The following is a 57671-nucleotide window of genomic DNA, read 5'->3' as shown; positions in this document are numbered from 1 at the left end:
AATTTCGTCTTACAGCAGCTTGACGCGCTGAAGGGGCACTATGGCGGATAACAGTAGCGAAGAAAAAACAGAAAAACCCTCGGCGCAAAAACTTCGCAAGGCCAGACAAGAGGGACAAATACCGCGTTCAAAAGATATGGGGCTTGCCGCCAGTCTGTTTGCCGCGTTTATGGTGATCTCCAGCAGCTTTCCCTGGTACGAAGATTTCGTGCGTGAAAGCTTTATCAGCGTGCATCAGTACGCGCAGAACATTAATGACCCGGACATCATCGGTCAGTTCCTTGAACACCATCTGCTGATTCTGGGGAAATTCATCCTGACGCTGTTACCCATGCCGGTTGCCGCGCTGTTTGCCTCACTTGTTCCGGGAGGCTGGCTATTCCTGCCGAAGAAAATTTTGCCGGACTTTAGCAAATTAAGCCCGATAAAAGGGATTGGTCGCCTGTTTTCCACCGATCATCTGGTGGATACCGGCAAGATGACGCTCAAAGCGATAGTGCTGCTGGTGATGCTATGGATCAGCGTACGCAATAACGTTGCCGCGTTTCTCGGCTTACAAGAGCTTCATTTCAAACAGGCCATCAGCGATGGTCTGGCGCTGTACAGCAGCATCATGCGCAACTTTGTCATCCTGTTTGTTTTCTTTGCGGTGATCGATGTCCCTCTGGCGAAAAAAATGTTCACCAAAGGGCTGAAGATGACGAAACAGGAAGTGAAAGAAGAGTATAAAAATCAAGAAGGTAAACCCGAGGTTAAGGCCAGGATCCGTCGCCTGCAACGGCAAATGGCGATGGGGCAAATTCGCAAAGTTGTGCCAAAAGCCGATGTGGTGATCACCAACCCAACCCACTATGCCGTGGCGCTACAGTACGACCAGTCACGCGCCGCAGCGCCTTTCGTGGTTGCCAAAGGCACCGATGAAATCGCGCTGTATATCAGGCAGGTAGCGGCAGAAAGCAATATTGAAATCGTTGAGTTTCCTAAGCTGGCACGCTCCGTTTATTACACCACCCAGGTGAATCAACAGATCCCATTTCAACTGTATCGGGCGATTGCACACGTCCTGACCTATGTACTGCAAATGAAACACTGGCGTGATGGTTCCCAAACCCGCCCTTCTCTGAACAGACATATTTCCATTCCAAAAGAGGTTCTTAAACTGGATGCCGAAAACAACTAAACAATTCCTCGCGCTGCTGCGTAACGGTAACATCGGCATTCCGCTGGTCATACTGTGTATCCTGGCGATGGTGATCCTGCCGTTACCACCGGCCCTGCTGGATATTCTGTTCACCTTTAACATCGTGCTGGCGGTGATGGTGCTGCTGGTGGCCGTTTCCGCAAAACGCCCGCTCGAATTCAGTCTGTTCCCGACCATTTTGCTGATCACCACCTTAATGCGCTTGACCCTGAACGTGGCGTCAACACGCGTGGTGTTACTGCATGGGCATATGGGCGCAGGCGCTGCCGGTAAGGTGATTGAGTCTTTCGGTCAGGTGGTGATCGGCGGTAACTTTGTCGTCGGTTTTGTGGTGTTCATCATTCTGATGATCATTAACTTTATCGTGGTGACCAAAGGTGCGGAGCGTATCTCCGAAGTTTCTGCCCGCTTTACGCTGGACGCCATGCCCGGTAAGCAGATGGCGATCGACGCCGATCTGAACGCAGGACTGATTAATCAGGCGCAGGCGCAAGCGCGACGTAAAGACGTAGCGGGCGAAGCGGATTTCTATGGCGCGATGGATGGTGCGTCAAAGTTCGTGCGCGGCGATGCCATCGCCGGGATGATGATCCTGGCTATCAACCTGATCGGCGGCGTCTGTATCGGGATCTTTAAATACGATTTAAGCGCCGAAGCCGCCTTCCAGCAATACGTCCTGATGACCATCGGTGACGGCCTGGTCGCCCAGATCCCTTCTCTGCTGTTGTCGACAGCTGCAGCGATCATCGTCACCCGCGTAAGCGACAGCGGCGATATTGCCACGGACGTGCGTAGCCAACTGCTGGCCAGCCCCTCCGTGCTGTATACCGCCACCAGCATTATGTTTGTGCTGGCAGTGGTGCCGGGGATGCCGCATTTCCCCTTCCTGATTTTCAGCGCCCTGCTGGGATTCACCGCCTGGCGCATGAGCAAGCGACCGAAGGTGGCTGAGACCGAAGAGAAAAATCTCGAAACGCTGACCAAAACCATCGCTGAAACCACCGAGCAGCAGGTCAGTTGGGAAACTATCCCCTTAATAGAACCTATCAGCCTGAGCCTGGGATATAAGCTGGTGTCGTTGGTCGATAAATCCAAAGGGAATCCGCTCACTCAACGCATTCGCGGTGTGCGACAGGTGATCTCAGACACGAACGGCGTACTGCTGCCGGAAATTCGCATCCGCGAAAACTTCCGCCTTAAACCGACCCAGTACGCCATTTTTATCAATGGGATCAAGGCCGATGAGGCCGATATTCCCACAGATAAGCTGATGGCGCTGCCCTCCAGTGAAACCTATGGCGAGATCGACGGTGTTTTAGGCCACGATCCAGCCTATGGTATGCCGGTCACCTGGATTGTTCCGGCGCAAAAAGCTAAAGCGTTAAATATGGGGTACCAGGTTATTGATAGTGCCAGCGTCATTGCGACGCATGTGAATAAGATCATTCGTAACTATATTCCAGAGCTGTTTAATTACGATGACATTACGCAGTTGCATAACCGCCTCTCTTCTATGGCGCCACGTCTGGCGGAAGATTTGAGCGCAGCGCTGAATTACAGCCAGCTCTTGAAAGTGTACCGGGCGCTGCTTATCGAAGGTGTGTCATTGCGCGATATCGTCACCATAGCCACCGTACTTGTCGCCAGTAGCACCGTGACCAAAGATCATATTTTGTTAACGGCCGATGTGCGCCTGGCGCTCCGTCGCAGCATTACCCACCCGTTTGTGCGCAAAGATGAGCTGGCCGTATATACGCTGAACAGTGAACTGGAGAATCTGCTGGCGAATGTGGTGAATCAGGCTCAGCAAAGTGGAAAAGTGGTGCTGGATAGCGTGCCGGTCGATCCCAATATGCTGAATCAGTTTCAGACCAATATGCCGCAGATAAAAGAACAGATGAAAGCGGCGGGGAAAGAGCCTGTGCTGCTGGTCGCACCGCAGTTACGTCCTTTGCTCGCGCGCTATGCGCGCCTGTTTGCCCCGGGCCTACAGGTGTTGTCTTATAACGAAGTTCCGGATGAACTGGAATTAAAGATCATGGGGGCGTTAAGTTAACGCCTGCCGAGGCGGTGTCATTACACCGCCTTTTTGATTACAGAATCGTATTTTCCGTAAGAATACGACGAGCGCCTAGATAATGATCCTGCCAGAAGTCATCGGATAAATTGCTCACCCGAATTGTTTCTCCTGTCCGTGGTGATTCAATAAATTGTCCCTGCCCCAAATAGACGCCCATATGATCGGCAATATCCCGGCTGTGAATATGAAAGAACACTAAATCACCACGGCGAAGATCGCGGTTAGCGACAATAGTAGCCCGTCGATAGTGATACATTTCATTCGCTGTCCGGGGCAATTTTGCCGCCAGGATTTTGTTGTAGGCATAAAAAATCAGCCCGCTACAGTCAAACCCTTCATCCGGATCGGTACCGCCCCACAAATAGGGTTTACCGAGCTGTTGCTCAAGTCGGTGGATGGCCACTTCAGTGATATTGTGTAGATGATCGCTACTGAGAAAATGATCATTCTCAGCCAGTTCCTGCCAGCGATGGTCGCTGGCTTTTAGTGGGCCAGGGAACCACTCCGGGTGCTGTTTAATCAGCGCCCGGTTCTGCTGGCGCAGCGCGCTTTTACTTTCTGCGTTGCCTTCCACCACGTAGCTTGCCTGCTTTTTTACCTGCGCGTGATACTGCTTCAGCAGCCGGGCGCGGTTACGCATCCGCAAGTGCGCCGCATAGCTTACATGGGCGTCAGATAAGTGGGGCTGAACTTTGGCGACAGACGGTAAAGACAGCACAACACACAAAGACAGCAGACCCGGCAAGAAGCAACGGGGTGCAGAGACAAAAAACATGAAAAGAAGAATACCTGGTCAAACACGTTCGCCGCAGTCTACCGCTATTGCCCATCATTCCTTTTTAATATTCGATTATTAAATAATTAATTTTTTAAATTCAATAGAATAGACATTCTTCACTAATAAGACGAAATGCAGTGTGCTAACCAGCAAAACAAGCCAGTGTCTGACTGCCTTTAAGCACAATTATCCGTATAAAGAAAATCTAAAGTGTAAACGCAGCAAGAGAGACTTGCGAAAAACTCTCTGGGTGATAATGTGAGCGCTCCAGATCCAGATTTATCCGATTTGGGGACTCTTTTGCCGTCCTGGCGTGTGTGATCGTTTTATCAAGGAATAAGCAGTATGCGTAAAATCGCATTTTTTCTTGCGATGCTTTTATTGCCGTGCGTTTCATTTGCCGGTTTGCTGAGCAGCAGCAGCCCGACTACGCCTGTCAGCAAAGAATATAAGCAGCAATTAATGGGCTCCCCCGTTTATATCCAGATCTTCAAAGAAGAGCGAACGTTGGATCTGTACGTCAAGATGGGCGAACAGTATCAATTGCTCGACAGTTATAAGATCTGTAATTATTCCGGTGGCTTAGGGCCGAAACAGCGTCAGGGTGATTTCAAAAGTCCGGAAGGATTTTACAGCGTTCAGCGTGGACAGCTGAAACCGGATAGCCGCTTCTATAAAGCGATTAACATTGGTTTCCCTAATGCCTACGATCGCGCCCACGGTTATGAAGGTAAATACCTGATGATCCACGGCGCCTGTGTTTCCGTCGGCTGCTACGCAATGACCGACAACGGCATTGATGAGATTTTCCAGTTTGTGACCGGCGCTCTGGTGTTCGGACAATCCAGCGTACAGGTGAGCATTTACCCGTTCCGCATGACCGATGCCAACATGCAGCGCCATAAGTTCTCGTATTACAAAGAGTTCTGGTCGCAGCTAAAACCGGGATACGATTACTTTGAACAAACGCGTAAGCCACCGACCGTTTCCGTCGTCGATGGTCGTTACGTCGTCAGCAAGCCGTTGAGCCACGAAGTCGTTCAGCCGCAACTGGCATCAAACTACACGCTCCCCGAGACAAAATAATGCCCACTCGCCTGGCATAATCTTTTGCCAGGTTTCATTGCCGGTTAACGGTTGAGTGGCAATCACGGTGACCACATCATTGGGTGTGGTCTCTGAGCTAAAATCAATCTCCACATCCTGATCCAGCAATGTCGCCACGCCAAACGGCGCACGACGCGTGATCCAAAACAAATTGGTCGAGCAGAAGGCCATCACATAACGTCCGTCAGACAACAGCATGTTGAAGACGCCCTTCTCCCGCAGTTCTCCTGCCAGCATCGCGATATATTTAAACACCGCCGTCATATTGCCAGGCGTGCGCGGATAACGCTCCGTCAGCTTGTGGAGCAGCCAGCAGAAGGCTTTTTCGCTGTCGGTTTCACCGACCGGGCGGAAATTACCGGTCTCCAGTGATTTATAACCGCTGAGTTGCCCGTTATGGGCATACGTCCAGTTACGTCCCCATAGTTCACGGGTAAATGGATGGGTATTTTCCAGCGCTACTTCTCCACGATTCGCCTGACGAATATGGGCAATCACGGAACAGGATTTGATGGGATAGTCTTGTACCAATTTGGCGATAGGCGAATTAAAGCTGGGTTGCGGATCTTTAAACGTACGGCAGCCCTTACCTTCATAAAACGTAATACCCCAGCCGTCTTTGTGCGGCCCGGTACCTCCGCCGCGCTGGACCAGCCCGGTGAAGCTAAAGCAGATATCGGTTGGCACATTGGCGCTCATCCCGAGCAGTTCGCACATACATCACCTACCTTAAAACCGTGAACTGCCTGATGGCGCTGCGCTTATCAGGCCTACGTGGCGCTCATGTAGGCCGGATACGGCTTCAGCCACCATCCGGCAATCGTCTTCTTATGATTTAACCATCTCTTTTTCGATCAACTGGATCAGGATATGGATCACTTTGATATGAATTTCCTGAATACGATCAGCGTAGCCAAAGTGCGGCACGCGAATTTCGATATCCGCGCTGCCCGCCATTTTGCCGCCATCTTTACCGGTCAGGGTGATAACTTTCATCCCTTTCTCACGCGCTGCGGCAATCGCTTTAATTACGTTACCGGAATTACCCGAAGTCGAGATGCCTAACAGGACATCTCCCTCACGCCCCACGGCTTCTACGTAGCGAGAGAACACATAATCGTAACCGAAATCGTTGCTGACGCAGGAGATATGGCTGACGTCAGAGATAGCGATAGCAGGGTAACCAGGACGGTTTTCACGATAGCGTCCGGTCAGCTCTTCGGCAAAGTGCATCGCGTCGCAATGGGAACCGCCGTTACCGCAAGAGAGTACCTTACCGCCGGCTTTAAAGCTGTCTGCCAACAGGACCGCCGCGCGCTGAATGGCGTGAATATTGGCGTCATCTTTAAGAAAATTAGCCAGCGTTTCCGCCGCTTCGCTCAGTTCGTTACGAATAAGATCCTGGTACATGAGGATATCCTTCAGCATGAATGTAAATGACAAGGTGCAGTGTACCGGATAGCGCTACCAGCGAGAAGTACAAGCCACAGGAATGGTTACGGCTTTTGATTTTTTGTGCCGGTTAAAACAGCAACAATGTGAGCTTTGTTGTAATTATTTTGTAAACACATTGCTAAAAGAATTTACATCCACTACAACCATATCATCACAAGTGGTCAGACCTCCTACAAGCAAGGGAGCTTTTCGTTATGATGATTTTGAGTATTATCGCTACGGTTGTTCTGCTCAGCGTTCTGTTTTATCACCGCGTGAGCTTATTCCTCAGCAGCTTAATTTTGCTCGCCTGGACGGCCGCGCTTGGCGTGGCTGGCCTGTGGTCAGTCTGGCTGCTGGTTCCTCTGGCCATTATTCTCGTACCGTTTAACTTTACGCCGATGCGCAAATCTATGATCTCTGCACCGGTGTTCCGCGGTTTCCGTAAAGTCATGCCGCCGATGTCGCGTACTGAGAAAGAAGCGATTGATGCCGGTACGACCTGGTGGGAAGGTGACCTGTTCCAGGGCAAGCCTGACTGGAAAAAACTGCATAACTATCCTCAGCCGCATCTGACTGCTGAAGAGCAAGCGTTTATTGATGGTCCAGTGGAAGAAGCGTGCCGCATGGCGAACGACTTCCAGATCACTCACGAGCTCGCGGATCTGCCGCCGGAACTGTGGGCATATCTGAAAGAACACCGCTTCTTCGCGATGATCATTAAGAAAGAGTACGGCGGGCTGGAATTCTCAGCATATGCTCAGGCTCGCGTTCTACAGAAACTCTCCGGCGTTTCCGGGATCCTGGCAATCACCGTTGGCGTGCCTAACTCATTAGGCCCAGGCGAACTGCTGCAACATTACGGCACCGAAGAGCAGAAAAATCATTACCTGCCGCGTCTGGCTCGCGGTCAGGAGATCCCATGCTTTGCTCTGACCAGCCCGGAAGCCGGCTCCGACGCAGGCGCGATCCCTGATACCGGCGTAGTTTGTATGGGCGACTGGCAGGGCCAGCAGGTGCTGGGTATGCGCCTGACCTGGAACAAACGCTATATCACGCTGGCGCCTATCGCTACCGTGCTGGGTCTGGCATTTAAACTCTCCGACCCGGAAAAACTGCTGGGTGGCGAAGAAGATCTTGGCATTACCTGTGCGCTGATCCCAACCTCAACGCCAGGTGTACAAATTGGGCGTCGTCACTTCCCGCTAAACGTGCCGTTCCAGAACGGTCCGACACTGGGCAAAGATGTGTTTGTACCAATTGATTACATCATCGGTGGTCCGAAAATGGCCGGTCAGGGCTGGCGCATGCTGGTGGAATGCCTGTCTGTGGGACGTGGTATTACCCTGCCATCTAACTCGACGGGCGGCGTGAAATCGGTCGCGATGGCCACCGGCGCGTATGCGCACATTCGTCGCCAGTTCAAAATCTCTATCGGCAAGATGGAAGGTATTGAAGAGCCGTTGGCACGTATTGCCGGTAACGCCTACGTGATGGACGCTGCAGCATCACTGATTACCTACGGCATTATGCTAGGTGAAAAACCGGCGGTGTTGTCGGCCATCGTGAAATATCACTGCACCCACCGCGGACAGCAGTCAATCATCGATGCGATGGATATCACTGGCGGTAAAGGCATTATGCTTGGCGAAAGCAACTTCCTCGCCCGTGCTTATCAAGGTGCGCCAATCGCTATTACCGTTGAAGGTGCCAACATTCTGACCCGTAGCATGATGATCTTCGGTCAGGGTGCGATTCGCTGCCATCCGTATGTTCTGGAAGAGATGGCTGCGGCACAGAGTAACGATGTGAATGCGTTCGACAAGCTGCTGTTCAAACACATCGGTCACGTCGGCAGTAACAAAGTGCGTAGCTTCTGGCTTGGCCTGACGCGTGGTTTAACCAGCAGCACGCCAACTGGCGATGCGACCAAACGTTACTACCAGCACCTGAACCGTCTGAGCGCCAACCTGGCCCTGCTTTCAGATGTGTCGATGGCTGTACTGGGCGGTAGTCTGAAGCGTCGTGAACGTATCTCCGCACGTCTGGGCGATGTGTTAAGTCAGCTGTATCTGGCCTCCGCGGTGCTGAAGCGTTATGACGACGAAGGCCGTCATGAAGCGGACCTGCCGTTGGTTCACTGGGGCGTTCAGGATGCGTTGTACAAAGCGGAACAGGCGATGGACGATCTGCTGAAGAACTTCCCGAACCGTCTGGTCGCGGGCTTGCTGAATGTGGTTATCTTCCCTACCGGTCGCCACTACCATGCACCGTCTGACAAATTGGATCATAAAGTCGCGAAGATTTTGCAGGTTCCAAGCGCTACTCGTTCTCGTATTGGTCGCGGTCAATATCTGACGCCAAGCGAGCATAACCCGGTTGGTTTGCTGGAAGAGGCGCTGCTGGACGTGATTGCAGCCGACCCAATCCACCAGCGGATCTGTAAAGAGTTGGGTAAAAACCTGCCATTTACCCGTCTCGACGAACTGGCGCACAATGCGCTGGCGAAAGGGCTGATTGATAAAGATGAAGCCGCGATTCTGGTGAAAGCCGAAGCGAGCCGCCTGCGCAGTATCAACGTGGATGACTTTGAACCCGAGGAGCTGGCGACTCAGCCGGTAAAGCTGCCAGAGAAAGTGCGTAAAGTCGAAGCCGCATAACGACACTCGCACGACGTTTAGCCCCGCTTAATGCGGGGCTTTTTATTGCCACATTTTCATTAATGCTCATGCTACAGTGTCAAAATGTTGTTCAACGAGGAGCCTCGATCGTGCCTGGTTTGAAAATTACTCTGCTGCAACAACCATTGATCTGGATGGATGGCCCGGCCAACCTGCGCCATTTTGACCGACAACTGGAAACCGTCGCCGGACGTGATGTCATTGTATTGCCTGAGATGTTTACCAGCGGATTTGCCATGGAAGCGGCAAATAAATCGTTGTCGCAAGAAGAAGTTGTAAGCTGGATGCGTAGCAAAGCGCAGCAGACAAATGCCCTGATAGCAGGTAGCGCGGCGATACAGTCTGAACGGGGGCCGGTGAATCGTTTTTTGCTGGTTGAACCCGAAGGTAATGTGCATTTCTACGACAAGCGCCATCTGTTCCGCATGGCGGATGAGCACCAGCATTACCAGGCGGGTGACACGCGCGTTATTGTTGAATGGCGCGGCTGGCGCATTCTGCCGTTGGTCTGTTATGACCTGCGTTTTCCGGTATGGTCGCGCAATCGCAACGATTACGACCTTGCGTTGTATGTTGCCAATTGGCCTGCGCCGCGTTCGCTACACTGGCAGGTTTTGCTCGCCGCACGAGCGATTGAGAACCAGGCTTATGTAGCAGGATGTAACCGCGTGGGCACTGACGGTAACGGGCATCATTATCGCGGTGACAGCCGGGTGATTAATCCGCAGGGTGAGATTATCGCCACCGCCGAGCCGCATCAGGCCACACGCATTGACGCAGAACTGTCTCTCTCAGCGCTGCGTGAATATCGCGAGAAATTTCCCGCCTGGCAGGACGCCGACCCGTTCACGCTATAACTATCGCCTTAACTCCCGCTGCACAACGTTTTTCCGTGGCGGGATTGTTTCACTCCGTAACCAACCGCAAAACAAATTCGCGTGGCGACATGCGGTGGGCATCGTATCCTGCAAAAGATAATCACTCGTAACCAGCGAGTGACTGACAATGTTAATAATTCCCTTATCAGGATCTCGACATGAAGAACTTCTTACGCATGACTTTGCTGGCAGTTACCGTGGCTGGCGCTTCTTTTAGCACGCTTGCAGCAACCACATCTAATGTTCCGGCTCCAGCCCAGGATCCGATAGTACAACATCTTAAGTTGAGCACTGACCAGGTTGCGCAGATTAAAAAACTGCACCAGCAGCTTGAAACCAACGTAAGCCAGATTTCGGTGAAGGATGTTAAAGACGGCGCGTTGATTGACGTCATCAAGTCCGGGAAGTGGGATGAAGCAGCCGTCAAAAAACAGCTTTCGGCATTCAGCAACATCGAACAGCAGGCGCGTTATTATCGCGTGAAATACTATTTTGACCTGAACAAAGTGCTGACTCCAGAACAGCGCCAGCAGGTGCAAAAAGACATCGCACAGACGCTAAGCGAGTAATTGCCTACACACTGCTGAAGGAAGGACGAACAACACTATACATAGGAAAATATTATATATCCCACCCATGAATTCACCACATGAATTATTAGTGTGTTGTATGTGTGGCTGGCATCTTAAATTTGTCATGCTAATCCCAAAACAGGACATGCATCTCATTTATTTAAGATAATCCTGTGTAGGGTATACACATCAGTGAGTAATCTTGTAACTGTTAAATCAGGCAAGACAACGTTTGAAGTGATTATTACTTCTTACTTGTCTTGCCTTTTTTTTTGGAGCCATGAAATGATCATCGAAAAAGTCATGAACAATAATTGTGTGCTGGCATCGATGAATGGTCAGGAAGTCATCATTTCTGGCCCTGGCGTAGGTTACAACAGAAAAAATGGCATGTCTGTTCCACCACATCCTGCTAATCGATTTTTTTATGTCAGAAATGAAGAAAAAGGAAAATTATACAAACTGATAGAGAGAGTAGATATTGATTATATTTTTGTATCTGAAAACATAGTCCGTTATGCGGAGATAAATCTTGACAAAAAGTTGAACCCATCGCTTTTACTCATTCTTGCCGATCACATTTCGAATGCAGTCTCTCGATGCGCTGCTGGCATCCAAATCAATAATATATTCCTTGATGAGATAAAAGCATTATACAAGTCAGAGTATGCTATTAGTCGGGATGCTTTATCCATCGTCAATGAGCATTTTAACATCCGACTTCCGGATGATGAGATTGGTTTCATCGCTCTACATATTTTGAATAACTATGAAAACACCTCCAACTATGAATCTCTCAGGACTATAGAGTTCTCACAAAAAATCACAGATATTATTGAAAAAGTTTACGAGAAAAGAGTAGATCGTAACGCATTCAACTACTCACGTTTCATGACCCATTTAAAATATTTCTCCTGTCGGGTGCTATGCAACGAAAAGATAAAGAATAAAGACATCGGTGATATCTATGAACATTTTCTGGAGAAAGATTTAATCTTGCAACATTCTATTATAAAAATAGAAGAGTATTTAAAATCAGAGTTTAACTATGAACTGGCGATGGAAGAAAAGTTGTATCTTTCAATTCGCATTAAGGTATTGATGGACTGATTGTATTTCACCTTATCACGAGACAGTTAATATGAAACAGAAAAAAGCCTGGAGTTTTTTTCAGAGCCTGGGTAAGGCATTTATGTATCCAATCGCTCTGCTAAGCGTATGCGGCATGATGTTAGGCCTGGGAAGTGGATTAGCCAGCGAGGAAATGGCTAAATTAATTCCTGTATTAGGGTACCCTGTTGTTAAATCATTTTTAGATTTTATTGTTAGCCTGGGTTTATTCGCTTTTGTTAATTTACCGGTATTATTTGCAATCGCCATCCCACTGGGTCTGTTGAAAGAAAAAGAAGATAAAGCATATGGCGCATTTTCCGGCCTGGTCGGGTTTATGGCAATGCATTTGGGAACAAATTTTTATCTTAAAAGTAACGGTCTGCTCGTCCCCACAGATCAGATGTCCACACATGGACAAACTATTATTCTGGGAATTCAGTCATACAATACCAGCGTATTGGGGGGAATCGTTGCAGGGTTGATGGTATTCGCCATGTACAAACGGATCGTCAATCTGCGTATCCCAGAGTCGTTGGGATTCTATAGTGGCCCACGCCTTGTTCCTATCATTACGTTAGTTGTCATGAGTGTTTTCGGCATCATAATCCCTTTTGTCTGGCCTCCTTTCTTTAACATGTTTATGTTAATCGGCCATTGGATATCCACCTCTGGTCCGGTAGGTTACTTCTTCTATGCCGTTGCAGAGCGCGTAACGATTCCCTTCGGACTAAATCATTTAGTCACATCTGTATTCAGATTTACGCCGATTGGCGGATCAGCGATCATCAACGGCGAGGAGTACTACGGCACTCTCAATATGTTTATGGCCTACGTCAAAGAAAACGCCGTCATTCCCTTAGACCTTGCCGGAAAAATGGAACAAGGTAAGCTCATGATCCAGTATGGTTTAGCAGGTGCGGCTCTTGCTATGTATCAGACTGCTCATGTACAAAATCGCAAGGCTATTAAAGCATTATTAATCTCTGCGGTGCTGACTGTGATTATTGGCGGTGTTAGCGAACCGATTGAATTTTTATTCCTGTTTGTCAGTCCTGTCTTATTTGTATTCCATGCCTTTATGAATGGCTTCGCAAATATGTTTTTACCGTATCTCGGCGTGAAAATGGGATTCACCGGCGATTTGATTCAGTTTATAAGCTTTGGCGTATTACGGGGTGCAAGAACTGGATGGCCAGTGGCTGTTTGTGTAGAAATCGCCTACTTTTTCATTTATTACATGGTATTTAAATGGGCCATTCTAAAATACAACTTAATGACTGTTGGCAGAGAAGACAGTGACATGGTTCCATCTGCAACAACAGCTGATGTGATAACACCGACTGTCCAACCAGTGGCAAATAGAAATACAGACGCCAGCACCGCTGAGAATATGATTACGGCTCTCGGAGGAAAAGAAAACATTATCTCTCTGGATAACTGTGTTACACGTTTACGGCTAACAATCAAAGATATAGAAGCAATTGATGAAGCTGCCATTAAAAAGCAGGGAGGGATCGCAATTGTCAAACTCGATAAAAATACCTTACAGGTCATTATTGGTACAAAAGTCATCGCCTTGCGTAAAGATATGGATAAATGTATGGGGTTATGTTGATGGATATTTTTAACACGCCTATTTCGCGAAAAGGAACTTACTGCACGCAGTGGGACTTCTGCGAAGACAGATTTGGTGTACACGATATTATTCCTTTTTCCATATCTGATATGGATCTACCCATACCACAAGCAATTACCAAAGCGCTACAGAAAAGACTGGAACATCCTGTCCTCGGGTATAGTCGCTGGCAACATAGCGAATATCTCAACGCGATATGCCATTGGTATGGTCAGAAATATGATACGGTCATTGATGCTAACTGGATTACTTATAGTCCGAGTGTGATGTACTCAATCGCCAAAGCGCTAGAATTATTAACTGTACCTGAAGATAGCATTCTGACTTTCACTCCAGCATATAATGCATTCTTTGATGTTATCAAAAATAGTGGAAGAAAATTACTCACTTCAACATTGATTAAAAATGATGATGGCCGGTATGGCATAGACTGGAACGACTTCAATGCCAGAGCAAAACATGCAAAGGTAATTTTATTGTGCAATCCACATAATCCAACAGGAAAAGTATGGTCTGAGCATGAGTTAATTAAAATTTCAGAGATATGTATAAAAAATAACTGTTGGCTGTTATCCGATGAGATCCACAGTGATTTCGCTTTTAGCCATAAATTTACGTCTGCACTTAAATTGCACTACGATAAAACGGTTGTTTTTAACTCTATCTCAAAAACATTTAATGTCCCTGCTCTAACGGGCTCGTATCTTATCGCACCTGACATTATCTTTAATGAAAAATTCAGGGTGATAACTCGTTATCGGGATTTTGTGAATTCACCTTCGGTATTGAATATCATTGCCACTATCGTTGCCTACAATGAGTGTGATGTATGGTTACAACAGTTGAAGTCACACCTTCAGTCAAACATTGATTTTGCTGTTCATTATGTTCAAGAAAATCTTTCACCTCTGAAACTCAGAGAATCTGAAGGTTGCTATTTTGCATGGATAGACTGTTCACACATCAGTTGTTCATTCGAAAAATTCTACGCCATGTTAATTCATGAAGGAAAAGTGGGGATCATGGCAGGCAACGTATATGGACCAGGTGGGGAAAACTATTTACGGTTAAATCTGGCTTGCAGCAGGGAAAAACTATACCAGGGCTTATCTCGGGTGGCTTACGTTATTGATAAAATTAATCAGGAAAACAGACATGAATAATACTGAGGTCATCTCACTCATTAAAGGATTTATGCGAAATGAGCAAAAAGCAGTTGAGGAAATTATTAATGCACCGCTTTCAGAAACCGCAAATCTTGTAAAAATACTGCAATCCTGTAGCGGGAAAGTTGTCTTTATCGGCGTAGGAAAATCAGGAATTATTGCAAAAAAATTGGCAGCGACATTTGCCAGCACCGGTACCCCCTCTTTTTTTATTCATGGAACAGAGGCTGTTCATGGCGATCTGGGCATGGTTACCAGTGAAGATGTTGTTATTTTGATATCCAATAGTGGTGAGACAGCAGAACTGTTAGCTACGCTACCAAGTCTGAAAAAAATGAAAAATTTTCTGGTCTCATTTACCCGAAGCCACAATTCGTCGCTGGCTATCTGCTGTGATTTATCGATTGAAATACCCGTAAAAAGTGAAGCCGACACCTTAGGTCTTGCTCCATCCTGCTCTTCTACGGCTGTTCTTGTCGTGGGAGATGCGGTAGCCCTCACGCTGTCAGAACTCAAGCAGTTTACCCGAACCGATTTTGGTTTATTTCATCCAGGAGGTGCTCTCGGCGTTAAAGTAAATTCATAACTTGTGTCATTTTTATTGTAACCGGTCTACGCCATCACAACCTGATGGCGTTCTCAGGTACGAGGTAACAGATATGAAAAATGTATTAATCACCGTTTCCAGTTTTTCGGCTCGTTGTGTAACCGGTTGCAAATTATTGCGCGATAACCAATATAATCTCATTTTCAAGAACAGTGTGAATCATCTTATCGCATCAGAATCAGATGAGTTGAGGGCATCTATTGATGCTGTCATTGCCGGAACGGATTGCTATGACGCCAGTGTGTTTTCTCTTCTACCAAAACTGAAAATCATCTCAAGATTTGGTACCGGCGTTGATAATATAGATACTGACGCGGCAAAAAAATCAGGCATTGTGGTTAATAATGCACGAGGCATCAATGCCAACGCTGTCGCCGAATTTATCATTGGCCTTATCTTTTCTGGTCTGAGAAATATTCCCGGTAATCATATGGACATGCAAAACGGCTATTGGGGATACTCGCTGGGAAATGAATTAAATGGTAAACGGGTAGGATTATTAGGTTTTGGGAATATTGCCAAAACGTTGGTTAAGAGGTTGTCCGGCTTCGAGATTGAAATTCTCGCGTACGACAAAAACCCGGATCATGAGATAGCTGAAAAAATGGCTGTTAAGTTTGTGTCGGTTGACGACATCTTCATGCAGTCCAACGTCATTGTCGTGCTTCTCCCTTATACATCATCCTTAGAGAATTTTATCAGTCACAAATACCTTTCTATGATGAGAAATGGTGCCCTGCTCATCAATGCGGCTCGTGCGAAATTAATCGATGAACGCGCTTTGTTGCAGGTGATTGATGAAAGGAATGTGTTTTCCGCCCTCGACGTATTTCAGCATGAACCTTTGCCACAATTCAGCCCTCTGCTACATTCCAGAAATATTATCACGACCCCACACATCGCCGCTGCGACGGTTGAATCTTACCACCAGACAGGTATCCATACCGCGCGGTCAGTTATTGATTTTTTTGATGGTAAAACGATAGATAATATTTTGCAGTGATTAAAACGACGAAAGCCTGAATCATTTCTGATTCAGGCTTTCTGAATAGTGGCGGAATGGACGGGACTCGAACCCGCGACCCCCTGCGTGACAGGCAGGTATTCTAACCAACTGAACTACCACTCCGCGTTGTGTTCCGCTTGGGAACGAAGCGAATATTACGGATTGCCTCGCACCTCGTCAACGCTTTTTCTCACGTTTTTTAATCGTTTGCTGCAAAAATCACCCGAATGGCCATTTTCATACGGTAAATGTACAAACTATGCCCGCCAGAGGCAACTTCCGCCTTTCTTCTGCACCAGGTCAAGGCGTGACTCATGGGCCGCTAACTCTTCATCAGTGGCGAAAACAACACGTAGTTTGCTGGACTGGCGCACAATACGCTGGATCCCCGTGTCATTCCTCTGCTGGCTGTCGCCTTCCATTGAGAACGCCATCGTGGTCTGCCCGCCGGTCATCATCAGATAAACGTCGGCCAGAATCTGGGCATCAAGCAATGCGCCGTGCAGGGTTCGTTTACTGTTATCTATCTCATAGCGCGAGCACAACGCATCAAGGCTGTTTCGCTTGCCAGGAAACATTTTCCTCGCCAGCGCCAGGCTATCGGTTATTTTGCAGAATTCGTTCGTCTTCGGAATATCCCGCTTGAGCTTCGCGAATTCGTAATCCATAAAACCGATATCGAACGATGCGTTATGGATGACCAGCTCCGCGCCGCGAATGTAGTCGAGAAATTCGTCGGCTACATCAGCAAACGTGGGTTTATCAAGCAGGAATTCGTCTGCGATTCCGTGTACGCCGAACGCTTCCGGGTCCACCAGCCGATCCGGCTTCAGGTAAACATGGAAGTTATTGCCGGTCAGGCGGCGGTTCACCACTTCAACCGCACCGATCTCAATGATCTTGTGGCCTTCATAGTGGGCGCCAATCTGGTTCATACCGGTGGTTTCGGTATCGAGGACGATCTGTCGTGTAATTCCAGTGCTCATAACGGTCATTTATGTCAGACTTATCGTTTGATTTCGATTTGCTAAAACAGGAAGTCTACCAGAGATGCTTAAACAGGTAGAAATTTTCACCGATGGTTCTTGCCTGGGAAATCCAGGACCGGGTGGTTATGGGGCGATTTTACGCTATCGCGGGCGCGAAAAAACCTTTAGCGAAGGCTACAACCTTACAACTAATAATCGCATGGAGCTGATGGCAGCAATCGTTGCGCTGGAAGCCCTGAAAGAACAGTGTGAAGTGATACTCAGCACGGACAGCCAGTATGTGCGCCAGGGCATTACGCAGTGGATCCACAACTGGAAGAAGCGTGGCTGGAAAACAGCAGATAAAAAACCAGTGAAGAACGTCGATCTGTGGAAGCGTCTCGATGCCGCTTTGGGCCCTCATCAAATCAAATGGGAATGGGTTAAAGGCCATGCGGGCCATCCGGAAAACGAACGCTGCGATGAGCTTGCGCGCACCGCGGCCATGAGCCCGACTCAGGATGATATTGGGTATCAGACTGAGGCTTAAGCGTCCGGTTTACGGTATTGCCGGGTCGCGCCAACGGCATGACGGATAGGCGTTTTGCTTTTATTTTGTTTCATCGGGTTGAGTGTAAGCGGAATGGTTCGCTTGCGCGCAACCACCAACTGTAAACAGCCCAGCGCGGGGATATGGGTGCTTAACATTTTCCCGCCCTTCTTATTCCAGGGCAGAACATGAAAACGACTATAGTGCAGCACTTCAAAATTCAGTAATGATAGCCAGTCCAATTGACGCATGAGGGTAAACATCCGACTGTTATAGGGCGATGTCTTACGCAATACGGGCACCAGTTTACGCAAACCCATCAGGCTTACCGGGTTAAAGCCGCTCAAAATCAACCAACCGTCATCAATCAACACGCGATCGGCTTCACGCAGTAGGCGATGCGGATCGGAACACCACGGTAACGTATGGGCCAATAAACAGACATCCACGGACTTATCGGCAAAGGGAAGATGCAAAGGATCGGCCGTCACCTGCATGGGAGAACCCTGCAAAGAAACATTTACCTGATGAGAAACCGCGCACGCTTCGGAATCGATTTCTGCGCTTAAATTACCAACCTTAAGCAGATGAAAACCGTACATTTTTGCGAACCACGGGTTAAGCTGATACTCCAGCGCCTCACGATAGTGTTCGCCCCAGGGCAGATCATCCCAGCTAACGGGCGCTACGACAGTTTGAGGGATCCTTGCCGGTTTCATCACAACCTTCCGTTACGCATTGAGAGGTAATATATGAATCTTAACAGTATTCCTGCATTTCAGGACAATTACATCTGGGTCTTGTCAAATAATGACCAGCATTGTCTGATTGTGGACCCGGGTGAAGCGGCTCCTGTTCTGAAAGCCATTGCAGAGCATAACTGGGTGCCTGAAGCCATTCTGCTAACCCATCATCATCAGGATCACGTGGGCGGAGTGAAAGAACTTCTGCAGCATTTCCCACAAATAGTGGTATACGGACCGGCTGAAACGCAAGATAAGGGAACGACACACATAGTCGAAGATGGCGATATTGCACTCGTTTTGGGGCATGAATTTAGGGTAATTGCTACTCCGGGTCACACTTTAGGACATATCTGTTACTTTAGCCATCCTTACTTATTTTGTGGTGACACACTCTTTTCTGGCGGTTGCGGTCGACTTTTCGAAGGCACAGCGACCCAAATGTATCAATCACTTAAAAAAATAAACGCCCTTCCTGACGATACATTAATTTGTTGCGCACATGAGTACACATTAGCAAACATGAAGTTTGCCTTAAGCATTCTCCCGCACGATTCGTTCATAAATGAATATTATCGTAAAGTTAATGAGTTACGCGTAAAAAAACAAATGACACTACCCGTAATTCTGAAAAATGAGCGGCGAAATAATCTTTTTTTAAGAACGGAAGATATTGATTTAATTAATGAAATTAACAAAGAAACAATATTGCAACAACCTGAGGAGCGTTTTGCCTGGTTAAGGTCAAAGAAAGATACGTTCTGACAATTCCGGGTTGCCTTTTGAAAACTTCGCCGTTATGATCGGTCGTCTTTTAAGCAACTATTGACACACACATGAAGGCAAAAGCGATATTACTCGCCTCTGTCCTGCTTGTTGGGTGCCAGAATACTGGTAACGTCCAACAACACGCACAGAGCCTTTCTGCAGCTGGTCAAGGGGAAGCAGGAAAGTTTACAAGTCAGGCGCGATGGATGGACGACGGAACATCTATCGCTGCTGATCAAGATTTGTGGGCTTTCATTGGTGACGAGCTAAAGATGGGAATTCCGGAAAACAGCCGGATTCGCGAACAGAAACAGAAGTATTTACGCAATAAGAGCTATCTCCACGATGTAACTTTACGGGCAGAGCCGTATATGTACTGGATAGCCGGGCAGGTTAAGAAACGTAACATGCCTATGGAACTGGTACTACTACCCATAGTGGAGAGCGCTTTTGATCCTCACGCAACGTCTGGCGCCAATGCCGCAGGTATTTGGCAGATCATTCCGAGCACGGGGCGCAATTATGGTTTAAAACAGACCCGCAGTTATGATGCACGTCGCGACGTTGTGGCTTCCACCACCGCCGCGCTGGACATGATGCAGCGTCTGAACAAGATGTTTGATGGCGACTGGCTGCTGACCGTTGCTGCTTATAATAGCGGTGAAGGTCGTGTCATGAAGGCAATCAAAACGAACAAAGCTCGTGGTAAACCCACTGACTTTTGGTCGTTGCCATTGCCTCAGGAAACGAAGCTATACGTGCCCAAAATGCTGGCATTGAGCGATATACTCAAAAACAGCAAACGCTATGGCGTACGTCTGCCAACAACAGACGAAAGCCGCGCGTTGGCACGTGTTCGCCTGAGTAGCCCGGTTGAGATGGCTCAGGTTGCCGATATGGCGGGCATTTCCGTCAGCAAGCTGAAGACCTTCAATGCAGGCGTGAAAGGTTCCACGTTGGGTGCCAGCGGCCCGCAATATGTGATGGTGCCAAAGAAGCATGCAGAGAAGCTGCGTGAGTCTCTGGCTTCAGGCGAAATTGCAGCCGTGCAGTCAACGCTGGTCGCGGATAACACGCCGCTGAACAGCCGTAGCTACAAAGTTCGCTCTGGCGATACGCTTTCTGGCGTTGCTTCACGTCTTGGCGTGAGCATCAATGACCTTAAGCAGTGGAATAATCTGCGCGGGTCGTCGCTGAAAGTAGGCCAGAATCTGACGGTGGGCGCTGGTAGCAGCGCACAGCGACTGGCGAACAACAGCGATAGCATCACCTATCGTGTGCGTAAAGGCGACTCGCTCTCGAGTATTGCCAAACGCCACGGGGTTAACATCAAGGATGTGATGCGCTGGAACAGCGATACGAATAATCTACAGCCAGGCGATCAGCTAACGTTGTTTGTGAAAAACAACGACATGCCGGACTCCTGATAGCATTGTAGAAATGAAGGCACTGGTTTCCCCCCAGTGCCTTTTTTATTTATCCCGCTTTATGTGCCTCAACCATTATCGTGTCGCTGGTAAACGAGCCATCTTCCTGTAACGCAAAGTAGTCTTTCACTTGTGCAGAAGCACTTTGTTGGTAGGCACGAATCGCGTCGCTCAACGCTGCAGGCGTACGCATCCGCGCCACCCACGAACTGAATTCCAGCGCCAGACGATCGGTTAACAAGGTATCGGCAATCAGATTGGCGTCATTGATTAACGACAACCACTCTCCGCTGGAATAGTTGCGTACGTGTGAGGTATCGCGTAACGCCTCCACGGTTTGCAACCAGATATCACGTACTGGGTGGCCAGGCGACATCACATCCATCACAATCAGTACACCACCGGGCTTCAGAACGCGGTTCACTTCCCGCAGCGCGCGCCCGACATCATGCCAGTGATGCGCGGAATAGCGGCTAATCACCACATCAAATACGTTATCTTCAAATGGCAGGCTTTCAGCATACCCCTGCCGTGTAGCGATATTATCCAGACCTCGGTCTTTTGCCGCCTTAGCAACCACTTCAAGCATCTGCGACGATAAATCATAAGCCATGACCTGCTTTACGTGTTGCGCGGCCACAAAGCTGGCGTGCCCTGCTCCGCATCCCATATCCAATACGCGAGCCTGTGGAAATGCCGACAACCTTTCCCCCAGACGTTGCAAGTCACGGCCAGAGGCGTGCACCGTACTGGTTAAATAGGCATTAGCCTGAGAGCCAAACTGTTTTTCGACGTTGTCATGGTGAGAGCGTGTTGTCATGGTGTTGTCCTTCGGTTGTTGAGAAATATGAAGTGAAGGGCAACCATCACAGGCCTGCCCTATGGCAGACCTGACACACCGTTATTGTTCAGGTTTGCCGGGACTGAATTCAACGAGTAGCGGGTTGTGATCGGATGCGCGGGTGACCAGCACAGAGGCTTCACTCACGTTCAGACCGCGATAGAACACAAAATCGAGAGGGCGACCAAACGCACGGCGGCGCTGATCGTCAGTAAAGCGAACCTGGCGCAGCGACATTTCACGCGCAAAGCGGTACAGCGCATTCATCCGTCGACGGCTCCAGGCATTAAAATCGCCGGCCATGATCACCGGACCGCTGTGATGAGCAATCTGATCGCCAATGGGAAGTAACTGCTTACTATAGACATCAACGCCAAGACTAAAGTTAACCGCGTGGATATTCACCACCATTAACAGCCGAGTGTCAGGCAACGGGTACACCGTCACCAGCGCCGATTTCGCCAGCCGCAAAATAGGCTCACGCTCGCGCAATGGACAGCAGTAAACAGGATGAGCAGCAGAGAGCGTCATGACACCAGAGGGATGCTGAGGCAGCACAAAGGCCGGAACCTGATCGGCAGCAAGATAGTTAGCGGTCGCAAACTGCACCAGTTCTGGCGTGGTTTGTGCTTCCTGCAATAACACCAGATGTGCATCTTTGCCAAAATTCTTCAGCACCGACTGCCATTCTGCGCGCTGCTGTTTAAAAATATTCCATACCAGCACGCGAATGCGATCTTCACTGCTTAACGGAACGCCTGCGGGTAATGCCTGGCCAATATGCGCAAACGACCCCGGCGGTAAAATCCGCTCGGCGGGTTGTCCGGCAACATAACGCATGGCATAGGTGTTTTTTCGCACTTTAGACTTTCAAACCTCTGTAACGTCAACCAGTCCGCAGCCGGACTGGTTCTTCTGTTATAGGGATTTTAGCACTCACTTTCAACGAACAATTGCAGTTTGTTTTGTAAGTGGGCGCTTACATCAATGATTTACCCCAAAGCAACGCGCGCGGGCTTATCAAGACGACCGCTGAGTCCCATCAGCAGGAAAGCAACCAGGACAATAAGTGCGCCAATCCACGGCGTCTGCGCCAGACCATAATGCTCGACCGTTTGTCCACCAATCACTGAACCCAGTGCAATGCCAATGTTAAACGCCGCAATGTTCAACCCTGACGCCACATCTACAGCATTAGGCGTAAATTGTTCCGCTTTCTGTACCACGTAGACCTGCAACCCCGGTACGTTACCAAAGGCAAAGATCCCCATTACCAGGATGGTAGCCAGCGCGGCATACTGCGTAGAAGCCGTCAGTTGGAAAACCATCAGCAGAACAAACAGTGCGGCGAAAATGAATTTCAGCGCAGGAACGGCACCATGCTTATCCGCCAGCTTACCACCCCAGATATTACCGATAGCCACTGAAACACCGTAACCCAGTAAGATCCAGCTTACTGCTGCCGGAGAGAATCCCGCCAGATCCTGCATCATCGGTGCCAGGAAGGTGAATGCCGTGAATACACCGCCGTAGCCCAGTGCCGTAACGGCATAAATCAGCAGCAGACGGGGATGAGTCAGCACCTTCACCTGGTCGCGAATGCTGGCGGCTGCACGACCGGGAATGTTGGCGGGGATCAACAGCTGGCTACTGATCAGTGCAATCACGCCTAACATTGATACCGCAAGGAAAGTCTCGCGCCAGCCAAAGTGTTGACCAATAAACGTACCCAGCGGCACGCCGGTTACCAGCGCCACCGTTAAGCCACCAAACATAATAGCGATGGCGGAGGCCGCTTTCTCTTTTGGCACCAGACTTGTCGCGATGGTAGAACCAATCGAGAAGAATACGCCGTGTGCCAGCCCAGTCAGCAGACGAGCGACAATGAGTGTCATATACCCGGGAGCCTGCCATGCCAGCAAATTCCCCGCCGTAAACAGAACCATCAGCGCAACCAGTAACTGTTTACGTGGCAGGCGTCCGGTCAAAGCGGTCAGTACCGGTGCGCCAATCGCCACACCCAGCGCATAGATGGAAACCAGCATCCCGGCGGAAGGTAACGAGATCGCCAGTTGTTGAGCGATGGTCGGCACCAGACCAACAATCACAAACTCAGTAGTGCCTATAGCGAAGGCACTAATTGTTAGTGCAAATAAAGCGAGAGGCATAAATAACTCCGTAACATAAGTAATCAGATGACACGCAGTATGCCTGGATGTTTTAATGACAAAAACATTCAAAATCTCAATATAATTTTGCATCAGGTGCAAAAATGAAAGCAACCTCTGAAGAACTTGCGATTTTTGTAGCGGTAGTGGAAAGCGGTAGCTTTAGCCGGGCGGCAGAACAGCTTGGACAAGCCAATTCCGCGGTCAGTCGGGCAGTAAAAAAGCTGGAGATGAAACTGGGCGTCAGTTTGCTTAATCGAACGACCCGACAGCTAAGTCTCACTGAGGAAGGAGAGCGCTACTTCAGGCGGGTGCAGCAGATACTGCAAGAGATGGCTGCAGCAGAAACGGAAATCATGGAGTCGCGTAATACTCCGCGCGGCCTGCTGCGCATCGACGCAGCAACACCGGTGATGTTGCATTTCCTGATGCCGCTAATCAAACCGTTCCGGGAGCGGTATCCCGAGATGACGTTGTCTCTCGTCTCCTCGGAAACATTCATCAATCTTATTGAACGAAAAGTGGATGTTGCTATACGAGCGGGTACACTGACTGACTCGAGTCTACGTGCGCGTCCGTTATTTACCAGCTATCGCAAGATTATTGCCTCACCGGAGTACATTGCCCGTTTTGGTAGACCAGAGACCGTCGAGGAGTTAAAACAGCATCTGTGTCTGGGGTTTTCCGAACCGGTTTCGCTCAATACCTGGCCAATTGCCTGTAGCGACGGACAGCTGCATGAGGTCGAGTGTGGAATTTCTTCCAACAGTGGGGAAACGCTAAAACAGCTTTGCCTGAACGGCAACGGCATCGCCTGTCTTTCAGATTATATGATAGATAAAGAGATCGCGCAGGGAGAGCTAGTGGAACTGCTGGCCGATAAACGTCTGCCGGTAAAAATGCCTTTCAGCGCCGTTTACTACAGCGATCGTGCGGTCAGTACACGTATTCGTGCATTTATAGACTTTTTAAGTGAATATATAAGAACAGCTCCCGAAGGAGCTGTAAAAGAGGGGTAAGGGATACACAGGCTCGGGCAATTAATCCCAGGCAGGAGCCAGACCTTCCGGGCTGACCAGACGATCGTTGCAGTCCAGTGCCGCGATCATTTTTTTATCTTCGGCATCCAGATGCAGTTCCAGCGCCAGCAGGTTGCTTGCCAGGTTTTCACGTTTGGTAGAAGAAGGAATTACGGAGTAACCTTCCCCCATTGCCCATGCCAGAATAACCTGCGCCGGGGTCGCGTTATGTTTAGCGGCAATGTGCGCAATCACTTCATCTTTCAGCGCGTTACCGTAAGCCAGCGTCATGTAAGAGGTGATGTGGATACCGTGTGCTTTCGCCCAGTCAACCACCTTACGGCTCTGAAGATACGGAGAAAGCTCAATCTGGTTGGTCGCAATATTGTCTGCGCCTACTGCGGCAATGGCTTTTTCCATCAGCGCAATGGTGAAGTTTGAGATACCAATTTCACGAGTCAGTCCCTGCTGTTTTGCTTCGAGCAGCGCCAGCATGAATTCCTCAACAGATACAGCATCTCCTGGAGATGGCCAGTGGATCAGCACCAAATCAACATAATCTGTACGCAGTTTCTTCAGGCTTTCTTTCAGACTTGGGATCAGTTTTTCTTTGCTGAGATTTTCAATCCAGATCTTGGTGGTGATGTACAGTTCGTTACGCGGTACGCCGGTTTCGGCAATCGCCTGACCAACAGCCGCTTCATTATCATAGATTTGCGCAGTGTCGACAGCACGGTAGCCTAGTTCAAGCGCCGTTTTAACAGAAGCGATAACCACGTCGTCTTTCAGGCGGAAAGTACCCAAACCGAATGCAGGGATAGCCATAGAATTCCTCTTTTTAATCACTATGTTCATCAACTAAGAGGATTATGACTTCCAGCTCTTTATAGAAAAAGAGTGATAAATGCAGAGGATTTTTGCGGATGTAGCAATAATTAAACTGCAGGCAAAGAAAAAGCCCTGAGCTAATGCTCAGGGCTCTTAATAAGTGGCGGAACGGACGGGACTCGAACCCGCGACCCCCTGCGTGACAGGCAGGTATTCTAACCAACTGAACTACCGCTCCACCGAATTTCTTTGTCACTACCCGGATTCTTCATCCCGGTTTACTGCAATTTGATGCCTGGCAGTTCCCTACTCTCGCATGGGGAGACCCCACACTACCATCGGCGCTACGGCGTTTCACTTCTGAGTTCGGCATGGGGTCAGGTGGGACCACCGCGCTACAGCCGCCAGGCAAATTCTGTTATTAACCCGCTTTTCGCCGGTTAATGTTATCTGTATCAAGCTGAATGTCGTCTCTTCGCCAAAACATCTTCGGCGTTGTAAGGTTAAGCCTCACGGTTCATTAGTATCGGTTAGCTCAACGTATCGCTACGCTTACACACCCGACCTATCAACGTCGTCGTCTTCAACGTTCCTTCAGGAGACTTAAAGTCTCAGGGAGAACTCATCTTGGGGCAAGTTTCGTGCTTAGATGCTTTCAGCACTTATCTCTTCCGCATTTAGCTACCGGGCAATGCCATTGGCATGACAACCCGAACACCAGTGATGCGTCCACTCCGGTCCTCTCGTACTAGGAGCAGCCCCCCTCAATTCTCCAGCGCCCACGGCAGATAGGGACCGAACTGTCTCACGACGTTCTAAACCCAGCTCGCGTACCACTTTAAATGGCGAACAGCCATACCCTTGGGACCTACTTCAGCCCCAGGATGTGATGAGCCGACATCGAGGTGCCAAACACCGCCGTCGATATGAACTCTTGGGCGGTATCAGCCTGTTATCCCCGGAGTACCTTTTATCCGTTGAGCGATGGCCCTTCCATTCAGAACCACCGGATCACTAAGACCTGCTTTCGCACCTGCTCGAGCCGTCACTCTCGCAGTCAAGCTAGCTTATGCCTTTGCACTAACCTCCTGATGTCCGACCAGGATTAGCTAACCTTCGTGCTCCTCCGTTACTCTTTAGGAGGAGACCGCCCCAGTCAAACTACCCACCAGACACTGTCCGCAACCCGGATTACGGGTCCACGTTAGAACACCAGCCATTAAAGGGTGGTATTTCAAGGATGGCTCCATGCAGACTGGCGTCCACACTTCAAAGCCTCCCACCTATCCTACACATCAAGGACCAGTGTTCAGTGTCAAGCTATAGTAAAGGTTCACGGGGTCTTTCCGTCTTGCCGCGGGTACACTGCATCTTCACAGCGAGTTCAATTTCACTGAGTCTCGGGTGGAGACAGCCTGGCCATCATTACGCCATTCGTGCAGGTCGGAACTTACCCGACAAGGAATTTCGCTACCTTAGGACCGTTATAGTTACGGCCGCCGTTTACCGGGGCTTCGATCAAGAGCTTCTCCTTACGGATAACCCCATCAATTAACCTTCCGGCACCGGGCAGGCGTCACACCGTATACGTCCACTTTCGTGTTTGCACAGTGCTGTGTTTTTAATAAACAGTTGCAGCCAGCTGGTATCTTCGACTGATTTCAGCTCCATGGGTAAACCACTTCACCTACATATCAGCGTGCCTTCTCCCGAAGTTACGGCACCATTTTGCCTAGTTCCTTCACCCGAGTTCTCTCAAGCGCCTTGGTATTCTCTACCTGACCACCTGTGTCGGTTTGGGGTACGATTTCGTGTTACCTGATGCTTAGAGGCTTTTCCTGGAAGCAGGGCATTTGTTACTTCAGCACCGTAGTGCCTCGTCATCACACCTCAGCGTTAAAAAGGTACCGGATTTACCTGGAACCTCCGCCTACATGCTTAAACCGGGACAACCGTCGCCCGGCTAACATAGCCTTCTCCGTCCCCCCTTCGCAGTAACACCAAGTACAGGAATATTAACCTGTTTCCCATCGACTACGCCTTTCGGCCTCGCCTTAGGGGTCGACTCACCCTGCCCCGATTAACGTTGGACAGGAACCCTTGGTCTTCCGGCGTGCGGGTTTTTCACCCGCATTATCGTTACTTATGTCAGCATTCGCACTTCTGATACCTCCAGCATACCTCACAGTACACCTTCAACGGCTTACAGAACGCTCCCCTACCCAACAACACATAGTGTCGCTGCCGCAGCTTCGGTGCATGGTTTAGCCCCGTTACATCTTCCGCGCAGGCCGACTCGACCAGTGAGCTATTACGCTTTCTTTAAATGATGGCTGCTTCTAAGCCAACATCCTGGCTGTCTGTGCCTTCCCACATCGTTTCCCACTTAACCATGACTTTGGGACCTTAGCTGGCGGTCTGGGTTGTTTCCCTCTTCACGACGGACGTTAGCACCCGCCGTGTGTCTCCCGTGATAACATTCTTCGGTATTCGCAGTTTGCATCGGGTTGGTAAGTCGGGATGACCCCCTAGCCGAAACAGTGCTCTACCCCCGAAGATGAGTTCACGAGGCGCTACCTAAATAGCTTTCGGGGAGAACCAGCTATCTCCCGGTTTGATTGGCCTTTCACCCCCAGCCACAAGTCATCCGCTAATTTTTCAACATTAGTCGGTTCGGTCCTCCAGTTAGTGTTACCCAACCTTCAACCTGCCCATGGCTAGATCACCGGGTTTCGGGTCTATACCCTGCAACTTAACGCCCAGTTAAGACTCGGTTTCCCTTCGGCTCCCCTATACGGTTAACCTTGCTACAGAATATAAGTCGCTGACCCATTATACAAAAGGTACGCAGTCACCCCATAAAGAGGCTCCCACTGCTTGTACGTACACGGTTTCAGGTTCTTTTTCACTCCCCTCGCCGGGGTTCTTTTCGCCTTTCCCTCACGGTACTGGTTCACTATCGGTCAGTCAGGAGTATTTAGCCTTGGAGGATGGTCCCCCCATATTCAGACAGGATACCACGTGTCCCGCCCTACTCTTCGAGTTCACAACCTGTGCATTTTGGTGTACGGGACTATCACCCTGTATCGTCGGACTTTCCAGACCGTTCCACTAACACACAAGCTGATTCAGACTCTGGGCTGCTCCCCGTTCGCTCGCCGCTACTGGGGGAATCTCGGTTGATTTCTTTTCCTCGGGGTACTTAGATGTTTCAGTTCCCCCGGTTCGCTTCATTACGCTATGTATTCACGTAATGATAGTGTGACGAATCACACTGGGTTTCCCCATTCGGAAATCGCCGGTTATAACGGTTCATATCACCTTACCGACGCTTATCGCAGATTAGCACGTCCTTCATCGCCTCTGACTGCCAGGGCATCCACCGTGTACGCTTAGTCGCTTAACCTCACAACCCGAAGATGTTTCACTTCTGATTGCGAAAATTTGAGAGACTCGAACACACCGCTTATCTGTTCTTATTTACGGAGAACAGACACAGTGTGTCGTTTCAATTTTCAGCTTGATCCAGATTTTTAAAGAGCAAATATCTCAAACGTCACCCGAAGGTAAGTTTTGAGATATTAAGGTCGGCGACTTTCACTCACACATACCAGCAAGTGGCGTCCCCTAGGGGATTCGAACCCCTGTTACCGCCGTGAAAGGGCGGTGTCCTGGGCCTCTAGACGAAGGGGACACTGAAGTCTCAATCGCAAGACGCCTTGCTATTTACTTTTCATCAGACAATCTGTGTGAGCACTACAAAGGCAGGTTCTTTAAGGTAAGGAGGTGATCCAACCGCAGGTTCCCCTACGGTTACCTTGTTACGACTTCACCCCAGTCATGAATCACAAAGTGGTAAGCGCCCTCCCGAAGGTTAAGCTACCTACTTCTTTTGCAACCCACTCCCATGGTGTGACGGGCGGTGTGTACAAGGCCCGGGAACGTATTCACCGTGGCATTCTGATCCACGATTACTAGCGATTCCGACTTCATGGAGTCGAGTTGCAGACTCCAATCCGGACTACGACATACTTTATGAGGTCCGCTTGCTCTCGCGAGGTCGCTTCTCTTTGTATATGCCATTGTAGCACGTGTGTAGCCCTACTCGTAAGGGCCATGATGACTTGACGTCATCCCCACCTTCCTCCAGTTTATCACTGGCAGTCTCCTTTGAGTTCCCGGCCGAACCGCTGGCAACAAAGGATAAGGGTTGCGCTCGTTGCGGGACTTAACCCAACATTTCACAACACGAGCTGACGACAGCCATGCAGCACCTGTCTCAGAGTTCCCGAAGGCACCAAAGCATCTCTGCTAAGTTCTCTGGATGTCAAGAGTAGGTAAGGTTCTTCGCGTTGCATCGAATTAAACCACATGCTCCACCGCTTGTGCGGGCCCCCGTCAATTCATTTGAGTTTTAACCTTGCGGCCGTACTCCCCAGGCGGTCGACTTAACGCGTTAGCTCCGGAAGCCACGCCTCAAGGGCACAACCTCCAAGTCGACATCGTTTACGGCGTGGACTACCAGGGTATCTAATCCTGTTTGCTCCCCACGCTTTCGCACCTGAGCGTCAGTCTTTGTCCAGGGGGCCGCCTTCGCCACCGGTATTCCTCCAGATCTCTACGCATTTCACCGCTACACCTGGAATTCTACCCCCCTCTACAAGACTCTAGCCTGCCAGTTTCGGATGCAGTTCCCAGGTTGAGCCCGGGGATTTCACATCCGACTTGACAGACCGCCTGCGTGCGCTTTACGCCCAGTAATTCCGATTAACGCTTGCACCCTCCGTATTACCGCGGCTGCTGGCACGGAGTTAGCCGGTGCTTCTTCTGCGAGTAACGTCAATCACTAAGGTTATTAACCTTAATGCCTTCCTCCTCGCTGAAAGTACTTTACAACCCGAAGGCCTTCTTCATACACGCGGCATGGCTGCATCAGGCTTGCGCCCATTGTGCAATATTCCCCACTGCTGCCTCCCGTAGGAGTCTGGACCGTGTCTCAGTTCCAGTGTGGCTGGTCATCCTCTCAGACCAGCTAGGGATCGTCGCCTAGGTGAGCCGTTACCCCACCTACTAGCTAATCCCATCTGGGCACATCCGATGGCAAGAGGCCCGAAGGTCCCCCTCTTTGGTCTTGCGACGTTATGCGGTATTAGCTACCGTTTCCAGTAGTTATCCCCCTCCATCGGGCAGTTTCCCAGACATTACTCACCCGTCCGCCACTCGTCACCCAAGGAGCAAGCTCCTCTGTGCTACCGTTCGACTTGCATGTGTTAGGCCTGCCGCCAGCGTTCAATCTGAGCCATGATCAAACTCTTCAATTTAAGTTTGATGCTCGTGAATTAAACTTCGTAATGAATTACGTATGTTCACTCAAGAGACTTGGTATTCATTTTTCGTCTTGCGACGTTAAGAATCCGTATCTTCGAGTGCCCACACAGATTGTCTGATAAATTGTTAAAGAGCAGTTGCGACGCGCTTTGGCGCTCTGTCGCGAGGTGGCGTATATTACGCTTTCCTCTTTCAGAGTCAACCCTCATTTTCAGGTTTTTCTCTTCAACCGAACCGGCTGTTTGTGTGAAGTGATTCACATCCGCCGTGTCGATGGAGGCGCATTATAGGGAGTCGACTCAGGAAGACAAGCGGAAAAATGCATTTTTGTTTCAACCGCTCACCTTTTACCCACAACGCTTACTTTTGCTGCTTTTTTATCGCCATTGGCAGGTCTGCTAGACTATTTATGACTAAATCTGCCGCATTTTCTGCTTCCGGCGTGACGGGTTTGCCTGTGCGCACCAATACCTTCGTGCCAACATTTGCAGCTGCCGCCGCCTGCATATCTTCAATTTTGTCGCCTACCATATAAGAAGCGGCCATATCGATGTGCAAGAAGTCTCGGGCGGAGATAAACATGCCAGGATGCGGTTTACGACAGTCGCAGACCTGACGATACTCTTCCACGGTGCCCTGTGGGTGATGCGGGCAGTAGTAGATGCCATCCAGCTCAACATCGCGATCGGCCAGCGACCAGTCCATCCATTCGGTCAACGTTTCAAACTGCGCCTCAGTAAATTTACCACGCGCGATACCAGACTGGTTCGTCACAATAATGAGCGCGTAACCCATCTTTTTAAGTTCACGCATGGCATCAATAACGCCGTCGATAAACTCAAACTCGTCGATCTCATGTACATAACCGTGGTCCACATTAATGGTACCGTCACGGTCGAGAAAAATTGCGGGTACAGACTTTGCCACCTTTTATAGCTCCTGAATAAGGCATGTGGCTCTAGTATCGCATGTTTCAGCGGGCAAGAAAGTGCTCATCGCGCAAAGCCTGATTGATTTAGACGTCTGGATGCCTTAACATCCATCTTGTTGACGGCTTCGACCGTACCTGACAGACGAAAATGCCACGGCTAACTTAATTACGATAATAAATAACCAATGATTAAACTTTCGAATATCACCAAAGTGTTCCAGCAGGGGACTCGCACCATTCAGGCGTTAAATAACGTCAGCCTGCATGTTCCTGCCGGGCAGATTTATGGCGTTATTGGCGCCTCCGGTGCCGGTAAAAGTACGCTCATCCGCTGCGTTAACTTACTTGAACGCCCAACCGAAGGCAGCGTTCAGGTCGGCGGTCAGGAACTCACGACGCTTTCTGAGTCAGAGCTGACCAAAGCTCGCCGTCAAATCGGCATGATTTTCCAACACTTTAACCTGCTCTCTTCCCGCACCGTGTTTGGCAACGTCGCGCTGCCGCTGGAACTGGATAACACGCCAAAAGAAGAGATCAAACGCCGTGTAACAGAACTGTTGGATTTGGTTGGTCTTGGTGACAAGCACGATAGCTACCCGGCCAATCTTTCCGGTGGACAAAAACAGCGTGTGGCAATCGCCCGTGCGCTGGCAAGCAATCCCAAAGTGTTGCTGTGCGATGAAGCCACCAGCGCACTCGATCCGGCAACGACCCGCTCGATTCTTGAATTATTGAAAGACATTAACCGTCGTCTGGGACTTACCATTCTGCTGATTACCCATGAGATGGACGTTGTAAAACGTATTTGTGACTGCGTGGCAGTCATCAGTAATGGTGAACTGATTGAGCAAGACACCGTCAGCGAAGTGTTCTCACACCCGAAAACGCCGTTGGCACAGAAATTTATCCAGTCCACGCTGCACCTGGATATCCCGGAAGATTATCTGGAACGGTTAAAAGCCGAGCCAGAAGCAGACAGTGTGCCAATGCTGCGCATGGAATTCACCGGTCATTCCGTTGATGCGCCATTGCTCTCTGAAACGGCCCGTCGCTTTAACGTGAATAACAACATTATTAGCGCGCAGATGGATTACGCCGGCGGTGTGAAATTCGGCATCATGCTGACTGAAATGCACGGCACACAGGAAGATACACAAGCAGCCATCAACTGGTTGCAGGAACACCATGTAAAAGTAGAGGTACTGGGTTATGTCTGAGCCGATGATGTGGCTGCTGGTTCGCGGCGTATGGGAAACGCTGGCAATGACCTTTGTGTCCGGTTTTTTTGGTTTTGTGATCGGTCTGCCAGTTGGCGTGTTGCTGTACGTAACGCGTCCGGGGCAAATCATTGAGAATGCGAAGCTCTACCGTACGCTCTCTGCGCTGGTGAACATTTTCCGTTCCATCCCGTTCATCATCTTATTGGTTTGGATGATTCCGTTTACCCGCATGATCGTAGGCACCTCTATCGGACTGCAGGCCGCTATCGTCCCGCTGACCGTCGGCGCCGCGCCGTTTATCGCCCGCATGGTGGAAAACGCGCTGCTCGAAATCCCGACCGGGCTGATAGAAGCCTCTCGTGCGATGGGCGCCACGCCGCTGCAAATCGTACGTAAGGTATTACTACCAGAAGCGCTGCCAGGACTGGTCAATGCGGCCACCATCACCCTTATCACGCTGGTTGGTTACTCCGCGATGGGTGGCGCCGTTGGTGCCGGTGGTCTTGGGCAGATTGGCTATCAGTACGGTTACATTGGCTACAACGCTACCGTAATGAATACAGTGCTGGTATTGCTCGTCGTTCTGGTTTATTTAATTCAGTTATCCGGCGATCGCATCGTCCGGGCTGTCACGCACAAATAACGTTGCACACAACACTAAAAACTCATTAAGAAAAGGAAATAAGCATGGCGTTCAAATTCAAAACCTTTGCGGCAGTTGGAGCCCTGATCGGTTCTCTGGCACTTGTGGGTTGCGGTCAGGATGAAAAAGATCCTAATCACATCAAAGTGGGCGTTATTGTTGGCGCAGAGCAGCAGGTTGCAGAAGTCGCGCAGAAAGTAGCTAAAGAAAAATATGGTCTGGACGTTGAGCTGGTCACGTTTAACGATTACGTTCTGCCTAACGAAGCGCTGAGCAAAGGCGATATCGATGCTAACGCCTTCCAGCACAAACCGTACCTGGATCAGCAGATCAAAGATCGCGGTTACAAGCTGGTTGCTGTAGGCAATACTTTTGTTTACCCGATTGCGGGCTATTCCAAAAAAATCAAATCACTGGATGAGCTGCAGGACGGTTCACAGGTCGCGATTCCAAACGACCCGACTAACCTTGGCCGTTCCTTGCTGCTGCTGCAAAAAGTGGGCTTAATCAAGCTGAAAGACGGTGTTGGCCTGCTGCCGACCGCGCTGGACGTGATTGAAAACCCGAAAAACCTGAAGCTGGTTGAACTGGAAGCGCCGCAGCTGCCGCGTTCTCTGGACGATGCTCAAATCGCACTGGCGGTCATCAACACCACCTACGCCAGCCAGATCGGCCTGACCCCGGCAAAAGACGGTATCTTTGTTGAAGATAAAGATTCTCCGTACGTAAACCTGATCGTGACGCGTGAAGACAACAAAGATGCTGAGAACGTGAAGAAATTCGTTCAGGCATATCAGTCTGATGAAGTGTACGAAGCAGCAAACAAAGTCTTCAACGGCGGTGCTGTTAAGGGCTGGTAATTTTAGGCTGTTTACAGAATATGTAATATCATCAGGACGGGCGCTTGCCCGTCTTGTCATTTATGCAAGCACCTGATTCAATATCTGACGTTTAGATCATTCATTGAGGAAATATTATGCGTGCTTTACCGATCTGTTTAGTAGCACTCTTGCTGAGCGGCTGTTCTATGTTAAGCAGATCCCCTGTTGAACCCGTTCAAAGCACCGCAACCCCGCCGAAAGCGGAGCCGGAAAAACCGAAAGCACCGCGCGCGACGCCGGTAAGAATCATTACTAACGCTGAAGATTTAGTAGGCAAGCCGTTCCGCGATCTTGGCGAAGTTAGCGGTGAATCCTGCCAGGCATCCAACCAGGATTCCCCTCCGAGCATTCCAACCGCGCGCAAACGCATGCAGATTAATGCATCAAAAATGAAAGCTAATGCGGTATTGCTGCACAGTTGCGAAGTGACCAGCGGAACGCCGGGTTGCTATCGTCAGGCGGTTTGCATCGGTTCTGCACTGAACATTTCGGCGAAATGAGCCATTTTCAGTTCGAGCAAATAGGCGTTATCCGCTCACCATATAAAGAAAAGTTCGCCGTTCCACGCCAGCCAGGTCTGGTGAAAAGCGCCTGCGGTGAACTGCATTTGCTCGCACCTTACAACCAGGCCGATGCTATTCGCGGCCTGGAAGCCTTCAGTCATTTGTGGGTGATTTTTGTTTTTCACCAGACAATGGAAGGTGGATGGCGTCCGACCGTGCGCCCTCCCCGTCTTGGTGGCAACGCCAGAATGGGTGTCTTTGCCACACGTTCAACGTTTCGTCCTAACCCTGTTGGCATGTCGTTGGTAGAGCTGCGGGGCATCCGCTGCCATAAAGAGCACGTAATCCTCGAACTCGGTGGACTGGACCTTGTTGACGGAACGCCAGTAGTGGATATTAAGCCGTATCTGCCGTTTGCCGAATCGCTGCCTGATGCTCGCGCCAGCTATGCCCAGGACGCACCTCAGGCCAGCGTCGAGGTGACGTTCAGTGAAGATCTCGCGGAGCAGCTATCAAAGCTCGAACAACGTTACCCGCGTCTTCGTCAGTTTATTACCGAAGTGCTGGCGCAGGATCCGCGTCCTGCCTACCGTAAAAATGAGGAAGAAGGCAAAACCTACGCCGTCTGGCTGCTGGACTTTAACGTCCGCTGGCGCGTCACACCGTCAGGATTTGAGGTCTTTGCTCTGGAAGCCCGCTAATTTGCGTCGCGTACTCTTTTGACATCCCTTTCTCGCTGGTAAACTAAACCACTTTTGTTTTGTGCCAGGCTCGTTTTGAGCCTGTTCGATCGTTCAACTGGAACCGTAACAACATGCGTACTAGCCAATATCTGCTCTCCACTCTGAAGGAGACACCTGCCGACGCCGAAGTCATCAGCCACCAGCTGATGCTGCGCGCCGGGATGATCCGCAAGCTGGCCTCCGGGTTATATACCTGGCTGCCGACCGGCGTGCGCGTCCTGAAAAAAGTCGAAAATATCGTGCGTGAAGAGATGAACAACGCCGGTGCGATCGAGGTGTTGATGCCGGTCGTTCAGCCTTCTGAACTGTGGGAAGAGAGCGGCCGTTGGGAACAATACGGCCCGGAACTGCTGCGTATTGCTGACCGTGGCGATCGTTCGTTCGTCCTCGGCCCAACGCATGAAGAAGTGATCACCGACCTGATCCGTAACGAGCTGAGCTCTTACAAACAGCTGCCGCTGAACTTCTATCAGATCCAGACCAAATTCCGTGACGAAGTCCGTCCGCGCTTCGGCGTGATGCGTTCCCGCGAATTCCTGATGAAAGATGCCTACTCTTTCCACACCTCTCAGGAATCCCTGCAGGAAACCTACGATGCGATGTACGCTGCGTACAGCAAAATTTTCAGCCGTATGGGGCTGGATTTCCGTGCAGTACAAGCAGATACCGGTTCTATTGGCGGCAGCGCCTCTCACGAATTCCAGGTGCTGGCACAGAGCGGCGAAGACGATGTGATCTTCTCCGACTCCTCCGATTATGCGGCGAACATCGAATTCGCCGAAGCCGTTGCGCCGAAAGAGCCGCGCGCAGCAGCAACTCAGGAAATGACGCTGGTTGATACTCCGAACGCCAAAACCATCGCCGAACTAGTTGAGCAGTTCAACCTGCCTATCGAAAAAACCGTGAAAACCCTGCTGGTGAAAGCGGTTGAAGGCAGCAGCTACCCGCTGGTCGCCCTGCTGGTTCGTGGCGATCACGAGCTGAACGAAGTCAAAGCGGAAAAACTGCCGCAGGTTGCCAGCCCGCTGACCTTTGCCACCGAAGAAGAAATTCGTGCGTTGGTAAAAGCAGGTCCTGGCTCGCTCGGTCCGGTGAATATGCCGATTCCGGTGGTTATCGACCGTACCGTTGCAGTAATGAGCGATTTCGCTGCCGGTGCCAACATCGACGGTAAACACTATTTCGGTATCAACTGGGATCGCGACGTAGTCACCCCGGAAGTTGCAGACATCCGTAACGTGGTCGCCGGCGACCCGAGCCCGGACGGCAAAGGTACGCTGATGATCAAACGCGGTATCGAAGTCGGCCACATCTTCCAGTTGGGTACCAAGTACTCTGAAGCGATGAAAGCCGCCGTACAGGGCGAAGATGGTCGTAACCAGATCCTGACCATGGGTTGCTACGGTATCGGGGTCACTCGCGTGGTTGCTGCTGCTATCGAACAGAACTATGACGATCGCGGCATCGTATGGCCAGACGCCATTGCTCCGTTCCAGGTCGCGATTCTGCCGATGAACATGCACAAGTCCTACCGCGTGCAGGAACTGGCTGAAAAACTGTACGCTGAGCTGCGCGCTCAGGGCATTGAAGTGCTGATGGACGACCGTAAAGAGCGTCCGGGCGTGATGTTTGCCGATATGGAACTGATCGGTATTCCGCACACTATCGTGCTGGGCGACCGTAACCTCGACAACGACGATATCGAATACAAATACCGTCGTAACGGCGAGAAAGAGCTGATTAAAACCGGCGACATCGTCGACTTCCTGGTCAAAGCCATTAAAGGCTAATACCAACAAAAAGGCCCTGATTATCAGGGCCTTTTTTCTATCGATTAATTACACGCTTTACCGGGGATAAATTTCGCGTCTTTATCCGCCATCAACGTTTTCACTTTCTCACCCGTATCCGGGTTTGACTCCAGCGTGAAATGCGCCTCAAGCGTCAGCAATACGGACTGTCCGTTTTCTGCACGCGCAGCTAAATAGTCACGTTCAAGCTGAGCATTATTCGCCACCGGCATCCGTTTACCCGTTGCGCAGTCGGTAAAGATTGCCGCGTCAGCCATATAGAAATACATGCCTCGCATCGGCATTGGCGTCACCGGTAAGCTGGCGGAAACTGGCTGGAGCGTGTAGTTAAACTGTGACTCAATCGGGTTACCTTCACGATCGAGCATTTCCAGCGCCTCGCCTTTAGCCCGGTAGTACGACTTTTCACCTTTGCTGTCGGTCAGCACCAGCTTGTCGGCAGTGCGCGCCCATGTGCCATAAGAGGCAAACGAAGACGGTTCATCCCGCACGCCCTGATAACGTTCGTTCATCACCCATGTACCGTCTTTCTCCAGAAACAGAGAGGTTTCAATCCCTTCACAGTCCGCGCAAGGTAAGATGCCACGCCAGCTTTGCTGCATCGGTTTTAATTCTGCCGCCCGCGTCGGCTGTAGTACTTCAACTTCAGTACGGTTATTACAGCCGATCAAGGAAAAAAGCGTGCATGCAGCGACTACGGACAATATTGCTGTTTTCACTATCAATTCCTTATAAATTTTTATTCCCGCTCGTCAGTCTTGCGTTCGACGAACTCTCCCACGCAGTGCTTTCACTGTGGATTTTTGCGCCTTCGATGACAACCTGCGCTCTTTCGAGGCGCGTGTAGGGCGAGTTGCCTGTCGGCTTTTTTGCACTGCGGTTAATTCTTTTATCACCGCTACCAGCCGGGAGATTGCCGCTTCCCGATTAAGTTCCTGGCTACGGTATTCCTGCGCCTTAATGATAATAACGCCATCACCGCTAATCAGATGATGGCTGGCGGCAAGCAAACGTTCCTTGTAATACTCTGGCAGGCCAGAGGCCCGAATGTCAAAGCGCAAATGGATAGCCGTCGAGGTCTTGTTAACGTGCTGACCGCCCGCGCCCTGCGCCCGAATCGCCGTGATTTCCAGCTCATTATCAGGGATAGAGACGTTTCGGGAGATAACAATCATGAACGCGGCTGCCACGCGGTCAGATGAATTTCCAGATTGTTCTGAGAGTCAGACAGCCAGATAGCACCGTCCTGGATAGTTGCCTGCAGCGCCATTGTACGACCTGCAAAATCACTCAGTTGCGCCAGTTGTTCATCATCCAGATACCACACGGTCAGATTTTTAAACTGCGCGCACTTGTTCTGATTTTGCTGCCACCAGATCTGAGCCGCACGGCTGTTGTAAGCAAACAGGGCAACCTCACCAGACTGGGTACAGGCTTTTTTAATACGGCGCTCATCCGGCAGACCCAGCTCAATCCAGAGATCGATACCCAGATGGTCGTTACGCAGCCATGCTTCAGGCTCGTCTTCCGCACTCAGGCCACGCGTGAACTGCAGGCGTTCATCGGCATATTTGATCCAGGCCAGCAGGCGCAACATCATGCGCTCCTGGGTTTCAGAGGGGTGACGCGCCAGCGTCAAGGCCGCGTCAAGGAACTGGTTGCGGTCAAGATCCGCTACGTTGACGACGGCTTTATAAATTGTCGCTTTAAGCGCCATGAGAGAACTCCTTTCGAATCAGGCGCACATTGTAGCGAAAACTGCGGCAAAAGGCTGCTAACTGCTCCTCTATCAAGGCGCTGATATTGCTTGAATGAGTATGGTATAGTCACCTTGCTAAACAGAGTTTATCTTCGTAGGCTTAGACTTGCATCCACGGTTAAGTCAGAGTGCTGACAGGAGGGCATGTGGAAAAATATTGTGAGTTAATACGCAAGCGGTACGCGGAAATCGCCAGCGGAGACTTAGGGTATATCCCGGATGCGCTGGGTTGCGTATTGAAGGTGCTTAATGAAGTGGCGGCAGACAGCGCCCTTCCAGAGTCGGTCAGGGAAAAAGCGGCGTATGCTGCCGCGAACTTACTGGTGAGCGATTATGTCAATGAATGAAACGTATCAACCCATCAACTGCGATGATTACGACAATCTTGAACTCGCCTGCCAGCACCATTTGTTACTGACGCTGGCGCTAAAAGATGGCGAAGTTTTGCAGGCGAAAGCGAACGACCTGGTTTCACGCAAAAACGTGGAGTATCTGGTCGCAGATGTCGCAGGTGAAACCCGGGAGCTTCGTCTCGACAAAATTGCCAGCTTCAGCCACCCGCAGATCGGTACCGTGGTGGTCAGCGAATCTTAACTTTTTTTCGCCTTATCCGGCCTACTTTCCATGTGAAACGTAGGCCTGATAAGCGCAGCACCATCAGGCATGCCATACCAGCCTCACGCCTTCTTCACCTTCCGCCGTCCCCTCACGCGTCACGAAAACATCCGCAGCCGCAATCAACGTTTCGCCGTAAAACAGCAGCGGTGTGGTATCTCGTCGCCAGGGCGGGATCCCCTGCTCCTGCCAGATTTTTTTTAATTTCCGTCCGCCGTTACGCCCGACAATATGCAATAACCCTGGCGCTTTAAAACGGATACTGACGACTTCGTCCGCTTGTGGCAAGCGCAAATCACCCGCAGAGATTAACTGAACCGAACCCAATCCGGCAGGCAGCGTCAACGGTGTTTTCCACTCTAACCACGGGATAACAGTTTCGCTTTGCCCATCGACTGACTTCACCCACCACAGCTGTGACTGATAACGACGGACCTCGAACTCCCCGAGGCGAAAACTTGGTGACGCATCTTCCCGCGCCAGCGCCACTTCCTGCCAGATACGTTCCAGCCCATCACGGGAAGGCATCGGCGCATTTAACCCCGCCAGCCAGCGACGAAGCAGCGCGGCACGACGCACGCCGCTCATCATCATTAATGGCGTCAGTAACAGTGTTCCGCGGGATGTGATGCAATCGGCTAAATCGCTGGCCAGCAGTTCATCCAATAAACTCTCCTGCTCAGCGCACAGCGCAGCGCTGCGAGCAACGGCTTGCGCGAAGTGCGGCCAGCGCTGTTGGAGCAATGGGGTAACGCGCAATCTGAGGAAATTGCGATCGTAGGTATCATCCTGATTGCTTTCATCTTCAATCCAGCATAATTCATGCTGCCGTGCCCATGCTTCAAGCGCCTCTCGCGTTTGCGCCAGCAGCGGTCGAATCAGTTGGGTTCCGGCAAACGGAGAGCTTTCCCCCATGGCGGAAAGTCCGGCAGGACCACTGCCGCGTTTAAGCGCCAGCAGAAAGGTTTCACACTGGTCATCGAGATGCTGTGCGGTCATCAGCACCTCGCCCGGTAGTAAGGTCTGCGCAAACGCCTGATAGCGCGCGCGTCGCGCCTGGGCTTCGATGCCCAGACCATCATCCTCAAGGTGTACCCGCTCAACCACCAGCGACACCTGCCACTGCGCGCATACCGACTCACAGTGCTGTACCCAACTGTCTGCGTGTGGGCTTAATCCGTGATGAATGTGGATTGCGCGTAAAGCAACATCAGGATGCAGCGCTCGCCACTGCACCAACTGATGCAGCAATACGGTGGAATCCAGCCCGCCGCTAAAGGCGACCAGAATCGATTGAGAATTCAGCAGCGAAGTGTTCAGCGTGAGTGTCGTCATGATGGTTACTTACAATGGCATTGCCCGGCACGTTACCGGGCTAACGCCACAATGACAAGCCTTACAGCTCGTACAGTTCGAGGGGTAATCCGTCCGGATCGTTAAAAAACGTAAAACGTTTGCCGGTAAACGGATCGATTCGTACCGGCTCGCATTTCACATCATGGCTTTCCAGATGAATTATCGCCTTTTCCACGTCATCTACGCTGAACGCCAGATGACGCAAACCACAGGCTTCCGGTCGGCTCGGACGGCAAGGTGGAAACGGGAAAGAAAAAAGCTCAATCACATACTGGCCGTTCAATGCCAGATCGCCTTTCCACGAGTCTCTCTCTTCCCGATAGGCTTCGCTCATCAGTGTAAAGCCAAGCACATCGCAGTAAAATGCCTTACTCGCCGCGTAGTCTGTCGCAATAATGGCAATATGGTGAACCTGTTTTAATCCCAGCATAGCGTCATCGCCTCTTTCATTTTTCTGTCAGAACGTTACTCGAACGTCTTGGGGTCAGGCAAGTCGTTATGCCATTTTTAAGACTCTCACGCGATACAGGCCATCCTCGCCCAGTTTAGCGCCATGGATATCGGTTTCAAATCCAGGGTAGCGCTGCCCTACCGAGCACAGCATCAGAAGAAAATCGAGGACAGCCCGGCTTTTGGCAGTGATCATTTCCCCGGGCATCAAAAGCGGCACACCGGGAGGATAAGGCAGGATCATATTGGCAGAAACGCGCCCCACCAGTTGATCAAGTGCTACCGTTTCGACCTCACCTTTGATCTGCCGCTGCCAGGCCTGGTGCGGCGTCATTTTCATTTCCGGCAAGGTATCAAATGCCCGCAGCATCAACCCGGAGAGATCATGCTGGCGGATCAACTGATGGATCCCTTGCGCCAGATCCTGAATACGCATATTGCGATAGAAATCGGGATCTTCAGCATATAGATCCGGCAGCATATTTTTCACACGTAAATTCAGATCGTACGAGCGCTTAAATTCCGTCAGGCCACGTAGCAGCCCCATCGCCCGGGTTTTATCAATACCAATGCTGAACAGGAACAACAGGTTATACGGTCCCGTCTTCTCGACTACGACGCCGCGTTCATCAAGGAATTTCGCCACCAGCGCCGCGGGGATCCCCTCTTCGCTCATATTTCCCTGTTCATCCATTCCCGGCGTCAAAATCGTGACCTTCACCGGGTCAAGGAACATGTGGTCGGCATCAGCATCAACAAATCCGTGCCAGTCTTCACCTGGCGCTACCGGCCAGCACTCTGCTTCATCTACCTTTTCCGGCTGCCAGATATCAAAGAACCAACCATCCGACTCTTCACGCAGACGTTGCACTTCTTTACGGAAATGCAGCGCCCGTTCCACCGAACGATTGATTAACCGCTTGCCTGAATTGCCACGCAGCATTGCCGCCGCCGTTTCTATCGACGCCACTATCGGATAGCTCGGAGACGTAGAGGTGTGCATCATAAAGGCTTCGTTGAACGTGTCTTCATCATAGTCGCCCTTAATGTGGATCAGCGAAGCCTGTGACAACGCCGCCAGCATCTTGTGGGTGGACTGAGTTTCAAAAATCACCTTTCCCGGTACCCGTTCGCCGCTCATCCCGCTTTTCCCCTGATAGATCGGATGAAAATGGGTATACGGCACCCAGGCTGAATCAAAATGGATGGAGGGCACATCCAGCGTTTGTTTGATCCAGTTGGTGTTATACAACAGGCCATCATAGGTGGAGTTGGTGATCACCGCGTGGACCGGCCATTGCGCCTGATTGGTTTCCTCAACTTTGCGTTCAATGCTTGCGTGGGTAAATTCCCGACGGGGTATACCGCCGAGGATCCCCAGCGCGTTACGCGTAGGCTTCAGCCAGATTGGCACCACATCGCTCATCATCAGCAAATGCGCCAGTGACTTATGGCAGTTGCGGTCAATCAGGAGCGTACTGCCTGCAGGTGCAGCATACATACCGACAATCTTGTTCGATGTCGAGGTGCCGTTGGTCACCATATAGCTCTGCTCGGCACCAAAAGTACGCGCGATATACTCCTCCGCTTCCAGGTGCGGACCGGTATGATCAAGCAATGAGCCCAGTTCGGTTACGGAAATGGACACGTCGGCTTTCAGCGTATTGCCGCCAAAGAAATCATAGAACAGGCAGCCGACCGGACTTTTCTGGTACGCCGTTCCCGCCATGTGCCCAGGCGTGCAGAAGGTATACTTCCCTTCCTTCACATAGGTAAACAGCGCTTTGGTAAAAGGAGGCGTGATGTTATCGAGGTATTCGCTGGTGTACTGGCGGATACGGGTGGCAATGTCTTCAGACTGACCCAGCGCATACTCAAAAAACCACAGCGCCATGCGCAGGTCGTGCGCACTGACATCCATCGTCGAATGGGTATTAATAAAGGCGTAGAGCGGGAGATACTCGTTGAGCTGGTTGATGTCGCTGCACAGTTCCAGACTGTATTTATCCCAGTCAAAAATGACGCCGCAAATTCGCGGGTTATGTTCGATAAACTTCAGCAGGTCGACGCTATTCTGCGGCCAGATAATCTGAAACCCCTGCTGCTGCAGCGCACGTTCAAGTTCCTTGATGGGCTCATCTTTATAAAAGACGCCATGCGGTCCCATGATGGCAATGATATTCATGCGTTCCTCCTGGAAAAACCTTAGTTAATCATAGCCTGGCCAAACCACAGGTAAAAAAAAGGGCCACAGCATTGTGGCCCTTTTCAGAATTAATGCAGTTTACGCGTAACCGTAGCTCATCAGACGCTGGTAACGACGGTTTTTCAGATCATCTTTGCTTAACACGTCAAGATCGGCGAGATCGGCCAGCAGCTGTGCTTTCAGGGACGCAGCCATTACTTCAGGGTTGCGGTGCGCGCCGCCCAGCGGTTCCGGGATGATAGAGTCAATCAGCTTCAGCTCTTTCAGACGCGGCGCGATAATTCCCATTGCTTCTGCGGCCAGCGGCGCTTTGTCGGCGCTTTTCCACAGAATGGAAGCACAACCTTCCGGGGAGATAACGGAATAGGTGCTATATTGCAGCATATTCACTTTATCGCCTACGCCGATCGCCAGCGCGCCGCCGGAACCACCTTCACCGATAACGGTGCAGATTACCGGTACGCTCAGACGCGACATTTCACGCAGGTTGCGCGCAATCGCTTCTGACTGACCACGTTCTTCTGCGCCCACGCCCGGGTAAGCCCCTGGGGTGTCGATGAAGGTAATGATCGGCATGTTGAAGCGCTCGGCCATTTCCATCAGGCGCAGCGCTTTGCGATAGCCTTCCGGCGCTGGCATGCCGAAATTACGGCGAATCTTTTCTTTGGTCTCACGGCCTTTCTGATGACCAATGATCATCACCGGACGGCCATCCAGACGCGCGATACCGCCGACAATAGCTTTATCATCCGCATAGGCTCGATCGCCCGCCAGCTCATCAAATTCATCAAACGCCAGGCGGACATAATCCAGGGTGTACGGACGCTGTGGATGGCGCGCCAGTTGGGCTACCTGCCATGCGCCAAGATCGGCGAAGATTTTACGCGTCAGTTCTACGCTTTTTTCACGCAGACGATGCACTTCTTCATCGATGTTAATATCCAGTTTCTCATCCTGACGGCTAACCGCAGTCAAAGAATCGATTTTTGCTTCCAGCTCTGCAATCGGCTGTTCAAAATCAAGGAAATTCAGACTCATAGTATTCCTGTATTAGTCAAACTCCAGTTCCACCTGCTCCGAACCAATAAGGCCACGGAGATCGTTTAGCAAACGATCGCTCGGAGAGACACGCCACGTCGCGCCAAAACGCAACCGCGCACGTGCATCCGCCCTCTGATAGTAGAGATGTACTGGAATTGTCCCCGAGCGGTGGGGTTCCAGAGACTGACGGAGTCGGTTTAAAAGCTGGTCATCAATTTGCCTGTCCGTCAGCGAGATAGCAAGCCCGCGAGCATATTTTTCCCGGGCTTCGTCAATATCCATGACTTCACGGGCCATCATTTTAAGCCCGCCACTGAAGTCATCAAAGCTGACCTGTCCGCTGACGATAAGTATGCGGTCTTTTTCCAGCAATTGCTGGTATTTATCCAGAGCATCGGTAAACAACATAACCTCCAGACGTCCGGAACGGTCATCCAGTGTACAGATGCCGATACGATTGCCGCGCTTGGTGACCATTACCCGCGCAGCAATGACGAGCCCCGCAGCCGTGGTGACTTTACCACGTTCTGTCGGATGCATGTCTTTCAGCCTGTAGCCTCCGACATAGCGCTCAATTTCTTTTAAATACTGGTTAATGGGGTGTCCCGTCAGATAAAGCCCCAACGTTTCACGCTCACCGTCTAATACCACCTGCTCCGGCCACGGTTGGCAGCTGGCATAGGATTGTTCAATTTGCTCCGGTTCTTCCGCCAGCACGCCAAACATATCGGCCTGACCAATAGCTTCGGCTTTTGCATGCTGATCGGCGGCTTTTAGTGCGTCGTTGAGCGAATTCATCAACGCTGCACGATGCGGGCCAAGGCGATCAAACGCCCCGGACATGATTAGCTTTTCCAGCACCCGGCGGTTAAGTTTTTTGATATCCGTGCGCGCGCAGAGATCAAACAGCTCACGGAAGTAGCCGCCTTCGTTACGCGCCTCAATAATAGCTTCAATTGGCCCTTCACCCACGCCTTTTATCGCGCCGATGCCATAAACAATCTCGCCATCATCATTCACGTGAAAATGGTAAAGCCCGGAGTTGATATCCGGCGGCAGGATTTTGAGCCCCATGCGCCAGCATTCATCCACCAGTCCGACGACTTTCTCGGTGTTATCCATATCGGCGGTCATTACCGCCGCCATAAACTCGGCAGGATAATGCGCCTTCAGCCACAGAGTCTGGTAAGAAACCAGCGCATAGGCAGCGGAGTGCGATTTGTTAAATCCGTAACCGGCGAATTTCTCCACCAGGTCAAAGATTTTCATCGCCAGTTCGCCGTCTACGCCGCGCTTTTTCGCCCCTTCTTCAAAGGTGCCGCGCTGCTTGGCCATTTCTTCCGGCTTTTTCTTACCCATCGCACGACGCAGCATATCCGCGCCGCCAAGGGTGTACCCGGACAACTCCTGGGCAATCTGCATAACCTGTTCCTGATACAGGATAATGCCGTAGGTCGGCTCCAGTACCGGTTTCAGACACTCATGCTGCCATTGTACATCCGGATAGGAAATCTCTTCGCGACCATGCTTACGGTCGATAAAGTTATCTACCATCCCCGACTGTAGCGGGCCAGGGCGGAACAGAGCCACCAGTGCGATCATATCTTCGAAGCAGTCAGGCTGCAGACGTTTGATCAGGTCTTTCATGCCGCGGGATTCAAGCTGGAATACCGCCGTGGTCTCCGAGCGTTGCAGCATATCGAAGCTTTTCTTGTCATCCAGCGGGATAGCCGCAATATCCAGCGGTGGCTCACCGTTCTTTTCACGGCGCGCGTTGATCATTTCCAGCGCCCAGTTGATGATGGTGAGCGTACGCAGGCCGAGGAAGTCGAACTTCACAAGACCGGCATATTCCACATCGTTCTTATCAAACTGAGTAACCGGGTGCAGCCCCTGTTCATCGCAGTACAGCGGAGCAAAATCAGTAATTTTGGTCGGTGCGATAACCACACCACCGGCGTGCTTACCGGCGTTACGCGTGACGCCTTCCAGCTTACGCGCCATATCGATCAGCGCTTTAACCTCTTCATCTGCCTCATAAATTTCCGGCAGTTGGGGTTCGGCTTCAAAGGCTTTTGCCAGCGTCATGCCCGGATCGGGCGGCACCAGCTTCGAAATACGGTCAACGAAGCCGTACGGATGCCCCAGTACGCGGCCCACGTCGCGGATAACCGCTTTTGCTGCCATCGTACCGAAGGTAATAATCTGCGAAACCGCATCACGACCGTACATTTCCGCCACGTGCTCGATGACCTGGTCGCGTTTCTCCATACAGAAGTCAACGTCGAAGTCGGGCATTGAGACACGTTCCGGGTTAAGGAAACGTTCGAACAGCAGGTCAAATTCCAGCGGGTCGAGATCGGTAATTTTCAGCGCATAGGCAACAAGTGAGCCAGCACCGGAACCACGTCCCGGGCCTACTGGTACGCCGTTATCTTTCGACCACTGGATAAATTCCATAACGATCAGGAAGTAGCCCGGGAATCCCATCTGGTTGATAACTTTAAGTTCAACTTCCAGACGTTCATCGTAAGGTGGGCGCTTCTGCGCACGAACTTCAGGGTCAGGGAACAAAAATTCGAGACGTTCTTCCAGCCCTTCGCGTGATTTCGCCACAAGGAAATCTTCGGTGGTCATATCGCCGGTCGGGAACTGCGGCAGGAAATACTCGCCCAGACGCACCGTCACGTTGCAGCGTTTAGCTATCTCGACGGTGTTTTGCAGTGCTTCCGGAATATCGGAGAACAGCTCGCACATCTCATCTTCGCTGCGCATGTACTGCTGCGGCGAATAGTTACGCGGGCGTTTCGGATCATCAAGGGTAAAGCCGTCGTGGATCGCTACGCGGATTTCATGCGCATCGAAATCTCCGGTTTCAAGGAAGCGGACATCGTTAGTCGCCACCACTGGTAGACCACGCGTTTCGGCCAGTGCTACGGCTGCGTGCAGATAATTTTCTTCATCTTGCCTGCCGGTGCGAATCAGTTCGAGGAAATAGCAATTGGGAAAATGTTCTTCGTAAAACGCCACGCACTCGTCAACCAGTGCGTTATTGCCGCGCAGCAGACTTCGTCCGACATCGCCCATGCGACCGCCGGAGAGCAAAATCAAACCTTCTTTTAGTTCGATCAGCCAGTCCCGGTCGATAACCGGTCCTTCTGCGCCATAGCCGCGCTGATAGGCTTTCGAAATCAACAACGTCAGGTTCTGATAGCCGGTATTATTTGCGGCCAGCACGGTAAGCTGCGTGAGTTCATCGCCCAACAGCTCACTGCGGACATGAAAATCTGCGCCAACTATCGGCTTGATACCCGCGCCATGGCCCGCTCCGTAAAACTTCACCAGACCACACAGGTTGGTAAAATCGGTGATCGCCAGCGCAGGCATGCCTAACGCGGCCGCCTTTTTTACCAGCGGTCCGGTTTTCGCCAGCCCATCGATCATGGAGTAGTCGCTGTGCACCCGTAGGTGGACGAAACGTGGTTCAGACATCTTCAGATTCCTTCGACACAAGAATCAGGACGAGAGTCCCAGTGCGCGTTTGACGGGGCCAAAGCTGCGGCGATGGTGCTCAGTCGCACCATGCAGTGCCAATTTTTCCAGATGAAATGCGGTTGGATAACCTTTGTGCTGTGCAAAACCATACTGTGGAAAAACCGTATCCAGCGCCGCCATTTCAGCGTCACGGGTCACTTTTGCCAGAATCGATGCGGCGCTAATCTCCGCCACGCGGCTATCACCTTTGACCACCGCCATCGACGGTACCGGTAATGCCGGGCAACGATTGCCGTCAATCAGCACGTATTCAGGCGCAATATGCAGACCCGCAACTGCACGCTGCATGGCCAGCATGGTAGCATGCAAAATGTTCAGTTCGTCGATTTCATGCGGTTCTGCCCGACCCAGGCTCCAGCTTAACGCCTTTTCTTTAATTTCATCAAACAGCGCCAGGCGACGTTTTTCTGACAGTTTTTTTGAGTCGTTAAGACCGATAATAGGGCGAGCCGGATCCAGAATGACGGCAGCAGTGACGACCGCGCCGACCAAAGGGCCGCGTCCGACTTCATCCACACCCGCCACTAAATGCGTATGCGGATACACAAATTCAATCATTGCGCTAACTCCAGGACCGCATCCGCTGCCTGCTCATCAGCATTGCAACGGATCTGCTGGTGCAGTTCACGGAATGTGTCGTGCATCGCATGGCTGGTTTTACCCTTCGCCAGCAACGGCAACAGCGCTTGCGACAGCGCCTGCGGTTCACACTCTTCCTGCAACAGCTCTTTAACCAGTTCTCTTCCCGCCAACAGGTTAGGTAGCGAAACGTAATCAGTCTTCACCAGACGCTTCGCCAGCCAGAAGGTGAAGGGTTTCATACGGTAGCCAACCACCATCGGGCATTTTGCCAGCATACATTCCAGCGCGGCGGTACCTGAAGCCAGCAGTGCGGCGTCGCTGGCCACCATTGCTTCACGTCCCATACCATTGAGCAGATGTACGGAAAGCTCCGGTGCAACTTCCGCTTTAATGCGTTCAAACTGCTCGCGACGTTTGGCATTCACCAACGGCACCACCACTTCGAGATCCGGATAATGCTGGCGTAATAGCTGCGCCGTTTTCAGAAAATCGGCGCTGAGCATCTCCACTTCTGCACCACGGCTTCCTGGCAGTAGCGCCAGGCAGTGAGCGTCATGAGGAATGCCCAGAATATCACGTGCCGCGTTTTTATCCGGGTCCAACGGCATGGCATCCGCCATGGTATGACCTATAAAGCGGCACGGGACGTTAAATTTGTCATAAAACGCTTTTTCGAAAGGCAGAAAGGCCAGCACCATGTTGGTGGATCTGCCTATTTTGAAAACGCGTTTCTGTCGCCACGCCCAGACGGACGGACTGACATAATGAATGGTTTTAATGCCCTGTTTTTTCAAGTTCCCTTCGAGGGTAATGTTGAAATCAGGTGCATCAATGCCAACGAAAACATCCGGCTTTAAGTCGGTGAATCGGCGAGTGAGGTCGGCACGAATATGCAGTAAACGGCGCAGACGTCCGAGCACTTCAACAATGCCCATGACCGCCAGCTCTTCCATTTCGTACCAGGCTTCACAGCCTTCGGCCTGCATCAGCGGACCCGCCACACCAACAAAACGCGCATTGGGAACGCGAGCCTTGAGTGCACGGATTAACCCTGCACCAAGAATATCGCCGGAGGTTTCTCCGGCGACGAGGGCAATCGTTAAAGGACGCTGTTCAGTCATTAACGAATCAGGCCACGCGTTGAGCGCTCAAAGAAGTCGCTGAAAGCCTGAACTTCGGGGTACTGTTTCGCCAGTTCCGCGATTTCTGGTTTCACTTCTTCCAGCGTTTTACCACTACGGTACAACGCTTTGTAGGCGTTACGAATCGCGGTAATCGCTTCGCGGGTGAATCCACGACGCTTCAGACCTTCGATATTGACGCCAAACGGCGTCGCGTGGTTGCCCTGGGCGATAACGTACGGAGGCACGTCCTGGGCTACACCAGAACAGCCACCAACCATCACATGAGCACCGATGATGCAGAACTGATGCACCGCAGTCATGCCGCCGATGATAACAAAATCATCCAGCGAAACATGTCCGGCAAGCGTGGCGTTATTCGCCAGAATACAGCGGTTTCCTACCGTACAATCATGCGCGACGTGCGCATTAATCATCAGTAAGTTATCGCTGCCCACCTTCGTCACTCCACCGCCCTGCACTGTGCCACGATGAATGGTGACGCTTTCGCGGATGCGGTTGCGATCGCCAATTTCCACACGGGTCGGTTCGCCAGCATATTTAAGATCCTGGTTAACTTCACCGATGGAGGCAAACTGATAGATCTCGTTATCGCGACCAATTTTTGTATGGCCATTCACGACAACGTGAGACTTCAGTACGGTACCCTCACCAATTTCAACATGGGGTCCAACAATACAAAATGGGCCAATGTGAGCATTGGCACCAATGCTGGCGCCCTCTTCTACAATGGCGGTCGGGTGAATAAAGGCGGATTTATCAATCACGTATCAGGCCTCCCGGCTACGGGCACACATCATCGTTGCTTCGCACACAACTTTACCGTCGACCAGCGCAACCCCTTTAAAACGGGTCAGGCCACGGCGCGTTTTCTCGAAAGTCACTTCCATGATCATCTGATCGCCAGGCACGACAGGACGCTTAAAGCGTGCTTCGTCAATACCCGCGAAATAATACAGTTCGCCTGGTTCCAGTTTTCCTACGCTTTTAAACGCAAGGATACCGGTAGCCTGTGCCATCGCTTCCAGAATCAATACGCCAGGGAAAATAGGTTTACCCGGGAAGTGGCCCTGAAAGAAAGGCTCGTTAACGGATACATTTTTCACTGCGCGCAGAAAACGACCTTCTTCAAAATCCAGCACGCGATCAACCAGCAGAAACGGAAAACGGTGCGGCAGAAGTTCTAAAATCTCTTCAATATGCAGAGTATGAGTGTTAGTAGTCAAAATACTCTTCCTGTCAAAATATACTAAAAGGCAATAATAACACGGCCTGTCGCAATCGTATGAATGGGACAGGCCGAAAAGTCAGACATGCAAAAACGGTGCTTTAGTCTTGTTGATTAACCTTGCGCTCAATCGCTTTGAGGCGCTTGCTCATATCATCAATATTCATCACCAGTGCAGCTGTTTTACGCCATACCTTATTGGGTTGTAGCGGAATGCCTGAGGAATAGACGCCAGGTTCGGTGATAGGACGCATCACCATACCCATGCCAGTCACCGTGACTTTGTCGCATATTTCCATATGCCCATTGATCACGCTGGCGCCGCCAATCATGCAGTAACGGCCAATCTTCAGGCTACCCGCCATAATGACGCCACCGGCTACTGCCGTATTGTCGCCAATCACAACGTTATGCGCAATCTGGCACTGGTTATCAATGATAACACCATTACCGATCACAGTATCGTCCAGAGCACCACGGTCAATGGTGGTACAAGCGCCGATCTCGACGCGATCGCCGATAATCACGCGACCAAGCTGCGGGATCTTTACCCAGTTACCGCGATCGTTCGCGTAACCAAATCCATCAGATCCAACGACAGTGCTTGACTGGATCAGGCAATTCTCACCGATCTGAATGTCGTGGTAAATCGTCACATTCGCCCACAAGCGTGAACCTGCACCGATTTTAGTATTTTTTCCGACGAAGCAGCCTGCGCCGATAACGACGTTATCACCCAGTTCTACGCCAGACTCAATGACCGCATTTGCGCCCACAGAGACATTACTACCCAGCTTCGCCGTTGCATCGATCACTGCACTCGGTGCAATGTTCTGTGCAGGCTGAGGCGTGGTATCTAAAATTTGCGCCATACGTGCATAGGTCAGGTAGGGATTCTTCACTACCAACGCGGCACTTTTAGCAAAAGGAAGATCGTCCTGCGTCATTACTACGGCAGAAGCCTGGCATACGCCTAAGTGTTCACGGTACTTAGGATTCACCATGAACGTGATATTGCCAGTTTGCGCAGATTGCATGGACGCTACGCCGGTGATGACGATATCGCCATCACCGTGTAATTCTGCATCCAACTGCTCTGCTAAATCAGCCAGTCGAATTGAAGGCATTACTTATTTAACCTGTTTCAGTACGTCAGCGGTGATGTCTTTTACATCGCTGCTGTTGTATGCAACGGTGTTTGCGTCAACGACCAGATCAATGCTCTGGCTGCTGGCAACAGATTTCACAGCAGTCTGGATACGAGTAACCAGTTTGCCACGTTCTTCGTTGGAGCGACGCGCACGATCCTGCTCAAAAGCCTGAGCTTTCTGAGAGAAAGTCTGGCGCTGAGCCATAACGTCTTTTTCCAGCTTGGTACGATCGCTACCTGCTTTCATTGATTGCAGACGCTGCATCTTAGATTGCAGATCGGATTCCATACGCTGCAGTTCGCTGGCACGGCCTTTGAACTCGTTTTCCAGCGTAGCAGAAACACCTGTCTTCTGTGCAACCTGTTGGAACAGGCTACCCATGTTGACGATTGCAATTTTGTCAGCCGCTTGTGCGGACGTTGCCATCGCTAAACCGAGACCTGCAGCTAATAACCACTTTTTCACAATTAACTCCTTACCATCCCATTTGCACCCGAAGGTGCAGTTCTTTGCGTGGCCAGGCGATCCCATGCAAGATCGCCTAAAGTCATCGCTACACTACCACTACATTCCTTTGCGAAGAACAATTACCAGGTTTTACCAATGTTAAACTGGAACTGTTCCGCTTTGTCTCCATCGTACTTCTTGAACGGCTGGGCGTAGGAGAAAACCAACGGCCCCAATGGGGACATCCATTGTAAAGCGATACCCGCTGACATACGGATATTACTTGGATCACTGTAGTCCGGCACACCTATAGCACGTGTTTGAGCGCTATCCTGCCAGTTAGTATCCCAAACGGTACCCATATCCCAGAAGAACGAGGTACGAACCGAGTTGGCATACTTGTCGCTAATGAACGGCGTTGGGGTAATAAACTCCAGGCTGGCGACAGCCATGGCGTTACCGCCCACTGCGTCATCCGATTTACAGTCCTTACCGTCCGCGTTGGAACACTCTTCGTAGTCACTATTATCAGAACCACTGGCGTAAGCACCGTTTTTGTAGACTGCTTTTGGACCGATAGTATTCGACTGGAAGCCACGCACGGTGCTGGAACCACCCGCATAGAAGTTCTCATAGAACGGCATTTCTTTGCTGCCAATGCCGTCGCCATAGCCTACCTTCGTACGTCCTAAAACCACCCACTTGTGATCGTCATCGATCGGCACATAGGTCGCGGTATCCATCGACACTTTGTAGTATTCGTTATCAGAACCCGGAATGGTCACTTTACCGTTCAGGTTGACGCGTGTACCGTCCGTTGGGAAATACCCACGGTCCAGTTTGTTGTACGTCCAACCGTAGTTAAAGGTGAAGTCATCAGCGGCAAAGCTGTTGGTATTGGTCTCGCCCATTGACTCAAGATAACGATCCATCGCAACCTGCGGCTGCATGTTGGACAGTTTGTTATGGACATAGCCCAGGCCAGCACGCAACGTGTTGTATTCGTTTACCGGGAAGCCAAGCGTGACATCTGTACCATAACTTTTGTTGGTATAGTCGGACAGATCCGCATCATTCGCTTCAAAATCGTTATAGAAGACACGGCCACCCAGGCTCACACCATCAACGGTGAAGTACGGGTTGGTCACTGACAACTCAGTATAGGTCTGGTAGTCGTTTTTGGTGCCGTTGATGCCGACAGAATAACCGGTACCTAACCAGTTATCTTGCTGAACGCCAGCCTGGAAGCTCACGCCGCTTTCAGTACCGTAACCGACGCCGAAGTTAAAGCTACCGGTGTTACGCTCTTTGACCTTGTAGACTACATCAACCTGATCCGGGCTGCCCGGGACACGCTGAGTATCGGTATCAACTGTTTCAAAGTAACCCAGACGGTTCAGACGCTCTTTACCCTGGTCGACCAGATCGCTGCCCAACCATGCACCTTCCATCTGACGCATTTCGCGACGCAGAACGGAATCTTTAGAGGTGTCGTTACCTTCAAAACGAATCTTACGCACATAGAAACGGTTACCCGCATCCACGTTTACGCGTAATTTAACGGTTTTGTCAGCGTCGTTGATTTCAGGCTGCGACTGTACGCGCGGATAGGCATAGCCATAGCGACCCAGGAGCTTCTTGATATCATCTTCCATTTTGGTCACTTTGGTGCCGTTATAGAGTTCACCTGGCTCGATCTTCGTCAGGGTCTCAATTTCGGCGGAGTGCCCGGCCAGGTTACCGCTCACCTGAACACCAGAAAGCTTGTACTGCTCGCCTTCTGTGATGTTAACGGTGATGTAGATACCTTTTTTATCCGGCGTCAGGCTGACCTGAGTGGAATCGATATTGAAGCGGGCATAACCGCGATCCAGATAGTAACTGCGCAGGGTTTCAAGGTCGCCCGCCAGTTTCTGTTTCTGGTATTTGCGATCGCCCACCACGTTCCACCACGGTACTTCATCACGCAACTGGAAGTGAGAGATAAGTTCGTCAGTCGTGAAGGCATGGTTGCCGACGATATTGATCTGTTGGATCTTCGCCGAAACACCTTCCTGGAAGACCAGCTTGAGGTCAACGCGGTTACGCGGCAACGGCGTCACCACCGCTTTCACACTGGCGCTGTACTTACCGACGCTATAGTAGAAATCTTCCAGGCCTTTTTCGATATCGGCAAGCGTGGTGCGATCCAGAGACTCGCCAACACGCACGCCAGACGCCTCGAGGTTTTGCTTGAGCATGTCATCTTTCACCGATTTATTACCGGAGAAAGTGATGCTGGCAATCGTCGGACGCTCTTTTACCTGAACCAGAAGGGTATCACCATCGCGCAGGACGCGGACATCCTCAAAGTTACCGGTGGCGAACAGAGCACGAATGGTATTACTGATGTCTTCATCATTAACCGTGTCGCCTGTGCGCACCGGCATACTGAGGAGAGCCGCACCAACGGCGACTCGCTGTAGGCCTTCGAAATGAATGTCCTTCACTACGAACCCTTCAGCACCGTATACGGTGGCGCTGCTAAACAGCAGCGACGCTATGAGCAACTTTTTCATCGCCATCGTTATTATGCGTTCTTCCTAACACTCTCTTACAACCGAGAGAAATCATTGAAAAGTGCAAGCCCCATTAACAACACCAGCAAGATAGAGCCAATGCGATAACTAAAGTCTTGAACCCGCTCGGATACCGGACCGCCCTTCAGCTTTTCAATCGCCAGGAACAGCAGATGCCCCCCGTCAAGAACGGGCAACGGAAACAGGTTGATTATCCCTAAGTTCACGCTGATAAGCGCAAGGAACATCAGGTAATAAATAACCCCGAATTCCGCTGACATCCCAGCCCCCTGGGCGATAGAAATCGGCCCACTGAGGTTGTTCAGTTTTACATCACCGGTAATCAATTTTCCCAGCATACTGACCGTCAGCTTCATCAACTGCCACGTTTTATCCGAGGCTTCGAGGACGGCGCTGAATGGCCCATACTGGCGTACAGTCTTATACTCATCAGGCAGAGGAATAACTTTAGGCACCACGCCCGCAAAACCTTCTGCCTTCCCGTTAACCTGTTTTGAATCTGGGGTTAACGTTAAAGACAAGGAACTTCCTTGTCTTTCAATATCTAGCGCTAACGGCTTATCCGGATTATCGCGCACCAGCGTCACAAACGTCATCCATTGCGTCAGCGGCTGACCATTGACTTTAACGATCCTGTCGCCTGCTTGCAAACCTGCCTTACTTGCAGCGGAGTTAACCTGCACTTCTGACAGCACCGGTTCAATCTGCGGACCGCGCGGACGAATCCCTAAACTGGAGACGGGATCCTCTTTGTCTGGCTCAAATGCCCACTGACGTAAATCCAGCGTTTTGTCCTGACGCTGGTTACTGCCAAACTGCGCTACGCTGAGAGTCGTATGCTCATCGCCAATTTTGGCTACCAGTTGCAATCTCACGGCATCCCAATCAGGGGTTTCGATACCATCAACCGCTTTTAGTTCCGTACCCGGCTGAATTTGCGCCTGCGCGGCAATCGAGTTGGGTGTTATTTCACCAACAACCGGACGAACGCCAGGGACACCGATGATAAACACCAGCCAGTAAGCGAAAATAGCAAAAAGGAAGTTTGCAATCGGACCTGCGGCGATGATGGCTGCGCGTTGTCCAACCGTTTTATTGTTGAAAGCGTAATGGCGCAGCTCCGGTGCGACTGGTTCAGCGCGCTCATCCAGCATTTTGACGTAACCGCCGAGGGGAATCAGGGCGATAACGTATTCCGTACCTAATTTATCGGTACGCCGCCAAAGCGCTTTTCCAAAACCAATGGAAAAGCGCTCGACGCGGACTCCGCAGCGCCGCGCAACCCAGAAATGACCAAATTCATGCACGGTGATAAGCACACCAAGTGCGACAATGAATGCAGCCAGATTCCAGAGAATACTCAGCATAAGACCATCCGTTAGAGCGTCCTGAATACCAGTAACAACAGGCAGGCAAAGACCGGTACCGCAGCCGTCAGGCTATCAATACGGTCCAGAATACCGCCGTGTCCTGGAATTAAGTGACCACTGTCCTTAATACCTGCTTCACGCTTAAACATACTCTCGGTCAGGTCACCCAGCACGGAGGCCAGGGCTGCAACGATGGAGCAAATGAGCAAGGTGACAGGCGCAACTTCAAGATTCGCCCACATGCCATAACCCCATGAGATTACGGCCGCAGTGGCGAGTCCGCCAATAAAACCCTGCCAGGTTTTACCAGGAGAAACCTTCGGTGCCAGCTTATGTTTGCCAAACAGCTTACCAAACATATACGCACCCGAGTCCGCTCCCCAAACGAGGATCATGACATACAGCAGCCATAGCGCGCCACTATAATGATTCTCATCATAGTGCCATGCACGTAGCGCCAGCATTCCCCAAAAGAACGGAACAATGGTTAACACGCCGAAAATTATGCGTAATGTTTTGGAATTACGCCAGACCGACGCAGAGCCGGGATAAAACAATA

50 protein-coding genes, 3 tRNA genes, 3 rRNA genes and 2 pseudogenes (2 of these 58 running past the window's edge) are annotated in these 57671 nt (G+C 50.8%); 25 read left to right on the top strand and 33 right to left on the bottom strand.

Annotated features, from left to right (window positions below; all coding sequences use genetic code 11):
• The 3 genes in view from fliR to flhA are tightly spaced (each overlapping or abutting the next) and all read left to right on the top strand, a layout consistent with a single transcriptional unit that may run on beyond the window.
• Positions 1 to 51: the 3' portion of a flagellar biosynthetic protein FliR gene (gene fliR / locus WC1_RS19520; protein ID WP_003843839.1), read on the top strand. Its footprint begins 732 nt before the window's first position; only the last 51 of its 783 coding nucleotides appear in the window; the start codon falls outside the window, past its left edge; the stop codon is at positions 49 to 51.
• Positions 41 to 1180: a flagellar biosynthesis protein FlhB gene (gene flhB / locus WC1_RS19525; RefSeq protein WP_016149596.1), complete on the top strand. Its 1140-nt coding sequence runs from the start codon at positions 41 to 43 to the stop codon at positions 1178 to 1180. The genes fliR and flhB overlap by 11 nt, the downstream gene beginning before the upstream one ends.
• Positions 1164 to 3257 (top strand): flagellar biosynthesis protein FlhA, encoded by a 2094-nt coding sequence (gene flhA / locus WC1_RS19530; RefSeq protein ID WP_016149595.1) that lies wholly within the window; start codon positions 1164 to 1166, stop codon positions 3255 to 3257. The genes flhB and flhA overlap by 17 nt, the downstream gene beginning before the upstream one ends.
• Before the next feature lie 37 nt (positions 3258 to 3294).
• Here flhA and WC1_RS19535 read toward each other — a convergent pair whose 3' ends face one another.
• Positions 3295 to 4056, bottom strand: a complete 762-nt coding sequence (locus WC1_RS19535) for a C40 family peptidase (protein ID WP_016149594.1) — start codon at positions 4054 to 4056, stop codon at positions 3295 to 3297.
• 348 nt (positions 4057 to 4404) lie between these two features.
• Between WC1_RS19535 and dpaA the strand changes: the two genes are divergently transcribed.
• Positions 4405 to 5145: a peptidoglycan meso-diaminopimelic acid protein amidase gene (gene dpaA / locus WC1_RS19540; protein ID WP_016149593.1), complete on the top strand. Its 741-nt coding sequence runs from the start codon at positions 4405 to 4407 to the stop codon at positions 5143 to 5145.
• On the opposite strand, the gene WC1_RS19545 is transcribed toward dpaA, so the two are convergent.
• A complete protein-coding gene (locus tag WC1_RS19545; protein WP_003031388.1) occupies positions 5116 to 5883 on the bottom strand; it encodes a class II glutamine amidotransferase in 768 nt (255 codons plus the stop codon). The two genes, dpaA and WC1_RS19545, sit on opposite strands and share 30 nt — an antisense overlap.
• A gap of 111 nt (positions 5884 to 5994) precedes the next feature.
• Positions 5995 to 6576, bottom strand: coding sequence for a D-sedoheptulose 7-phosphate isomerase (gene lpcA / locus WC1_RS19550; protein ID WP_016149592.1), 582 nt, complete (start codon positions 6574 to 6576; stop codon positions 5995 to 5997).
• Between the two features lie 239 nt (positions 6577 to 6815).
• Between lpcA and fadE the strand changes: the two genes are divergently transcribed.
• The 9 genes and pseudogenes from fadE (at position 6816) to WC1_RS19590 (ending at position 16256) form a co-directional block, all read left to right on the top strand.
• Complete coding sequence (gene fadE, locus WC1_RS19555; protein WP_003031392.1) at positions 6816 to 9260, top strand: acyl-CoA dehydrogenase FadE; 2445 nt, start codon at positions 6816 to 6818, stop codon at positions 9258 to 9260.
• A 110-nt stretch (positions 9261 to 9370) separates the two neighbouring features.
• Entirely contained in the window at positions 9371 to 10138 is a 768-nt protein-coding gene (locus tag WC1_RS19560) for an amidohydrolase (protein WP_016149591.1), read from the top strand.
• A gap of 179 nt (positions 10139 to 10317) precedes the next feature.
• On the top strand, positions 10318 to 10728 hold the full coding sequence (locus WC1_RS19565; RefSeq protein ID WP_016149590.1) for a Spy/CpxP family protein refolding chaperone: 411 nt from the start codon (positions 10318 to 10320) through the stop codon (positions 10726 to 10728).
• Between the two features lie 288 nt (positions 10729 to 11016).
• Complete coding sequence (locus tag WC1_RS19570; RefSeq protein WP_016149589.1) at positions 11017 to 11841, top strand: PRD domain-containing protein; 825 nt, start codon at positions 11017 to 11019, stop codon at positions 11839 to 11841.
• Positions 11842 to 11872: 31 nt separating this feature from the next.
• Positions 11873 to 13145 (top strand): annotated as a pseudogene (locus WC1_RS19575) (PTS transporter subunit EIIC); the annotation flags it as partial.
• The gene (locus WC1_RS25105; RefSeq protein WP_369707388.1) at positions 13118 to 13459 is read left to right on the top strand and encodes a PTS sugar transporter subunit IIB; all 342 of its coding nucleotides are present in this window, start codon (positions 13118 to 13120) and stop codon (positions 13457 to 13459) included. The pseudogene WC1_RS19575 and the gene WC1_RS25105, both read left to right, overlap by 28 nt.
• Positions 13459 to 14643, top strand: coding sequence for a MalY/PatB family protein (locus tag WC1_RS19580; protein ID WP_016149588.1), 1185 nt, complete (start codon positions 13459 to 13461; stop codon positions 14641 to 14643). Before WC1_RS25105 ends, WC1_RS19580 begins: the two co-directional genes overlap by 1 nt.
• Entirely contained in the window at positions 14636 to 15232 is a 597-nt protein-coding gene (locus WC1_RS19585) for a KpsF/GutQ family sugar-phosphate isomerase (RefSeq protein WP_003843858.1), read from the top strand. The genes WC1_RS19580 and WC1_RS19585 overlap by 8 nt, the downstream gene beginning before the upstream one ends.
• 73 nt (positions 15233 to 15305) lie before the next feature.
• Positions 15306 to 16256: a phosphoglycerate dehydrogenase gene (locus WC1_RS19590; RefSeq protein WP_016149587.1), complete on the top strand. Its 951-nt coding sequence runs from the start codon at positions 15306 to 15308 to the stop codon at positions 16254 to 16256.
• Positions 16257 to 16305: 49 nt separating this feature from the next.
• Here the strand turns inward: WC1_RS19590 and WC1_RS19595 are convergent.
• A tRNA-Asp gene (locus tag WC1_RS19595) sits at positions 16306 to 16382 on the bottom strand.
• A gap of 134 nt (positions 16383 to 16516) precedes the next feature.
• A complete protein-coding gene (dnaQ, locus tag WC1_RS19600; RefSeq protein ID WP_003031410.1) occupies positions 16517 to 17245 on the bottom strand; it encodes a DNA polymerase III subunit epsilon in 729 nt (242 codons plus the stop codon).
• On the opposite strand from dnaQ, the pseudogene rnhA reads away from it, so the two are divergent.
• Positions 17199 to 17777 (top strand): annotated as a pseudogene (gene rnhA / locus WC1_RS19605) (ribonuclease HI). The gene dnaQ and the pseudogene rnhA overlap by 47 nt on opposite strands.
• Here the strand turns inward: rnhA and WC1_RS19610 are convergent.
• Positions 17774 to 18496, bottom strand: a complete 723-nt coding sequence (locus WC1_RS19610) for a class I SAM-dependent methyltransferase (protein WP_003031413.1) — start codon at positions 18494 to 18496, stop codon at positions 17774 to 17776. The pseudogene rnhA and the gene WC1_RS19610 overlap by 4 nt on opposite strands.
• 33 nt (positions 18497 to 18529) lie before the next feature.
• On the opposite strand from WC1_RS19610, the gene gloB reads away from it, so the two are divergent.
• Both gloB and mltD read left to right on the top strand, forming a co-directional pair.
• On the top strand, positions 18530 to 19285 hold the full coding sequence (gene gloB, locus WC1_RS19615; protein WP_003031418.1) for a hydroxyacylglutathione hydrolase: 756 nt from the start codon (positions 18530 to 18532) through the stop codon (positions 19283 to 19285).
• A 71-nt stretch (positions 19286 to 19356) separates the two neighbouring features.
• The gene (gene mltD, locus WC1_RS19620; RefSeq protein WP_003031421.1) at positions 19357 to 20715 is read left to right on the top strand and encodes a murein transglycosylase D; all 1359 of its coding nucleotides are present in this window, start codon (positions 19357 to 19359) and stop codon (positions 20713 to 20715) included.
• A 49-nt stretch (positions 20716 to 20764) separates the two neighbouring features.
• Here mltD and WC1_RS19625 read toward each other — a convergent pair whose 3' ends face one another.
• The 3 genes from WC1_RS19625 to WC1_RS19635 all read right to left on the bottom strand — a co-directional run bounded on the left by WC1_RS19625 (position 20765) and on the right by WC1_RS19635 (position 23724).
• Positions 20765 to 21535, bottom strand: coding sequence for a class I SAM-dependent methyltransferase (locus tag WC1_RS19625; protein ID WP_003843864.1), 771 nt, complete (start codon positions 21533 to 21535; stop codon positions 20765 to 20767).
• Between the two features lie 81 nt (positions 21536 to 21616).
• Entirely contained in the window at positions 21617 to 22417 is an 801-nt protein-coding gene (locus WC1_RS19630; RefSeq protein ID WP_003031427.1) for an endonuclease/exonuclease/phosphatase family protein, read from the bottom strand.
• Positions 22418 to 22548: 131 nt separating this feature from the next.
• On the bottom strand, positions 22549 to 23724 hold the full coding sequence (locus WC1_RS19635; protein WP_003838907.1) for an MFS transporter: 1176 nt from the start codon (positions 23722 to 23724) through the stop codon (positions 22549 to 22551).
• A gap of 104 nt (positions 23725 to 23828) precedes the next feature.
• Between WC1_RS19635 and yafC the strand changes: the two genes are divergently transcribed.
• On the top strand, positions 23829 to 24743 hold the full coding sequence (gene yafC / locus WC1_RS19640; RefSeq protein WP_003843865.1) for a DNA-binding transcriptional regulator YafC: 915 nt from the start codon (positions 23829 to 23831) through the stop codon (positions 24741 to 24743).
• A 21-nt stretch (positions 24744 to 24764) separates the two neighbouring features.
• On the opposite strand, the gene dkgB is transcribed toward yafC, so the two are convergent.
• From dkgB to gmhB, 7 genes are all read right to left on the bottom strand, one after another.
• Positions 24765 to 25568 (bottom strand): 2,5-didehydrogluconate reductase DkgB, encoded by an 804-nt coding sequence (gene dkgB, locus WC1_RS19645; RefSeq protein ID WP_016149586.1) that lies wholly within the window; start codon positions 25566 to 25568, stop codon positions 24765 to 24767.
• A gap of 164 nt (positions 25569 to 25732) precedes the next feature.
• Positions 25733 to 25809 (bottom strand) — tRNA-Asp (locus WC1_RS19650).
• A 55-nt stretch (positions 25810 to 25864) separates the two neighbouring features.
• A 5S ribosomal RNA gene (gene rrf, locus WC1_RS19655) occupies positions 25865 to 25980 on the bottom strand.
• A 90-nt stretch (positions 25981 to 26070) separates the two neighbouring features.
• Positions 26071 to 28977: ribosomal RNA gene (locus WC1_RS19660) — 23S ribosomal RNA — on the bottom strand.
• Positions 28978 to 29189: 212 nt separating this feature from the next.
• A tRNA-Glu gene (locus WC1_RS19665) sits at positions 29190 to 29265 on the bottom strand.
• Positions 29266 to 29350: 85 nt separating this feature from the next.
• A 16S ribosomal RNA gene (locus WC1_RS19670) occupies positions 29351 to 30892 on the bottom strand.
• The 16S, 23S and 5S rRNA genes sit together here with 2 tRNA genes alongside, the layout of an rRNA operon.
• A gap of 367 nt (positions 30893 to 31259) precedes the next feature.
• Positions 31260 to 31826 carry a D-glycero-beta-D-manno-heptose 1,7-bisphosphate 7-phosphatase gene (gene gmhB / locus WC1_RS19675; RefSeq protein WP_003829138.1) on the bottom strand — a complete coding sequence of 189 codons (567 nt, stop codon included), beginning with the start codon at positions 31824 to 31826 and terminating at the stop codon, positions 31260 to 31262.
• Positions 31827 to 32015: 189 nt separating this feature from the next.
• Here gmhB and metN point away from each other — a divergent pair, with 189 nt between their 5' ends.
• The 6 genes from metN (at position 32016) to proS (ending at position 37610) form a co-directional block, all read left to right on the top strand.
• Positions 32016 to 33047 (top strand): methionine ABC transporter ATP-binding protein MetN, encoded by a 1032-nt coding sequence (metN, locus tag WC1_RS19680; protein WP_003018468.1) that lies wholly within the window; start codon positions 32016 to 32018, stop codon positions 33045 to 33047.
• Positions 33040 to 33693, top strand: a complete 654-nt coding sequence (locus WC1_RS19685; RefSeq protein ID WP_003018471.1) for a methionine ABC transporter permease MetI — start codon at positions 33040 to 33042, stop codon at positions 33691 to 33693. The genes metN and WC1_RS19685 overlap by 8 nt, the downstream gene beginning before the upstream one ends.
• A gap of 44 nt (positions 33694 to 33737) precedes the next feature.
• Positions 33738 to 34553, top strand: coding sequence for a methionine ABC transporter substrate-binding lipoprotein MetQ (gene metQ / locus WC1_RS19690; protein ID WP_003018474.1), 816 nt, complete (start codon positions 33738 to 33740; stop codon positions 34551 to 34553).
• A gap of 116 nt (positions 34554 to 34669) precedes the next feature.
• Entirely contained in the window at positions 34670 to 35074 is a 405-nt protein-coding gene (gene rcsF, locus WC1_RS19695; RefSeq protein ID WP_003018477.1) for an Rcs stress response system protein RcsF, read from the top strand.
• Positions 35071 to 35778 carry a tRNA (N6-threonylcarbamoyladenosine(37)-N6)-methyltransferase TrmO gene (tsaA, locus tag WC1_RS19700; RefSeq protein WP_016149585.1) on the top strand — a complete coding sequence of 236 codons (708 nt, stop codon included), beginning with the start codon at positions 35071 to 35073 and terminating at the stop codon, positions 35776 to 35778. The genes rcsF and tsaA overlap by 4 nt, the downstream gene beginning before the upstream one ends.
• 113 nt (positions 35779 to 35891) lie before the next feature.
• Positions 35892 to 37610 carry a proline--tRNA ligase gene (proS, locus tag WC1_RS19705; RefSeq protein WP_016149584.1) on the top strand — a complete coding sequence of 573 codons (1719 nt, stop codon included), beginning with the start codon at positions 35892 to 35894 and terminating at the stop codon, positions 37608 to 37610.
• Positions 37611 to 37654: 44 nt separating this feature from the next.
• On the opposite strand, the gene nlpE is transcribed toward proS, so the two are convergent.
• Genes nlpE through WC1_RS19720 form a run of 3 tightly spaced genes read right to left on the bottom strand, consistent with a single transcriptional unit; the run spans position 37655 to position 39348 of the window.
• Complete coding sequence (nlpE, locus tag WC1_RS19710; RefSeq protein WP_085951559.1) at positions 37655 to 38353, bottom strand: envelope stress response activation lipoprotein NlpE; 699 nt, start codon at positions 38351 to 38353, stop codon at positions 37655 to 37657.
• 30 nt (positions 38354 to 38383) lie between these two features.
• Complete coding sequence (gene arfB, locus WC1_RS19715) at positions 38384 to 38806, bottom strand: alternative ribosome rescue aminoacyl-tRNA hydrolase ArfB (protein WP_003018489.1); 423 nt, start codon at positions 38804 to 38806, stop codon at positions 38384 to 38386.
• On the bottom strand, positions 38803 to 39348 hold the full coding sequence (locus WC1_RS19720) for a YaeQ family protein (RefSeq protein ID WP_003018497.1): 546 nt from the start codon (positions 39346 to 39348) through the stop codon (positions 38803 to 38805). The genes arfB and WC1_RS19720 overlap by 4 nt, the downstream gene beginning before the upstream one ends.
• Before the next feature lie 188 nt (positions 39349 to 39536).
• Between WC1_RS19720 and WC1_RS19725 the strand changes: the two genes are divergently transcribed.
• Both WC1_RS19725 and rof read left to right on the top strand, forming a co-directional pair.
• Positions 39537 to 39737 (top strand): YaeP family protein, encoded by a 201-nt coding sequence (locus tag WC1_RS19725; protein WP_003018499.1) that lies wholly within the window; start codon positions 39537 to 39539, stop codon positions 39735 to 39737.
• Positions 39724 to 39984 carry a Rho-binding antiterminator gene (gene rof / locus WC1_RS19730; protein ID WP_003018503.1) on the top strand — a complete coding sequence of 87 codons (261 nt, stop codon included), beginning with the start codon at positions 39724 to 39726 and terminating at the stop codon, positions 39982 to 39984. Before WC1_RS19725 ends, rof begins: the two co-directional genes overlap by 14 nt.
• Positions 39985 to 40047: 63 nt before the next feature.
• On the opposite strand, the gene tilS is transcribed toward rof, so the two are convergent.
• From tilS to cdsA, 14 genes are all read right to left on the bottom strand, one after another.
• A complete protein-coding gene (gene tilS, locus WC1_RS19735) occupies positions 40048 to 41340 on the bottom strand; it encodes a tRNA lysidine(34) synthetase TilS (RefSeq protein WP_016149583.1) in 1293 nt (430 codons plus the stop codon).
• A 61-nt stretch (positions 41341 to 41401) separates the two neighbouring features.
• A complete protein-coding gene (locus WC1_RS19740) occupies positions 41402 to 41791 on the bottom strand; it encodes a VOC family protein (protein WP_003018507.1) in 390 nt (129 codons plus the stop codon).
• 66 nt (positions 41792 to 41857) lie between these two features.
• Positions 41858 to 43996 carry a lysine decarboxylase LdcC gene (gene ldcC / locus WC1_RS19745; protein ID WP_016149582.1) on the bottom strand — a complete coding sequence of 713 codons (2139 nt, stop codon included), beginning with the start codon at positions 43994 to 43996 and terminating at the stop codon, positions 41858 to 41860.
• 99 nt (positions 43997 to 44095) lie between these two features.
• Complete coding sequence (gene accA / locus WC1_RS19750) at positions 44096 to 45055, bottom strand: acetyl-CoA carboxylase carboxyl transferase subunit alpha (RefSeq protein WP_003018513.1); 960 nt, start codon at positions 45053 to 45055, stop codon at positions 44096 to 44098.
• Between the two features lie 12 nt (positions 45056 to 45067).
• Positions 45068 to 48550 (bottom strand): DNA polymerase III subunit alpha, encoded by a 3483-nt coding sequence (gene dnaE / locus WC1_RS19755; protein WP_003845818.1) that lies wholly within the window; start codon positions 48548 to 48550, stop codon positions 45068 to 45070.
• A 24-nt stretch (positions 48551 to 48574) separates the two neighbouring features.
• Positions 48575 to 49171, bottom strand: coding sequence for a ribonuclease HII (rnhB, locus tag WC1_RS19760; protein ID WP_003018518.1), 597 nt, complete (start codon positions 49169 to 49171; stop codon positions 48575 to 48577).
• Positions 49168 to 50316 carry a lipid-A-disaccharide synthase gene (gene lpxB, locus WC1_RS19765; RefSeq protein WP_003018522.1) on the bottom strand — a complete coding sequence of 383 codons (1149 nt, stop codon included), beginning with the start codon at positions 50314 to 50316 and terminating at the stop codon, positions 49168 to 49170. Before lpxB ends, rnhB begins: the two co-directional genes overlap by 4 nt.
• Positions 50316 to 51104, bottom strand: a complete 789-nt coding sequence (gene lpxA / locus WC1_RS19770; RefSeq protein WP_003018525.1) for an acyl-ACP--UDP-N-acetylglucosamine O-acyltransferase — start codon at positions 51102 to 51104, stop codon at positions 50316 to 50318. Before lpxA ends, lpxB begins: the two co-directional genes overlap by 1 nt.
• A 3-nt stretch (positions 51105 to 51107) precedes the next feature.
• On the bottom strand, positions 51108 to 51563 hold the full coding sequence (gene fabZ / locus WC1_RS19775; protein ID WP_003018528.1) for a 3-hydroxyacyl-ACP dehydratase FabZ: 456 nt from the start codon (positions 51561 to 51563) through the stop codon (positions 51108 to 51110).
• 103 nt (positions 51564 to 51666) lie between these two features.
• The gene (lpxD, locus tag WC1_RS19780; protein WP_016149581.1) at positions 51667 to 52692 is read right to left on the bottom strand and encodes a UDP-3-O-(3-hydroxymyristoyl)glucosamine N-acyltransferase; all 1026 of its coding nucleotides are present in this window, start codon (positions 52690 to 52692) and stop codon (positions 51667 to 51669) included.
• A 3-nt stretch (positions 52693 to 52695) separates the two neighbouring features.
• Positions 52696 to 53181, bottom strand: a complete 486-nt coding sequence (gene skp, locus WC1_RS19785; protein WP_003018533.1) for a molecular chaperone Skp — start codon at positions 53179 to 53181, stop codon at positions 52696 to 52698.
• Positions 53182 to 53303: 122 nt separating this feature from the next.
• Entirely contained in the window at positions 53304 to 55727 is a 2424-nt protein-coding gene (bamA, locus tag WC1_RS19790; RefSeq protein WP_016149580.1) for an outer membrane protein assembly factor BamA, read from the bottom strand.
• Between the two features lie 29 nt (positions 55728 to 55756).
• Positions 55757 to 57109, bottom strand: coding sequence for a sigma E protease regulator RseP (rseP, locus tag WC1_RS19795; RefSeq protein ID WP_003837540.1), 1353 nt, complete (start codon positions 57107 to 57109; stop codon positions 55757 to 55759).
• 11 nt (positions 57110 to 57120) lie between these two features.
• Positions 57121 to 57671 carry the 3' portion of a phosphatidate cytidylyltransferase gene (gene cdsA, locus WC1_RS19800; RefSeq protein ID WP_003018541.1) on the bottom strand. It continues 307 nt past the right edge of the window, so 551 of the gene's 858 nt are visible here — the last part of the coding sequence; the start codon falls outside the window, past its right edge; its stop codon occupies positions 57121 to 57123.

The sequence above is a fragment of the Citrobacter sp. KTE30 genome, assembly GCF_000398825.1.
Classification (GTDB): domain Bacteria; phylum Pseudomonadota; class Gammaproteobacteria; order Enterobacterales; family Enterobacteriaceae; genus Citrobacter; species Citrobacter freundii.
This window is presented reverse-complemented; position numbering and strand designations above follow the sequence as displayed.

Excerpts from the sequence above, each read along its gene's own strand:
- flhB (WP_016149596.1), top strand. The coding sequence starts at position 41 with ATGGCGGATAACAGTAGCGAAGAAAAAACAGAAAAACCCTCGGCGCAA.
- flhA (WP_016149595.1), top strand. The coding sequence starts at position 1,164 with ATGCCGAAAACAACTAAACAATTCCTCGCGCTGCTGCGTAACGGTAAC.
- WC1_RS19535 (WP_016149594.1), bottom strand. The coding sequence starts at position 4,056 with ATGTTTTTTGTCTCTGCACCCCGTTGCTTCTTGCCGGGTCTGCTGTCT.
- dpaA (WP_016149593.1), top strand. The coding sequence starts at position 4,405 with ATGCGTAAAATCGCATTTTTTCTTGCGATGCTTTTATTGCCGTGCGTT.
- WC1_RS19545 (WP_003031388.1), bottom strand. The coding sequence starts at position 5,883 with ATGTGCGAACTGCTCGGGATGAGCGCCAATGTGCCAACCGATATCTGC.
- lpcA (WP_016149592.1), bottom strand. The coding sequence starts at position 6,576 with ATGTACCAGGATCTTATTCGTAACGAACTGAGCGAAGCGGCGGAAACG.
- fadE (WP_003031392.1), top strand. The coding sequence starts at position 6,816 with ATGATGATTTTGAGTATTATCGCTACGGTTGTTCTGCTCAGCGTTCTG.
- WC1_RS19565 (WP_016149590.1), top strand. The coding sequence starts at position 10,318 with ATGAAGAACTTCTTACGCATGACTTTGCTGGCAGTTACCGTGGCTGGC.
- WC1_RS19570 (WP_016149589.1), top strand. The coding sequence starts at position 11,017 with ATGATCATCGAAAAAGTCATGAACAATAATTGTGTGCTGGCATCGATG.
- WC1_RS25105 (WP_369707388.1), top strand. The coding sequence starts at position 13,118 with ATGACTGTTGGCAGAGAAGACAGTGACATGGTTCCATCTGCAACAACA.
- WC1_RS19580 (WP_016149588.1), top strand. The coding sequence starts at position 13,459 with ATGGATATTTTTAACACGCCTATTTCGCGAAAAGGAACTTACTGCACG.
- WC1_RS19585 (WP_003843858.1), top strand. The coding sequence starts at position 14,636 with ATGAATAATACTGAGGTCATCTCACTCATTAAAGGATTTATGCGAAAT.
- WC1_RS19590 (WP_016149587.1), top strand. The coding sequence starts at position 15,306 with ATGAAAAATGTATTAATCACCGTTTCCAGTTTTTCGGCTCGTTGTGTA.
- dnaQ (WP_003031410.1), bottom strand. The coding sequence starts at position 17,245 with ATGAGCACTGGAATTACACGACAGATCGTCCTCGATACCGAAACCACC.
- WC1_RS19610 (WP_003031413.1), bottom strand. The coding sequence starts at position 18,496 with ATGAAACCGGCAAGGATCCCTCAAACTGTCGTAGCGCCCGTTAGCTGG.
- gloB (WP_003031418.1), top strand. The coding sequence starts at position 18,530 with ATGAATCTTAACAGTATTCCTGCATTTCAGGACAATTACATCTGGGTC.
- mltD (WP_003031421.1), top strand. The coding sequence starts at position 19,357 with ATGAAGGCAAAAGCGATATTACTCGCCTCTGTCCTGCTTGTTGGGTGC.
- WC1_RS19625 (WP_003843864.1), bottom strand. The coding sequence starts at position 21,535 with ATGACAACACGCTCTCACCATGACAACGTCGAAAAACAGTTTGGCTCT.
- WC1_RS19635 (WP_003838907.1), bottom strand. The coding sequence starts at position 23,724 with ATGCCTCTCGCTTTATTTGCACTAACAATTAGTGCCTTCGCTATAGGC.
- yafC (WP_003843865.1), top strand. The coding sequence starts at position 23,829 with ATGAAAGCAACCTCTGAAGAACTTGCGATTTTTGTAGCGGTAGTGGAA.
- dkgB (WP_016149586.1), bottom strand. The coding sequence starts at position 25,568 with ATGGCTATCCCTGCATTCGGTTTGGGTACTTTCCGCCTGAAAGACGAC.
- metN (WP_003018468.1), top strand. The coding sequence starts at position 32,016 with ATGATTAAACTTTCGAATATCACCAAAGTGTTCCAGCAGGGGACTCGC.
- WC1_RS19685 (WP_003018471.1), top strand. The coding sequence starts at position 33,040 with ATGTCTGAGCCGATGATGTGGCTGCTGGTTCGCGGCGTATGGGAAACG.
- metQ (WP_003018474.1), top strand. The coding sequence starts at position 33,738 with ATGGCGTTCAAATTCAAAACCTTTGCGGCAGTTGGAGCCCTGATCGGT.
- rcsF (WP_003018477.1), top strand. The coding sequence starts at position 34,670 with ATGCGTGCTTTACCGATCTGTTTAGTAGCACTCTTGCTGAGCGGCTGT.
- tsaA (WP_016149585.1), top strand. The coding sequence starts at position 35,071 with ATGAGCCATTTTCAGTTCGAGCAAATAGGCGTTATCCGCTCACCATAT.
- proS (WP_016149584.1), top strand. The coding sequence starts at position 35,892 with ATGCGTACTAGCCAATATCTGCTCTCCACTCTGAAGGAGACACCTGCC.
- arfB (WP_003018489.1), bottom strand. The coding sequence starts at position 38,806 with ATGATTGTTATCTCCCGAAACGTCTCTATCCCTGATAATGAGCTGGAA.
- WC1_RS19720 (WP_003018497.1), bottom strand. The coding sequence starts at position 39,348 with ATGGCGCTTAAAGCGACAATTTATAAAGCCGTCGTCAACGTAGCGGAT.
- rof (WP_003018503.1), top strand. The coding sequence starts at position 39,724 with ATGTCAATGAATGAAACGTATCAACCCATCAACTGCGATGATTACGAC.
- tilS (WP_016149583.1), bottom strand. The coding sequence starts at position 41,340 with ATGACGACACTCACGCTGAACACTTCGCTGCTGAATTCTCAATCGATT.
- WC1_RS19740 (WP_003018507.1), bottom strand. The coding sequence starts at position 41,791 with ATGCTGGGATTAAAACAGGTTCACCATATTGCCATTATTGCGACAGAC.
- ldcC (WP_016149582.1), bottom strand. The coding sequence starts at position 43,996 with ATGAATATCATTGCCATCATGGGACCGCATGGCGTCTTTTATAAAGAT.
- accA (WP_003018513.1), bottom strand. The coding sequence starts at position 45,055 with ATGAGTCTGAATTTCCTTGATTTTGAACAGCCGATTGCAGAGCTGGAA.
- dnaE (WP_003845818.1), bottom strand. The coding sequence starts at position 48,550 with ATGTCTGAACCACGTTTCGTCCACCTACGGGTGCACAGCGACTACTCC.
- rnhB (WP_003018518.1), bottom strand. The coding sequence starts at position 49,171 with ATGATTGAATTTGTGTATCCGCATACGCATTTAGTGGCGGGTGTGGAT.
- lpxB (WP_003018522.1), bottom strand. The coding sequence starts at position 50,316 with ATGACTGAACAGCGTCCTTTAACGATTGCCCTCGTCGCCGGAGAAACC.
- lpxD (WP_016149581.1), bottom strand. The coding sequence starts at position 52,692 with ATGCCTTCAATTCGACTGGCTGATTTAGCAGAGCAGTTGGATGCAGAA.
- bamA (WP_016149580.1), bottom strand. The coding sequence starts at position 55,727 with ATGGCGATGAAAAAGTTGCTCATAGCGTCGCTGCTGTTTAGCAGCGCC.
- rseP (WP_003837540.1), bottom strand. The coding sequence starts at position 57,109 with ATGCTGAGTATTCTCTGGAATCTGGCTGCATTCATTGTCGCACTTGGT.